The sequence below is a fragment of the Peribacillus sp. TE19612 genome, from assembly GCF_056279465.1.
In genome coordinates, this window is record NZ_JBWCCL010000011.1 from 115,343 (window position 1) to 173,013 (window position 57,671).

Consider the following 57,671-nt stretch of genomic DNA (forward strand, 5'->3'; position numbering starts at 1 on the left):
TTCCAATTCGAGGTATATCCCTTCGTCCTTTCCGTTCATATTCAGGAAAACGAACTGGGAGTTCGGTGACAAGGTGCCTATATCCGCAAAAAAGTCTAAAGATAATTTATTTCTTAGTAAAGATATATCTTTATATTCGGCATTTAAATGGACTTCCTTGGCATGCTTGAAAGTATTAGGTTTATAAAAGACTACATTATAGGATTTTTTGCGAAAACCGCGGATATGTGAGCCACGGTAAACAATATCAATCTCAAGTTTTTTTCGGTTAATTGTTAACTTTGCCGGTAAAGGATCATTGCACCATATATCTCTGCGAAGCTCCATTAAATGAACTGGTGGTATATAAAGCTGGTACACAGGCACCTTCTTGTCAGAATTCATATAACCCTTCCCTTCACTTTCCTATTAAATTATGGAAAAAAAGCGAAGGGTGTCACCCTAAAAACACTATTTTTAAAAAGATTCGGGATTATCTTTAGCACATCACGTACAAGCAACATAGTTTAATGTATAGAAAGGGGGATTATATATGTCAGACATCATTCGTGACATACAAAATGCGGTGGATAGAGCCAATTCCATGGGGTTAAGCGATTTCATGTTTAATGACCCACATCCAATAGGCAGACATTCACGTACAAGTAACAATAAAGGGTGCTCTTCTTGCAGCACTAAACGTTGCATGGGCAGGAATCGGTCCACTCGTGGCACTCAAAGGCGCACGAGCAGTTCCACTTGCCGCACGCAAAGGCGCACAAGCAGGAATACTCATAGGGGTTCTTGCTGGAAACGATCAACTTCCAGAACGCAAAGGGGCTCGTGCTGGAAAAGGAGATCTTCATGCAGCAGACAAAGGCGCACAAGCAGAAACCGGTGCTCCTCCAACAACTGCAGGTGGCTCTGCTGCAATAACTTTCGCAATAAACGGAAATGGTGCTTCTAGCTTCTCGAATCCGTTTTAATGCACAATCAATATTTTTCACTGGTCATTAAGCTTTACCTTAACATTTTAAATACACAAAACTCGTCGTATAATGACGAGTTTTTGTGTTTTATAATTATCACGTTCAGTTATAACCATCTAAATGTCTCTCCTTACCTGCAACGGTTATTCCAACTCTAGCATAATCCTGTTTAGAACCTGTACCTATAATAAAAGGATCCTACCCTCTTACATACGGTAGGACCCTTCCGGTTACTTATTTAACGGAGACCAATTCGAACTGTGCATACACATCCTTCAGCCCTGCTTGAATGGCTTGACCAGCCTTCCCACGATAATGCATTTGCACACGATCAATCAATTCTTCGATACCATCTTTCAGGCAATAACCGCGCAGCAGTTGACGGATGAATTCCCTGCCATGCTCTGTAGCAAGCGTACAGGAAGCCTCGACTATTACTCCATATTTAAAGTCAAGCTCCACCGTGATCGTGATCGAATCATATATATTTCTCGCTGCCATCCCTTGTGGAAGTTTTGCATGCCCTGCAATAAAGTATGTGTTCATCATCTGATCTCCTCTATCTATAGTTAATGTACGGAAACTTGCTCGAAGGGCCATGCAGGCAATTGCTTGCGAAGCTCTTTATCTTGTCTGTAGCCAAGTGCGTATTCACCCTGCATTACAGTATGAATCTCACGGGTTCCTTCGTAAATGACCGGAGCTTTTGAATTCCGCAGAAAACGTTCGACTGGATATTCATCCGAGTAGCCATAGGCACCATGAATTTGAACGGCATCATTGGCCGCTTCATTAGCAGCATTACATGATATCCACTTGGCAAGTGATGTTTCCTTCGTATTCCTTTTTCCTTGATTTTTCAAGGTGCCCGCTTTAAAGACCAGCAATCTGGAAATCTCTAAATTTGCGGTCATCTTGGCAATCATCTGTTGAACGAGCTGATGCCTGCCAATCTCTTTTCCGAATGTGCTTCGTTCATGGCAATACTTCAAGCTTGCTTCCAGGCTTGCTTCTATTAACCCTACAGCACCTGCGGCCACTGTAAACCGGCCGCTGTCCAATGCCGACATGGAAATTTTAAAGCCCTCACCTTCTTCACCAAGCCTATTCTCCACCGGAACTTTTACATCCGTTAAAAAGATCTCGCCTGTATTCCCAGCACGAATTCCTAATTTCCCTTTAATGGCTTTCGACTCCACTCCCTCGAAAGTCCGTTCCACAATAAAGGCAGTGATTCCCCTTGAACCGGCATCATGATCCGTCTTGGCGAAAATGAGGAAATGATCCGCATAGTCACAGAGCGAAATCCATGTTTTTGACCCGTTCAATATATAATGGTCCCCAACACGTTTTGCCGTTGATTTCATTGCCGCTACATCAGACCCTGCATTCGGTTCAGTTAGCCCAAAAGCACCAATCTTGATTCCTTTTGCCTGGGGTACTAAATATTTCTGTTTTTGTTCTTCCGTCCCCCATTGAAGCAGGGTCATGCTATTCAACCCTGTATGTACAGAAACTGCAGTTCGGTAAGCCGTATCGCCTCGCTCCAGCTCTTCACAAACGATGGCTAGGGTATTATAATCCATTCCGACCCCGCCATACTCTTCGGGTATACACACGCCCATCAACTGCAATTCCGCTAACCTTTTTAAAATATGCGGCTGGAATTGACCTTGCCTATCCCACTCTTGAATATATGGAATAATTTCCTTATCCACAAATTTCCTTACCACTTTCTTCACACTTTGCTGCTCTTCTGTTAATTCGAAATTCATCATTAAAATTCCTCCTAAATAATTTTATTTTCCTTGAATTTGCGTATTTGATCTGGACTATATCCTATTTCAGCCAAAATGGAATCGGTATGTTCCCCATAGAGAGGCGGATGCTTTCTCATGGTAACCGGTGTTTTTGAAAGGTTCAGGGGCGATCCCGTCACTTTAAGATCTTCGATTGTGGGATGTTCCATGCTCACCAACATGCCTCTTGCGATGATTTGCGGATCCTCGAACATCTCTGCTATATCATTAATCGGACCATTCGGTATCCCTGCATCATCAAACAGCCTTTTCCATTCCTTCTTTGTCTTACCTCTCAACGAATCCTCTATTATCGGTATTAATTCTTCCTTGTTTTGCAAACGTTTTTCATTATGTTTAAACTGTTCCTGTTCCGCTAAATCAGGTCTGCCTATAACGGTTGAAAATCTCCTGAACTGATCATCATTTCCTACAGCCACGACAAGCTCTCCATCGCTTGTCCCGAACGTCTGGTATGGAACGATATTTGGATGTTGGTTCCCCATTCTTTCAGGGGTCAAGCCACTGAATAAATAGTTGCTGGCGACATTCACCAATGAAGAAACCTGACAATCCATTAATGAAATATCAATTTCCTGTCCTTCCCCCAATTTATCCCTATGATGTAAAGCGGATAAAATGCCAATGCATGTATACAAGCCAGTCAATATGTCAGCTATGGCCACTCCGACCTTCACGGGACTCCCATCTTTCTCTCCGGTGATGCTCATCAAACCACTCATCGCTTGAATGATATAATCATAGCCTGGCAAATCTTTATAAGGACCGGTTAAACCAAATCCTGTAATCGAGGCCATGATCAGTTTGGGGTTGATTTCCTTTAAATCCTCATAACCCAACCCCAGTTTTCCCAATGTGCCTGTCTTGAAATTTTGAATCACTATATCTCCTGAAGCCACCAACTTCCGGAAAATCTCTTTTCCTTCCTCAGATTTTAAATTCAAGGTCATGCTTTGCTTATTTCGATTAGCACATAAATAGTAAGCGCTTTCTCCTTCGGCGAATGGCGGCCCCCACCCTCTCGTTTCATCACCTGACTCATGATGCTCGATTTTAATGACATCGGCACCCAAATCGCCGAGAATCATTGAACAAAACGGCCCCGCCAAAACACGGGATACATCGATAATCCTGACTCCCTCCAAAGCTCCATTCATATCATCACCCCTTTCAAACTGTCATGGATACACAAAAAAGAGCCAGCAAAACCAACAATGTCATTACATTGAATGTTTCACTGACCCTTATCCACGAACCGTCTTCCTGCAAAGGAAGATCAAGTGAACCAAGTCAATTTTTATGGATTCCAGTTTTTTATGTCAAGCCGGCCATGCAACAAGGTAACTTGTTGTCATCGGTTTGGTAAATTAAGTATAGTTGAATTTTTTGAATTTTTCAATAATTTTGTTTGAGTGTTTTATTACATTTCCCGGAATACTCTTTCGCATACTTCCCGTATACTTCCAGGACTCCCCCCCATCCAAAGTAATCGGAATTGCCTTTATTCGTTTGGCATGTGATGATTGAATAGGTATAACTGTCAATATATGAATTTTACATATTATCAATTGTCACTCGGCAGACAAGGAAAGGTTAAAAAGGGGATGGCACTATGGACAATAAAAAAATGGAAATAATCGAAGCGATCAAGAAATACCACACAATCATCATTCATCGTCATGTAAATCCGGACCCGGATGCATTGGGATCACAACTCGGTTTAAAGCAGCTATTGAAGCACTCCTGCCCTTCTAAAGAAGTCTATGCGGTAGGCGAGGAAGTGGATAAGCTTCTATTCATAGGTGATATGGATGTCATTTCCGATAACAAATACAAAGATGCCTTAGTGATTGTTTGTGATACTGCCAACATTTCACGAATCAGTGATTCCCGATATGATCATGGAGACATGCTGATCAAAATTGACCACCACCCCGAATACGAACAATTCGGTGACATTTCTTGGGTCGACCCTACTTATAGCTCTGCAAGTGAAATGCTTGTTGATTTATTCTTGGAATTTCCAGAAGGCTTCATCATGAATAAAGAAGCGGCTAAATCTTTTTATGCAGGAATACTTAGTGATACAGGGAATTTCACGAATGGGAATACCACTCCCAGGACATTAAAAATGGTTTCGCACTTAAGAACCTATAATATTCAGCCAGAAAGAATCCATAACAGCCTTAATGTTAAGGCGAAAAACGCTTCCCGACTTCAAAAAGACATTCTCATGAGCTTCAAGGTAACTGATAAAGGGGTAGCTTACTTCATTATTACGGACGAGCTTTTAAATATGTATGGTGTGGATCGACTTGAAGCTTCGAATTTAGTCAATACGCTATCAAGTGTCAGGGACAATAAAATCTGGGCTTTCTTCATCGAATACCCTTCTGATATCCGTGTCAGGATACGTTCACGGAATATTCCCATCGCATCGGTCGCACGTCAATTCAATGGTGGAGGACATTCACTGGCTTCAGGCGCTACCATCCATTCCTGGGAGGAGGTTGATCATGTTATCCAAGCATTGGATCAAGTCTGTCCATAACAGGGAGTTCATGACCTGAGGTGTTTATATGGAGGATTATTTTCCCCGCTTAATTAAAATGGATAAATCCGGCCTTTTAAAAAAAGCGCCAAAGCCAGGATGGCTGAGGCGCTTGCTTGTTTCAATTTATTTGGACACTTCTTCAAGAATTGATAAATCGATCATGCCTTTTATATCACTGCTAGGGATATAACCGGCTTCTTTGCTTATGTCGGCCATTTCTTGAATGACTTGCTCATTAACTTCTGTTGTCACTTCAAGACGTGAAAATGCTGAAGCCACTTCTTCTTTGCTTAATTCTTTTCCAGTCAGTTCCTTCAAATGCTTAATAACCAGTTCTTGGCTTTCTTCAGGGTTTTCCTGTATGAACTTCACCGCTTTTTCATGCGCTTTCAAATAGGAAGCAGCGAGCCCCTTTTTATCCAAGAACTTCTGGCTTGCAGCCACTACCGTGTTAGGTGAATCTTTTCCCCATGCAAATTGATCCCAGTCAAGCACCAGCTTTCCTTTTGCCTGGTTTTCCAATACATACCCCCATGGTTCCTGGGTCGCTGCTGCATCGACAGACTTTTGAACAAAAAGGGCGGTTGTGTCAGCAGGTGCTGCCGCATACAGTTCAACTGTGCCCCCATTTGTAGTCGGTTTTAAATCTACAACTTGAAGGGCCTTCCTAAGCATGACATCCTGTGTGCTTCCAATGACGGGAATCGCTACCTTTTTACCGGCCAAATCTTTTAAATCCGTGACCTTGCTGCCTTCGCTAGCTACAAGTACGGCACCTCCATTAACAGCCCCGGAGATCAGGTGGTATTCAGGGTTTTTCACGTAAAAGTTAAGCAATGGACCAGGCCCGACTGTTCCGACATCAATGGCGTTTGTGGCCATTGCTTCCATGAATAATCCACCATTGGCCACTGTTTTGGTTTCAATCTTGACATCTTTACCGAACTCTTCTTCGAAAAAGCCTTTTTCAAGTGCAATGATCGTTGCACTGTGGGTTAGGTTAGGAAAATAACCAATTTTCACGGATTTCCCCCTGGACCCTTCCCCTTCTTCATCATTACTGCTGGATTGAGTGCATCCGCTTACTATTCCGATTAACAAAACAGACAGAATAAGGGCAAAGAATGATTTTTTCAGCATATTTTTCTCTCCTTTATAACTATTATTTTATTAAACTACCGTTACTTCACTCCCCATTTCAGTTGAACATTACGTTCAAGACGGGAGAAGACAACATTATCCACGATTGTTCCGATGATTGCGATGATGATCATCACGGAGATGACCAAATCCATTTGTCCCAGTGATCTTCCCATTTCCAGCAATTGGCCAAGACCGCCTCCCCCGCCAAGTAATTCACCTGCCATCAATGCACGCCAGGAAAAGGCCCACGCAATTCGGAGACCGGATATTATTTGCGGGACGGATGCTGGTAAAATCACGGTGCGAAGAAAATGAAATCCGGTCGATCCATATGTTTTGGCAACCCGCTGATACAACTGGGGTACATTCCGGAAGCCACTGGTTGCATTAACCGTCATCGTCCAAGTTGCGCCGATGGTGACGATGAAAAGGATCGAAAAATCATTCAATCCAAACCAAATGATCGCCAAAGGGAACCACACGATACTCGGGATGGACTGCAATGCCGTCACGACGAATCCTAAAGTGTCTTCAACCAATTTAAAGCGCCAAATGAAATATCCTAATATCAGACCTACTATAATGGCAATCATAAAGCCGATCAGGATACGGCCAAGGCTTTTTCCGATGGCTTCGGTTATTTGCCCGCTCATCAGTCCCTTAAACAGAGTTTCCAAAACCTGAGTCAGGCTCGGAAACATGAAATCCGGAAGACTGGAAAGTCTAGATGTGACTTCCCATATCCCCGCTATCATCGCGATGAATATGATTCGTCTTAAAGCTGTAATCATTCCCCATTTCCTCCTTCAGCACTTTTTCAATTTCCTCCTGCAAAATCGATAGAACCCTTTGTTCTGTATGCAAAGTTACACTATCCGGCATAACTCCATCTTTCATGGAAGGGACGGAAATCGTCTCTTTGATTTTCCCGGGACGGGTAGCAAAGACGATAATTTTTTCGGAAAGCTGAACGGCCTCACGAATATTATGGGTAACGAAAAAGATCGTCACTTTAGTTTTTCTCCAGATTTCGAGCAGCTCTTTATGCAAAACCATCCTCGTTTGCTCATCAAGCGCGGAGAATGGCTCATCCATCAACAGGATATCCGGTTCCATCACCAACGCTCTTGCGATGGCTACCCTCTGTTTCATTCCTCCTGAGAGTTGATGTGGATAGGAGTCAACATATCGGCTGAGGTGAACCATCTTTAAAATGTCCAATGCCTTGGCTTTTGCCTCTTCTTTGGGCATTTTCTTTAACTTCAATCCGTATGTAACATTTTCAAGTACTGTCAGCCAAGGAAATAACCCCGCCTCCTGAAACACGACAACCCGTTCCGGACCTGGCTTCACCACTTTTTTCCCAGCTACACGTATTTCACCCACATCTGCTTTATCAAGGCCGGCAATCAGATAAAGGAGCGTGGACTTACCACAACCTGAGGGTCCGACGATCGAAACGAAGCTTCCTTTCTCGACCTCTATGTTTATCTTATCGAGCACCTTTATGCTTTCTTTCTTTTCATTCTTAAAACTTTTTTCAATGCCATCTATTGTTAAATACATAAAGTCACCCCACTTTTATATCGCATCGATTTACTAAACATTATTTCTTAATAATGATTAATCCAATGGTTTTTGTCAACTATAAAAATGCAAAAATTCTAAATTTATCAGTATCTTTCTATTCAACTGTCAATGTATTGATAAATATTCCAAACCTACATAAAAATACATATCTATAAATACCATTCAGCAAATAAAAAAACCTGAGCCCCTTTTAAGGGTTCAGGCTGATTATATCCATAATTTTGAACTTAAGTTAACCGCGTTCACCAGTACTCTTTCGATTACCTTAAAAAATCCTGCTTCCATACAATTTATCCTTCATCTTTTGTGTCCTTGCATGCAGAGGCTTTTTCAAAATGACACCTAAGATGAACGTGATTAGTAAAAAGAGAATCAAGATAAAAATGTCCTTGCCAGCTACACTCCAGGTTATTCCCCCAACAGATTCACGAAGTAAACCCACAGCATAGGTGAATGGCAAGAAAGGGTTAATATGTTGAAAAAAGGGCGGTGTGACTTGAATGGGGAAGGTGCCTCCTGAACTAGATATTTGAAGGACCATCAAGACGACGCTTATCCCTTTTCCAACATTTCCAAGAACGGAAACGAAGGTGTAGACAATGAGTGTAAATACCGTACTTATCAGAACGGAAAACAGGATGTACTCAAATTTATCAGCTACATAAACACCGATAAGGACGATATTCCCAATGGAAACACTAAGAGCCTGCATTACCCCAATGATGAAAAATATAAGATACCGCCCGATATAAATTTGATACGGGCTGTAGACTTTTTGAGAAACACCAACGCTAAGCATGGAAATCAATATTGTACCGCCGACCCAAAGGGAAAGTGCCGTAAAGAAAGGAGACATGGCGGATCCATAGTTCGGAATCGGAAAGAGACTGTGTTTATTGAGCAGCACTGGTTCTGAAAAAAATTCACTTTCTTGTTCAATATCATTCCTTAGGAAATCAATCACTTCTTCCATATTATAAGACTTATCAATTTCCCTCATTTTAGAAGCTAAAGCTTTTATTTTCGTTTCGATTTCCGGAAACTTATTCTGTAACTTATCGATATCCCCTGTACGTGTTTCCAATGTTCGATTGGTCTCATTCAACAGCGCCCTCACCTCAGGAAGAACCTCGGTTCCCTCCTCCATCGTAAGCTGGACATTATTCAATATTGCTTCTGTTTCAGTCCAGATTTCATTGAATTTTGGCCCCGTTTCCTTTGAATAGCTCTCCTGGAATCTTGCCAAGACTTGATCATTGTTCCTGCCAAGTTCGATAAGATTGCCAAAGGCTCGGTTATTCAGCGCTTGAAGTTGGTTCGAAGCATTATCCCTTAGTTCATCAACCAGCTTTATTTCTGGCTGAAGCAAGTTATTCTCATTAAACTGATTGACTCTCACCAATAAATTATACATACTGTCCAAAAGGTACAGCTCTTTATTTATCCTCGTTATCCCTTGTTCCACTAGCTGATCATTGCCAGTTAAATCCTGACCCGATAACCGGTTTGCCAGCACTAAAACGGATTCATTATCGCTCCTGATGTTCGCAATATCCTTTTTCAAAAGGGGACTGATTCCTTCGAATGCCTGCCTTGTTGAATCTACATAAGTAGAAACGTCCGATACCAATTTGTCCTTCTGTGACGTTATTCCTTCTATCGAATTCAGGCCATCATTGACCCTCTTAATGATATCTTCAGCCTTTTTGACATGTGTTTGAACGGTTTTGATATTTTCTTCAAGCTCAGGCAGTTCAGCCTCTAATAAATAAACCATATTCTTCATTTTTTGAATCGTGGGCAACTCGTTTTGCAAAGTGATTCCCAGTTCATTAAAGATTGCAAGGATGCTCCCACTGGCTGATTTGATAAAGGTTTTGCTCACATTGTCCACTATGCTGTTCGCACCCGCTGCCGTAATTTTAGGAGCAATGGAATTGATTTTTTCATTAACATAGTAATCAATCTCCGCCTTCTTAGGGTCATCGGTCATGATCGTCGCAATATGTTCGGAAAAGTTCTCCGGAATGATGATGGATGCATAAAAATCACCCTTTTCCACCTTTGCTATCGCCTCTTTTTCCGAAGTGAACCTCCAGCCCAGATCCTTATTCTCCTTTAATCCCTCTAGGACTTCCTTTCCTATGTTCACGGCTTCGCCAATTAACTCCGCTCCTTTATCATTATTGGCAACACCGACAAGAATTCCTTCCGTGTTTGCATACGGGTCCCATGATGCGACAATATTAAACCAAGCATAAATGGAAGGGATGAACATGAGAAAGACTATTACGATACAAACAAAGAAATTTTTATAAATGCTTTTTAAATCGTCAATGAAAATTTCCTGAATATTTCTCAAAACATACCCCCGTGCAAATGTATTTTGATACTATTATTCGAAGAAATTTCTTAATCGATACTAAGTAATCATATCCATGGATTCATCAAACCAAATAAAAAAGAAGCAAGTATGAGCGACTTGCTTCCTGATATTACACTTATATGAATGCCTGTTTTATAAGAAAGTTGTTTATCGTAACCGTTAAATTAAATATACCAATTGTAATACTGGTTCCCTTATCAAAGACGGTTACCTTGTCATTTTCCTTTACAGAATAAACGGCAAGATACAAGAACATACTATCACAAATGAACTATCGGGAGTTTTGTAAGGGAGAAATCACCATGTCGGAATCTGTTGAAATCATCTTTCGAACATTTACCTCTTTTATTTTATTATGGATATTTGTCCAACTCCTCGGTAAACAGACAATTGCCCAGAGGACCTATCTCCTTTATATCGCTTCCATTACGATGGGGACAATTGCAGGAAATCTAGCATTCAATATTAAAATTAAATTCCTGTTTTTTATCATTGCAATCATTATTATGGGTACCGTCGTTTTCATGCTCAATCTTCTAGCGGTTCGAAATCCGCGTTTCGGGAAATGGATTGCCGGAGAACCTGCTACTTTAATTCAAAAAGGAAGAATTCTCGTAGAGTCAATGAAACGGATGGGGTATTCTCTGGATTCTCTTAAACAGGCTTTGCGGGGAAAAGATATTTTCAACATAGATGAAGTTGAATGTGCCATTTTAGAGATAAATGGTTCACTCTCTGTATTAAAAAAAGAACAATACCAAAATGCCGCCAAGCAGGATTTACCAATACTGCCCCCAGCAAGTTCTGTACCGATTGAACTGGTCTATGACGGAGAAATCTTATATGATAACCTATCCACACACACCTTAAGATGGCTGAGCTCAAAAAAAGAAACCTTGCTGTTTTTGAAATCTCGTATGCTGTCGTAGGGACAAAAGGTAATTTGTATATTGATTTGATTAAGGAGTAAACAAGGGTATGATCTTTAGCATTTCAAAATCAGCATTAAAAAATAAATTCGGGTATGGATAGAAAAAGTGGTTTTTCCAGAAGGAAAAACCACTTTTTCACCGTACTATGGATTTAACCCTTTTCAATCACGTTTATCAATTCTCTTAAATAATCCGGCAGATCAGGTGGACGTCTGCTAGACACAAGGTTTCCATCTACGACGACGGGCTCATCTATCCAAGTTGCCCCTGCGTTTTCCATATCATCTTTAATGCCAGGTGTACTCGTTACATTCTTCCCCTGTAAAATTTTTGCGGATATCAACACCCAACCAGCGTGACAAATTTGCCCAATGGGTTTTTTATTTTCTTCCATACTTTGGATAAGTGATATCACTTCAGGAAACCGGCGAATTTTGTCGGGTGCCCAACCGCCTGGTACAAGAATGGCATCATATTCTTCAGCTTTGATACTGCCATACTCATAATCAGATATGGCTGGTACACCATATTTTCCAATGTATGTTTCATTCGCCTTTTCTCCGGCGAGATGAACAATCGCCCCTTCTTCTTTTAAACGTAAAATCGGATACCAGAGTTCTAAATCTTCAAAATCATGGTGCACAAGACTGATTATTTTCTTTCCTGCTAATCTCATGAAAATCTCTCCTTCATTCGTACTTTCCGCTTTACCATTCTTCCCTATTACTTCCCTTTTTCTACTGCCTGTACACATTACATTCATTAACACATGCATCAATATCCGGTCTAAAAATCAACCTTTACCAAGTATAACCCAGCTGCCTCCGCCATACGGCCCGTTTGGATTCTTTCTTTTGACTCTATAATACTTGGTATATTTTCAGCATCTATTTCACCCAACCCAACTTCTATCAACGTCCCGACAATCTTTCTAACCATATTATAAAGAAATCCATCGCCTCGTACTGTAATTTCGATGAAACCGGCATCTTCTTCTATATCAATGGAATATATTTCACGTACCATGGATTTTTTCTTGGATTTTGCATTTGAAAAAGCAGTGAAATCATGTTCACCTACAAAATATTGACATCCTTTTTTCATTCTAGTGATATCCAGCTTTTTCTCTACATGCATACTGTACTTTCGCATGAAAGGATTTGTATATGGCTCGTTCCAGATTTTATACAAATAGGTTTTATCCTTAGCGTTATAACGGGCATGAAAACGTTCAGGGACTAGCGTAACCTCGACAATGCTGATATCTCTTGGTAAATATCTATTCAAATAATTCATGATTTCAACTTCAGTCAGATTTTCACCGATCTTAAAATTGGCGATTTGAGCAAGGGCATGAACACCGGCATCCGTTCTGCTGCATCCGATGATCTCGATTTTTTCCCCTGCCATTTCCGTTAATACATTTTCTATTTTCCCTTGAATCGTATCATCACTATTACCAAGTCGCTGCCAGCCTTTATAGCGCCCGCCATCATATTGAATGGTCAATTTATAATTGTTCATTGCTTCCTCCTTATTTCATCTAAACAGAAAATTCTCAATAAAATACAAGCCCCCATACAACTCCTGCTGTATGAGGGGACAGATGGTCTTCCTAGAAAAACATTTATATTGTTAAAGTTTTGTACCATATTTCGTTCGGTAGCACCCCATCGCTTACAAAGACCATGAATTATGTAAAGGTGATAGCATCTTATCTATCATTCGATAGTCAATCCTAGCTGAAATGCACTTCTGCATAGTGTACCAAAGTGGCTAGCGTCATGCAACGAACGATTCATCTTCACATGCCGTTTCTGTGCACTGCGTAAAAACACACAGGAATGATATTTGGATATGCTGTGATATCAAGGATTTGAGCCTTTGTTAGTTGATGACCTGTGAGGGCCCTGAATATTAAGGACAGAACTCTATTTTAATTATAAAAAAATGTAATGCTTGAAAGTTAATATTCTAGAAAAATATTACTAATATGATAAGAAATGTATGATCTAATACGATATAATAAGGATATTAGCAAGATGATAAATCAAGAAGGAGCTCAGATAGACATAGTGTCACTGGGGTCATCTGTTTTCCCATTTATTCTAGGAGGTACATTTTGAAAGAATCTATATCGAAAAAAGGATGGTTAAGTTTGGGGGCCATCGGGTTATTTTTCCTGGGGAAAATGAAATGGTTGTTTGCGCTATTGAAAATAGCAAAAGTAGGTTCCCTGATTTCTATTTTCGTTTCATTAGGTGCGTATGCCTTGGTTTACGGTTGGAAATTTGCCGTAGCCCTAGTCTATCTAATTTACATCCATGAAATGGGGCATTTACTTGCTGCAAAGAGAAAAGGCATCAAAACATCCAATGCCATTTTCATCCCTTTTGTCGGAGCATTAATTGCCCTTAAAGAAGAACCCAAGAATGCTAACCAAGAAGCTTATCTTGCCTTCGGTGGTCCTTTATTAGGTACATTAGCATTTCTACCAGCCATCCCCCTATTTATGATGACGGAAAATCCATTTTGGCTTTTAGTTATTACACTTGGAGCCATGATTAACCTATTTAATCTAATGCCTGTGCATCCTCTTGATGGAGGACGTATAGTGGGAGTCATCTCCACAAAGCTTTGGGTAGTAGGGATTATCGGGATGGTTGTATATTTATTTCTCCATCCAAATCCATTCTTAATTCTTTTCTTATTATTGGGTATTTCTAAGTGGTGGAAAGAAATTCGTAGCGAGACAACCAGAAATCAAAGAGACATCATCATTGAATTGAATCAATTTGGATTAAGGCAACTAGAACAATATGCAGCTGCAACAGATGAAGAAAAAATTCGCCTGGTTAATATTTGGAATATGGAATCAAGCCAACAATATGAAAAGTTTAACAACATGAAGAGTTGGCATATCCCGCTATTTGATGATAATAAGCTAAAAGAAAAACAGCTGACCGAGGTAAAATTGAATATTTATAGATCCTTAATGGATGCTGCTAATTCGAATGAATACCAGAACGGACCGACCGATTTTGAAAATATAGGCACGTATGAACGAATAGCAGCAAAGTTCTTTAAAGAAGTGCAAGAACAAACTGAAATTAGGGATAAAGAGAAATCCTATTACTCATCGAATCTCAAAACAAAAGTCATCTGGTTCTCATTATATATTGGGCTTGCCATTTTCTTAATGATAACAAGCTTATATGCAGGTGATTTAATGGAACAATATAAAACTTTATTACCGTAATACATTATGAAAGGGGACCTCAATTTATGAAGGTCCCCTTTGACAGTCCATTTATTTAGGCTTGTGAAACATTAATGTTAATTATGTAAGTCAACTCCTCTTTCTCTGGGTCTTGTCTTATTGGTTATCAGTTTAATTTCTCACTCAAAATTCAGCCCAGAGAGATTCTCCAAGGAGGCTTCTTTTTCTTTTCTTATTTTAGTTTAAAGTCGGGTCACCATTTTCTTAGAGCACATTAATTTATTAGCATTTTATCCAATTCACGAACTTTATCATATGACTCCAATAGTTGTTCAGGTATTAATGTTCTCCCATAATCCCAAGCATTAGTTTCTATTTCAGATTTTAGCTTTTCTTTTTCTTCCTCGTGACCATACATTAAAATCCTTAAATCATGTTTGTTTTTCTTAAAATCTAAATAATAACCAATCATACGATAAAGAATAATTTTAACAAAGTCTTCCTCTGTCTCTTTAATTCTAATTTTCCCTTTATAACCGTTAACTTGAAGGTAATTGAATTTTATAGTATTGGTCGATACGTTATAACTCATAGGTGCACTTAGATTATTGTCAAATTCATAAATAATATCCAAATTGTGCTCATTTAATGTGTTATTAATTATCTTTTCGATATCGCTTATATAAAGCATTTAACAATCACTTCCCTTTTAAAGACTTACCAAATTATAGTAGTAGATTAAATTCTTCATCCTTTATCAATATAATAAACTGTTGAGGTATTAAAATCACACATTTAAAAATTCCCGTGCATGGTATTTAGTAGTGAGTAATCCAACACATTATAGTAAAGTGGGTTTTACCGAAGAATATAATTATGTACCTTTTATAGAAAAGCTACGGTCTTATTTTTAACATCCATCGTTAGCTGAATCCATTTAGTAAGCATCATTTCATTAAGGTCATAGTAGCAAATAAAAAAATCGAATGGATGGAAAATCGAAATTTTTTTCTAATTCAGGATTTATTTTTCTAAAAAAAAATCTAATTAGAAAAAACAACAAATAGGAGACTTAATTTGCTATACTAGATAGTTTTTTTAAAAAAATGATATTCAGAATGGGATATGGAAAATATGGTAGATGGTTTAAAGGAGGATGGATTAAAGGCTGCAGAACATTGCTTATTTTGAACGGACAATACATAAGAAAAGGACCATGCAAGGGTCCTTTTTACTTGGTAAAAAATTAATTATGTGTTAAAGACTCAACAGCTAATACCTCTTTATTCGAGCACTAGGTAATTTAAAAATTGCTTATGACCTGTTTCCTTTGTCGCCGGTATCCCGAATAATTTGTTTTATTTCTTCTTTTTTCATTATTTTCAACACGACAATTAAAATCTTACATTAATTATATTACTTCAAATCCTCAATAGAACAAAAAAGTTAAAAACCAAACCAGCGCAAACATAGCCAATTAGTAAGTAAATGGTGTCGATTTATTTTTCGACATATTCTTTTCTTAAAAGGAATTAACACTTGGATAAGCGAATATAGGTATTTAAGTTTATTAGAAGGGGTGATTCAAGTGAGTATTAACATGACTGAACACAGACTTGTCAAAGAAATAGCGATTTCAATCATCTCTACCCGTTTAGAAAAAAGCTTGGATGAAATAGAAAACTTATTTGGAGTTATTCTCGATACAGAACCGGCAGATGTATTGGCTACAAAAGCTAAACAGTTAGCCTCTGCAACAACTGTAGAACAATGCATTGATATTTTTATATAGAAGATTGAAACATAAAAGGCATAACAAAAAAAGGTACTCACCATTGTAGTGAGTACCTTTTTGTGAGTACCTTTTTGCCTAAAATTTTTGCTTCAAAAAATGAAAACGATTATTTCACTTCCATAATCCATTTTGCTTTGCTACCCGTAATATAATCTGTGTAGAAGATTTCATAAGGTGCATTACCGGTTACTCCGAAAGTAGCAGGTCCGTTAACATGCTTACCTGCTTGAACACTCTCAGTTAATGTATCGAGAGCATATACCTCCATCTTTTCACCTTTGCTGTCATACACTTCAAAATCTCCCGCGCTAACTACTTGTTCCTCTTTTGTCCCATTTTGGTATTCAATATCAAATCCCAATACTTCTTTGGGCTGTGTTTCTTCAAATTCGTTTCTTTCCTTTGTATAATGTGCATTTGTTAATGTAATGATATGACCTTCTACATTTACCTTTTCACCTAGTTTGAAGGTTCCAAGCTCTTTAGGTTTTTGTTCGGAATCCTCACCATCTTCATCGAATTCAATAGGCTTCTTGTTTTCCGCAATAACTGTGTTACTCAAATCAACGGTACGGATAGTTGGTTCTTTTTTATCATCATAGAGCTCAGAGTGTTTATATAGTTCTCGTATGTAGGCATCCATAATTGCTGCTTGCATGCTGTTTTCAAAGCTTCCGCCGTCTGAATTGTTTACTTTCATTTCAATTGTTTTGGAATCTTTTAACTCCATGCTTTTATAGGCGATAGTGCCTTCGTCATCAGGACCAGACATCTGTTTTAAAATTGTTTTGAAATCTTTTTTTGGCATATAAATTTTAGCCCATGCTTCTTTATCTGGATTCTCAAAATCTATTTTGGAGAAATCTTCCAATGTCGAGAATTCTTTTTGCTCTTTCTTCGGTTCTTCAACCTTTTTGACATCTCCGTTTGAACTGTCTGAACATGCCGATAAAAGAATGACAGACAATAAACCTATTATTAATACTTTTAAACACCTCATTAATCATTTTCCCCCTGTATGGTGTCTCTTTTAGCACGGTTTATTATCTCTTGTAACAATATTATAATCAATAGTTGTTTTACAAAAGGAAACATGAAAGGTAAATAAAAGTTTTTCAAGAATCAAATAGTAGATTATTTGGTGGATGAATTTAAGTAAACGTAGACATTTCAATAAAAACGATATTTGGTTCAGAAATTGAAAAGAAAATGGATGGCGATATGGTTTGGTCACAAGATATGGGACCTGCTTTTTAGGAAAAGGAAATAATAAAAAGTGTCGTCTACCAAATGGAGGAATAGACGTCGTTCTAATTTATATATCCTTACAGATGAATGATTAGAATAGCAGCTCTTTTTTGTGTTAAGCGTTGAATCAGTTCTAATAATCTAGCGTACCAACATTATTGTTTAATAGAATATACAAAAAAGAAACGATAATACTTGGAAAAGTATTATCGCCTTTAATATTGTCTTTGGTTAATATTAGCTTACCTTCGTTGTTTTACTTTTACTCTTGTTACCTGATTTATCTTGAGCGTATACCTTTATAGTAGAACCCTTCTTTTGTGCCTTGATTTTCACTTTATAATTGCCTCGGCTATCTACTACACCTTGTCCGATTTTCTTGCTTCCATTGTAAATATATATGGATGCGCCTTTTTCACTCTTCCCAGTAACGGTTACAGTCTTGCTCGTTATTTTATTAACGGTTGGGACAGGTGGAGCTGTTTTATCAATGACCTTAACAATTCTGCTGGAGCTCTTATTTCCTGAAGCATCTTTCGCATAAACAACAATGGAAGTGCCAGCTTTTTGCTTTGAAATCTTCATGGTATACGAACCGCTTTTTGATGTGGCTTCTCCAATTGTCTTGGTTCCCACCACTGCATATACTTTTGCATTGGTTTCGGCTTTACCAGTAATAGAAGTCGAATAATCATAGACGGTATTGACACTTGGGATGGTTGGAGCTGTTTTATCGATTACTTTAACCGATTTACTTGCGCTCTTGTTTTTTGCTACATCAACGGCATAGATTAGAATCGTTGTACCGGCTTTTTGCTTAGCAATCTTCATGGAATAAGCACTGTTTTTCGCGGTTGCTTCTCCGATTTTCTTGCTTCCCACCATTGCATATACTTTTGCATTGGTTTCAGCTTTACCAGTAATAGTAGTCGAATAATCATAGATAGCATTAACGCTTGGAATTGACGGCGCTGTTGCATCCTTAACCGTTAAATCTTTTGCCTCACTTGTGTTTCCTGCTTTATCAGTAGCTGTGACGGTTAGTTTTGTTCCAGCTTTTTGTTTGGATATTCGGACGGTGAATTTACCATCGGTACTTGTTGTAGTAGACCCTATTACTGGTGTACCGGCTTTAACCATAAGGATGGAACCAGGTTCGCTTTCCCCTATAATATTCGTCGTTTTATCTGTTACTTCATTCACTTTTGGTAATGCAGGAGCTGCGTTATCTACAGGTGGTGTCCAAGACGAATCTCGCTTTTTAATATAAGCAGAGGAAATATAACCAGTTGATTTCCCATCTTTCGTTTTAACATGAAACCAGACAAACTGATTTGCATTTGCTGTTTTCTCTGTTTTTAAGGTATATGCCAATTCTCCTGTGATTTCCAATAAAGTATTTTTTGGAGCTATATAATTTATCTCACTGGAAGCAGCAGGCTTTGCTCTTAAATACCTATTCCCTCCTGTTACGACTACATCTTGCCCGTTTTTTACAAAGTAGACAGAAGTATGCAATGGGTCCACTAGTGTAAAGGTTTTCTGTAAAAAATTAATTTTGTTGGTTTTAGAGTCGTATGAGAAGTGCTCTTTCTTAAAAGGAAATTGTGCTAAAACCTGAGTTTTTGTTAAGAAACTATCTCTTTCAATATAAGAAAAGACTATTTCTTGATAAGCTTTTGTATTTTTCGTCCCATCGCTCTGGTATACAGGACCATTAATAGACTTTGTTCCATTGTACGCCATTATAGGGAAATACCAATTTTCTATTTCCTGTCTTCCTGCACCTTGTATTTTTGGAAGAGCATTGTTATCGAGATAATCGTACTTTTCGTTGAGGATTTTGACGCCCTCCTCGATATTGAAAGTAATATCGTATGATAATTTCTCTACGTATTTTAATTTCTCTTCCTTGCCGTACTCCTCTGGAATATCTGTAACCTGCATGATACCGATTCCATCATCAGAGGAAATATTAGGTTTGTTCGGCGCTATGAATTGCACCCAATCACTTTCTTTCCAAGCCACAGCCTTTACAACTTCAGGAGGAATTTCTGCATCCAAAGCTGCATTCGTCAGTAAGCAGTTAATATGCTGAAAATCGGGATTGACATTTTGCTCAATTACGTCGCAATTGGATGCCCAATCTGACGCGGCGGAGGTTTCTTCAATGACCAAACCAAGTAATAAACATGTTAATAATCCTGTTCTCAATAAGATAGATTTCATTATTCCATTCTCCATTCTACTTAGTTAACAATCTAGCTATATTTTACCATAATTAGTTTTTATTAATAGATTCTCCAATGTTATTTAAATAATAGAATGAAGACTTGAAACGAAAGACACAGCCAAGGTAGTATTACTAGATTTAAAACAAAACAAAAAAAGAGTTAATACTCATACAAGCATTAACTCAAAAGTAAAACATCTAGATGGATGCTCCAACACTATATAAAAAACTAACTCACTTTTACCGTTTTGCTTTTACTCATGTTGCCTGATTTGTCTTACTAACTGAACTCCAAAATTAAAAGTAGTTACAAAGAACTATTTTTTATCTTACAGATATTTTCACATTTAATAAAATCAATTTGTTAATATCAGCGTGTAGAGTTTTGAAAGGAGGAAAATAAACGTGATAACCACCGAATACCCTTCTATATTAACAGTTAAGGATTTACAAAATATATTAAGAATCGGACAAAGACAAACATATGAATTAGTTAAAACTGAGGATTTCAAGACAATACGACTTGGTAATAGACATCTCTATTCTAAAGAGCACTTTATTAAATGTTTAGAGGGAAAGGGGAAATAGACATGACAAATATAAGTACGCTTGATTCATATCCAGATGTTATAACTGTTACCGAAATAGGGCGTGAACAAGCTTATATATTAGCTAACAGCAATTCTTTTCCTGTTAGAAGAGTTGGGAAGAGAATTATAATATATAAACCAACTTTTATAGAATGGTTAAAAAGTTAACTAAACAGATGTATAAGATATCAAAAAGTTAAACATAATGTATCTATAAGACTATTAACGATAAAGGAGAGTTTAATATGAGAGGCAGTGTAAAGAAAGAGGGAAGAACTTGGTGTTATACAGTTGACATTGGTAAAACAGCTGATGGTCGGAGAATTAAAAAGAAAAAAAGAGGATTCAAAACTCAGAAAGAAGCACAAAATTCCTTGAATGAAGTGTTAAACGAAATCAATAAAGGGAAATTTATACAGGCTGCAAAGTATACTTATAGTGACTTTTTAGACATTTGGATGGAACAGATTGAACATTCAGTTGCTAGTTCTACTTTTTCTACATATTCTAGTATTGTAAGTAATTATTTAAAACCGGTGATTGGTCATTATTTAATCGAAAATTTAAATATTAGACTACTAAATAATTTTAAAACCGGTTTACATGAAAAAAAATTCTCCAATAACTCCATTAGTAAGATTATTTCTGTACTAAAAAACAGTTTAAATTATGCTGTAGAACAAGAATATCTTTCAGTAAACCCTGCTAGTAAGATTAAAAAACCATCTGAAATTCTTAAAACTACTATTGAATGGACAGAAGAAGATATCAGGAGATTTTTAGATGTCGCAAAAGATACAGTGTACTACCCCGCATATCTTTTAGGAATTTTTTGTGGTCTTAGGCGTGGTGAGATTCTTGGTATAACTTGGAATGAAATTGACTTTACCAAAAAGAAACTAGTTGTTCTGAAAGTTTTAAGTACGGATGGAAAAACAATCATTATGAAACCTAAGACAAAAGGCTCTCGAAGGAATGTTGATATTCCTGCTGATATCTTAATGGAACTTAATAGAATAAAAAATGAGCAAGAGAAAAAAGACCATATATCCAGAGAACTTAACTTGGTTGTACCTAACGAAATTGGTACAACTGTAAACCCTAGAAACCTTCTACGTAATATGAAAATATTAATAAAAAAAGCAGAAGTACCTAATATAACATTTCATGACTTGCGTCATATTCATGCTTCTCTTCTTCTTCAACAAAACATTCACATGAAAGTTGTTTCTTAAAGATTAGGACATACAAAAAATATCAACTACTATGGACAGATATTCTCACTTAATTCCTTCACTACAATCGGAAGCAGCGGAATCATTAAATTATTTATGGGGTAAATAGACAGCAGATTGCTGTCTATTTTATTGATTCGGGCTTCAAGTGAGAAAGGTTACATGTGGCTTCCCTTTAAAAAAGCATTCAGAGCCTAAAAAATAGATGTTTCTCTTTGTGTATTTCCTTATATATATCTAATGTTACACGGCTGGCGGATTTGTTTTTGACTTTGCATTTTTAGCTGTACTATCTGTTTTTTATTTTTATGTTTCTGTCGTTTTTTACTCCGTTTAATATACTTATCCCAATCTATAGGTTCAGGGTCTTCATTGATAGGTTCTTCCCCAACCTTATCTATATATTATAAAACTTTATAAATTTGTTCCTCGCTAAAGTTAACCATTTTTTGCGTAATTAGGTTGTTAAATTGTCTATTAAATGCACGTTTGTTTTTCCTGTCATTGTGAATAACTGCGTGGCACTTTCTGCAATAAAAACCTAAGTCTTCAAGTTTTTCATGTCCTACTCGTTTATAAGTATTATGATGAATATTGAAACCAGTTGGAAAAACACCATAACATCTTAAACAGGTGTATTTGTGATGTTTTGCTACGTCTATTCTCATCCGTTTCCAATGATTTGTTCTTAAATAAGCATTATAATCGGCTGCTATTTCTCCTGTAGAACATTTTATATTTCGAAATGGATTTCTCATTCATGGAACCATTTTATACATTAATTTTTGTAATTTTGTAGACAAACCTCTTAGTTTACTGTGGACTTTACAAGCCCCTACTTAATAGGCTTTTTCATGAGTATAGGTCAAGTATTTTCGGGAAACAGCATTAAAATATCCTACATCAATAATTGATGCTTTTTCTCCTTTATTTGGGCATTGAACATGCGTCAGCTGAAGTGATTTATTGATTATGACCAAGTCTATTGCACCCAATTCTTTTTTGCACCAAGAACATTTTACAGGTAGTAAGTTTTCTTTTACCACTAAAGAATCCCCCTTTTTGATAAATAGGTATTCTCTATGTCTAGTTGCTAATCCTACCTGTTCACATAACCGTCAAAAATCCCTTTTTTCATTACATAGTCAGCTGGTGTCTACATCGCTTGTTTAGCTAACCTGCCCCGTTAATGCCTCCTTAAGAAAAAGGTTGCCGCAGAACCTCATTATTGAAGCAATGCACCCGTTAGTTTAAGTACACTCCTTCACAAATTAATATCTATCCTAGAATTCAATACAACCAAATGGTTCTAAAACCAAAGCCTTTTTTTAATTTACCTTTTAAATCCACCCTCTGAATGAATAATCTGACCTGTAATCCAATCTGCTTCATCGCTCACTAGAAATTTAATAGTTTTTGCAACATCTCTCGGTTTTCCTATCCTACCGAAAGGAAACATCGGTTTTAATTCATTTTTTATTTCCTCTGTCATCCAACCTGTATCAGTTGGACCTGGATTTAATGCATTAACCGTTATTCCTAAAGGGGCTAGTTCAGCCGACAATGTAATAGTTAGAGCATCAACAGCTCCTTTTGTTGTTGCATATGCTAATTCACCAGGCATTGGTCCCTGAAACTGACCTGAAGTAATATTGACTATTCTTCCACCTGATTTCTTATCAAACCTTTGAGCAAATTTACTACTTAATAGTGTCGTTGCACGAACATTTACCATGTAATGTTTATCTAATTCTTCGGCAGTTATATTAGAAAAATCGTTGTTAGTTGAGTATGCTGCGTTATTAATCAAGATATCAGGTTTACCAAGTTGTTCAGAAACTTTATTTATAAGTTGTTCAGGTGCATCATGTTGAGTTAAATCCAACTCCATACATGATACCTCAATACCTTTTTTTAGTAATTCTTCTTTTAATTTCATGGGCTCATCTAATTCAATGCTCCAAGGCATTTTTTTATCATATTCCGTCCAATAAGTAAAAAATATATGATAACCCGATTCAGCTAACTCATTACAAATAGCAGCTCCAATCCCTTTCAGACGGCTTACGCCCGTAATAATTGCAATTTTCCCTTTTATTTGGTCCATTATAATATTCCTCCATTTCAAAAGTAAATTTAAGTCTTAATCCTTCACTAACCTGCCCAGATAGGTGCATAAAGAAAAAGCTGCCATAAAGACAGCTCTGATTTTCAGCTAACGCACCCATTGGCTGAAGAACTTTAATTACTTATTACTTTCAAATAATGAATAGACATAGGTATCGTGTGCTTCACCATTTTGATACATATATTTCTTCAAAACTCCCTCTTTTTGAAAACCAATTTTAGTTAGTAAACTATTAGATGCTTCATTATCAATAAATACAACAGCACCTATACGAGTTAAATCCATAACATCAAAACCATATGAAAGAACTTTAGATATTGCTTCTGAAACATATCCTTTTCTCCACTGCTCTGGATGGATTTCGTACCCTATTTCTGCTCTTTTATGTTTAGGTAACCAAGCATTAAAGCCAATTGTTCCAATTATGCCTTTTGTCTCTTTTCTTTCAATCCCCCAGCGTATGCCTCTTTTTTCATTGTAGTTTTTTGAAAAGAAGTCAACGAACTTCTCTGCTTGTTCTATACTATGTAATGTTTCTTGTCCATAATAACGTGTTACATCGTTATTAGAAAAACAAGCAAAAATACCTTTTGCATCCTCTTTTGTTATTTCTTTTAGTATAAGTCTTTCTGTCTCTAATATTGGAAACATTAATAACTCCCCCAGGCTCTATATATTGTTATTACATATAATACCATAAATGTAATTAGGTTTCTTATAGAACTAAACTGCCCCGGTGGTGCAATAAGAAAAAGGCTGCCTCAGCAACCTCCCTTTTTAAAGTAAAGCACACGATTATTACAAATAATTGACCTGTAGTACGTTTAAATCCTTCTCAATCCGCCACCATTACGCCACCAATTGAGTAAATAATACAAAATGAACTATATCTTTAAAAACAAAAAAGACCCAAACCCTTGTGATATCAAGGATTTGAGCCTTTGGAAGTTGATGACCTGTGAGGGATTCGAACCCACGACCCCTTCCCTGTCAAGGAAGTGCTCTCCCACTGAGCTAACAAGTCGTATGTAAATCAAGCTCTTTAGAGCTTGGTTTAAAACTTACTTAGTTGCTGACTTCTTTTCTGAACAATATTTATTATATAGTGGTATTCAAAATAAAACAAGTAGTTTTGCTAAAAAAGTTTTTTTCCGTAAAGTGTGGTCTTAGGAGTTAATCCCTGAAAGTTCGATTTTACCCCAAAAATTTCTCGGAATAGAATCCAAGGCTCCTAATCATACATTTACTCAACTTTAATTAACAAATATGATGTCCATTTACTCAATCTAAGGCTAAAGCAGAAAGATCTTTACATTGGAGAAGGGAATCTAGCAGCCTGAAAGTTTGTTAAAGATGCTTCTGCTAAAATTTCTCCGTTTGCATCTGCGCTAAATAATACTTGTACCCGATCTCCTGCTTGTAACTGAAGGATTGTAGTAACCGATAGTCCAATAGGTCTTGATTTCTTCAAGAAGTCATTAACAATATCTAAATTATCTCCATTTACGTTAATGGAAATGGATGCGACATATCCTTCTTTTGAAGAATTCTTTTTTTTGTCTTTTGAAGAATGATGTTTTCTGCAATAATCACAGTTGCAACTATTTTTACTGCAATAATCACATTTGCAATTATCTTTTTTGTTTTTTGAGGAATCATCGCTTTTCCTTTTTGACGGACAAAACGAGACTTTTGCTGTTATCTCATAAATTCCATCCTTAGTTGGAATAAATGTTGATATGTGCGGATTATATTCATCTGCTAAATCAAACTGTTCAGTTTGGAATAAAACTTTTACAGAGGGAGTTAACGCTGCTTCGTAAAGTTGTGGTGTGTTCTTATTAGCCCTGAACGCAGAGGCTCTTACTAGATTATGTTTCTTATTGTCACAGTGACAGTCATTATGTTTCTTATGGCACAAATGACAGTCATCGGTTTTCTTTTGCTCACAAATACAGTCACTGTGTTTTTTATGACAACAATGACAATCATCTGGTTTCTTTTGATGACAAATACAGTCATTATGTTTCTTATGGCACAAATGACAGTCATCATCTTTCTTTTGCTCACAAATACAGTCATTGTGTTTCTTATGACAGCAGTGACAATCATCCGGTTTCTTTTGATGACAAATACAGTCATTGTGTTTCTTATGACAGCAATGACAATCATCCGGTTTCTTTTGGTGGCAAATACAGACATTGTGTTTCTTATGGCAGCTATTACAATCATCCGGTTTCTTTTGGTGACAAATACAGACATTGTGTTTCTTATGGCAGCTATGACAATCATCCTGTTTCTTTTGATGACAAATACAGTCATTGTGTTTCTTATGACAGCTATGACAATCATCCGGTTTCTTTTGCACACATTTCTTATTAAGATATGTGGTGTCTATAAAGGAATTACAATGTGAAATGGAATAATGATTTTTAATTATAATCACCTTTTTCTTTTTTTATTTTCAGGTTATTTTATTCATTAAAAGAAAAGATGTTTGTACATATGTTACAAATTTGAAAATAAATCCAACTCAAACAGCAAAAATCTACTGGATTTTATATCTTATTAAGAAGGTGGTCGTTAACAATAAGGAAGGGATTTTTGTGGATATAATCGGGGAAACAGATTCTTTATTCTCAATCTGAAAATGAGGTGAGGTATAATCGCACTTCAGTTTTGGTTGATGTTTTTTGTTTTTTTGTTAGTATACATATTTTATTAAAAAAGTTATAATTTCATCTTCTTCCATTTACCCTCACAACAAAACAGAACCAAGGTTCCCTTTTCACTTGCATACAAAACATATGTTCGCATATAATGTTAGCAAGCAAGTCAGCAAAGGAGTGACTGGGAATGAAATATATACTTCGTAAACATATGGAAGAAAATGCTCCATTAGAAATAATTTATCTCTCCGAACAAGGTAAGATTACGCAACGGAAAATCCAGGTGCTTGAAATTTATCCAGGCCATATTCACGCATTCTGTTTTCTAAGGCAGACAAAACGGACATTTAAAGTAGCCAACATCCTTTCTGCCCGCCTCATTAAGGCCAGGTTTTACAGGTCTGGCTGAAGATTGCTCTTCAAGGTTCAACCTATTAACTCTTCTTCTTCCTGGATGTCCTTTTCCTCTTCAGTTAACGATTCTTCTTCATCTCTCAGACGATGAGCTAACCTTGAGGCGGCACTCGCGGCAATGCTTGCAACGATATCATCCAGGAAGGTATGCACGATTCCTTCTTGCTTCTTATCAAGTTCGTGTATGACGCCTATTTTATTTTTATCCAAATGGCCAAAGGTCGTTACAGCAATGCTTCCGTAACCGAGTACTGCACCAAAGGCAATCGTTTCATCCACTCCGAATAGCCCTTCATCTGATTCAACAATCGATTGCAGGGGTTCTGATAGTTTTTTTTGCTCTGCCAGTTTATCCAGCTCCACACCGACTAAAATGGCATGTTGAATTTCCCTTTTCAACAGGACACGCTCAACGCTGTGGATGCATTCCTCCAGCTTAAGATCAGCTTTGTACGGGAACTGCAATTCATAAACGATTTTTGCAATTGCCTCCACACTGACACCACGCTCCAATAATGTTCGTTTAGCCGCCTTTGTCACTTCCCTGCTGTGCACGTGTACATCTGCCATTTTATTCGCCACCTTTTTTTGTATTATTTTTCTATATCCTTGTATTATAGCACCTTATAATTTAAATTTTTAGAAAATATAACGAAAATTTTATATTCCAAATTCTTGTCGCGGGAAAAAGTTGCAAGGCTATGCTAAAATAATCAAGTAAGTTGTTTTTCATTATTAATTATCATTGAGGTGCGGGAGAATGAGTTTACGCAAAGGCACAATTAAAGAGTACATGTTTAAAAGCGAAGCTTTAGCAGAAGAATTGGAATTGCTTGTCTACTTGCCTGCTAATTATTCGCCATTGTATAAATATTCGCTTGTGATTGCTCAGGATGGCCGTGATTATTTTCAAATGGGCCGAATCGGTCGGGTAGCAGATGAACTGTTAGGGAATGATGAGATCGAGAATATCATCATTGTCGGAATTCCTTATAAAGACCGCTTTGACCGCAGGCGCAAATATCATCCGGACGGGGAACAGCACATTGCATACATACGTTTTCTTGCCCATGAACTAGTCCCGTTTTTAGATGATGAATTCCCAACCTATCAAATGGGACATGGTCGAACTTTGATCGGTGACTCTCTAGGCGGTACAGTTTCTTTATTGGCCGCTTTGCAGTATCCGCATACATTCGGGAAATGCATCATGCAGTCCCCGCTTGCCAATGAAGCAGTAATGGATGCTGTACGTAATTTTGAGGATCCGCATCTCCTCGAACTTTACCATGTGATCGGGACGGGTGAAACAGATGTACCGACGACGGATGGCAATAAGGCAAACTTCATAGAACCAAATAGGGAATTGCATAAATTAATAAACCAAAAAGGATTTCCTTGCTTCTATGAAGAATTTGAAGGTAATCATACCTGGAAATACTGGCAGGCAGATTTGAAACGAGCACTATTGGAAATGTTCTAATTACTCGAAATCATCTGTTTGGGATGGTTTCAAGAAAAAACATGTCCAACTATAATACAACAATAAAAAATATCAGGAGGTTTTATTTATGAAATATGGTGTTGCAATTTTCCCTTCAAAAAAACTTCAAGATTTAGCTAACTCCTATCGCAAACGGTATGATACGAAATATGCTTTCATACCACCGCATCTAACGCTTAAACCAACGTTCGAAGCGACGGATATGGAAATTTCAACAATCGCGGAACAATTAAAAGTCATTGCTCAAAAATGCAGGCCTTTTACGATGAGCGTAACCAAAACGAAGTCTTTCCAACCCGTAAGCAATACTATTTATTTCAAAGTAGAATTATCCGAAGGGCTTCAAGAGCTGCATGATGCACTTAACAATGAGGATTTCATAAAAAGTGAAAGTGAACATGCATTTGTCCCGCATATTACGATCGCTCAAGATTTATCCGATAATGAGCATTCTGATGTTTTAGGCCAATTAAGCATGCTTGACATCAGCCATGAAGAAGAGGTGAAACGAGTTCACTTGCTGTATCAACTTGAAGACGGGGCATGGACCGTTTATGAAACATTTAGATTGGGAGCTGAATGATTTCGTGTTTGTAAAAATCGCAGAGAACAGCCAAGAGCTTGAAAACGCATATATGATTCGAAGAAAAGTGTTCGTCCAAGAACAAAACGTCCCTCTTGAAGAAGAGATCGATGAATATGAAAAAGAGTCCACACATTTCGTTTTATATGATGAGCAGCATCAGCCAATCGGTGCCGGCCGCTTCAGGGTCATTGACAACATCGGTAAAGTACAGCGCATTTGTGTACTATCATCGGGCCGTAAGAATGGTGCCGGCGCCATGATCATGAATGCTATTGAGGAATACGCAATCCAGCAGGAAGTGCCACAATTGAAGCTTGATTCCCAAGTGCATGCCATCCCTTTTTATTCAAAATTAGGGTATGAGATCGTTTCCGACGAATTCATGGATGCTGGCATTCCTCATAAAACGATGAAGAAAACCATTTTATGATATAAAAAAGCTGTCCTTTCAGTCTTCTGATTGGACAGCTTTTTTTGTTCGTTCATGGACTTAAATTATCGTTTTATGAAAAAAACCATTTCCGTTCAATGGCAATCTCATCAAAAATACATAGTCTATATATAGAAAGCAAGAAGGAGGGAAAATTTTATGGGTAACAATGATTTTAACCTGGATGAGTCTCAAAAAAGACTGATGGAACTGCTGGTTTCGAGGACTTTGAGAAAGCATGGTTTCAAAAAGGAAAAGGTCGATCTAACTGAAAAAGAGAGAAACAACCTTAAAGAAACCGTTCGTTATTTACAAGAGCAATCACTAAAAATCATAAACCAAGAAAAGAACATCACGGAACATGATGTTAATCCAGTTACCAATTCCATTCACAACAAATTCACGGATTCCAAAGATAAATGACGCACCATATCACCTAATCACCTTACTTGCTGGCGAGAAATAAGTAAACCGAGACATAGCAGCACTTACATTTCATTCCTAAAGCTCCAGCTTCTTTATTATTCATCCCCCACACACTAATACTTTCTCTAAGTATTTTAAAAAATAGACGAATGAACTGATTTATTCGTCCAACCCGATTAACCATCAAAGCATATTTTAATAGGGAATAAAACCTAAGGAGGAAAAAACAACATGAACCAAAATGTATATCGTAGCAATTGTAACACACATGATGACTCTGAAAGGTCATGGTCGGCTCTAGATTCCGCTTCCAGACATCCCCTTTCAGGATTCTGTAACGACGATGACACAAAGATTGACCAAGATGCAAGACAGGATAATAATCAAGTTCAGCTTTCTGAAGAACTTATTTACATTAAAGATTCTTGTAATGTAAATATCACTTCAACGGATGTTAAAGCGGCCCTCTCACTACAAGCTGCTCTACAAGCTGCAATTGCGGTCATCGTAAGCATTTCCGTTGCAGATGCTGATAATGCTGACAAGATCACTCAACAATTAATCCAATCTTCTAATGTTAAACAAATCACGCGCCAAAAAACAATTGTTGAAAACAGCCGTGATATCGACATTACAACAACTGATGCACAAATCGCTCTTAACATCCAACTTTTATTGCAACTATTGTTAGCCCTAATCGTGGAAATAGACATTCTTTAAGAAATCAACACAAAAAGGACACTTCACGTGTCCTCTTTTGTCTTTCTGGAGGTACTAGACAATTTCGTTGATGAACCTGCCTTTTCCTGTCATTCCAGGCGTTAAATCTTTCCTGACGCTCCTGCCTATTTCATGTTTATATGAGCCTGCTCCATATGTACCTACCCGATCATTATCTTGAATTTGGTGTAATCCTTCAACGCTTTCCCTTTCCCTTTCCAACACCTGATCAAAACGGATGGGTTGAATGGGTGCCGCTCCTTTAACAATTCTTACTTTCCCTGCAGCTTCGACCGTCCGGTTGGCATATTGAATATAATCAAATTGTGTGACAGGTGCTATATATCCCATAGTAACCCCTCCTTATATGAAATAGTTATGTTGTCATTTAATTACCCTGCCTAAACAATATTTAAACATGATTTCCACATTCTTTTTTCCTAATCTTCTGGTATGATGAGTATTGCCGATATTTTTAATAGATTAGAGGTATCCATTTATATGAATCAAGCAAAATCTGGCAATGAAATCGTACATTTACATACCGTTTCAGCTGGTGAGCTGCAGACACTTTTTGAAAAGGGAAAACGTGATCAGCTTTCTTGTATCATTTGTCATAAACCAGTGAAATTATTTATTGGAATCCATGAGACACCTTATTTTTATCATAGCGACCCATCGCAGGGACCCTGTGAAATGCCAATTTCAGAATCAATAAATAAAGATAAGCCATTAGAATATATGGAACAGAATGGTTTTAGAATTCCTACATCACGAACCATTACTGAAACGAAAACCATTACTGAACCTTTCCTTAAAAGCCGTCCCATAACCGGCAATCCGAAATATTCAGATAAAACATATGACCTGGCACAATCAGAGGAACCATACTTTCAAGAATTATCCTCTTCAGGGGCTGTTCTCGATGCAGAGCAACTCAAGGCGGCAATGTCGATCGATGGACCCATCCTTGTCCTTTCAGGAGCAGGCAGCGGGAAAACCCGCGTATTGACAGTACGTACTGCCTATATGCTCTCAGTGAAAAAGATTGATCCAAAAAGTATCATGCTTGTAACATTTACGGCGAAATCCGCAAAGGAAATGCAGCAGCGTCTGCTCGGCTATCCCAATATGACTCCTTCCCTTGTTTCTCAAATCGTTAGCGGGACATTTCATAGCATCTTTTATAAAATCCTGATTTTCCATGAACCAGCCAAATGGCAGCGTGATTTCCTATTGAAGTGGGAGTGGGAAAAAGAAAAGGTATTGAAACAGGCTGGCAGGGAATTGGAACTTGATGATAAGGAATTTGCATATGATCAGGCCCTTCAACAAATTGGACTATGGAAAAACTCATTGGCTTTTCCGGAAGATATCCAGCCTAAGGACGATTGGGAGAAATCCTGTTTACATTTATATAAGAAATATGAAGAATATAAACAGCAAACAGGGAAGTATGATTTCGATGATATGCTTGTAGGCTGTTATGTATTTTTTAAAAATAATCCGGAATTTTTAAAGAAATATCAGCAAAGGTTTAACTATTTTTTGGTCGATGAGTTTCAGGATATTAATAAAGTTCAATATGAATTGATAAAACTCCTATCTGCTGATTCAAAAAATGTATGTGCGGTTGGAGATGATGACCAATCCATCTATTCATTCCGTGGAAGCGATCCGAAGTATATTTTGAATTTCAATCATGACTTCCCTCGATCCCAAGTGGTGAAGCTGACGGAGAATTACCGCTCTTCCCATGAAATTGTCGCTACGGCGAACCGCTTGATCAAGCGAAACCAGAACCGGATGGAGAAAAAGATGAGGGCACAGCATGATTCAGGAAATCCACCTGTTTTATTTTATCCTTATGATGAAGAATTGGAAGCGACGATGATCGTATCCGATATCCAAGAGAAAATATCCAAGGGAGCAAACCCTGGGGACTTTGCAGTATTGTATAGGACACACACGATGTCCAGGGCCATTTTTGAACGGCTAGCCGCTTCGAATCTGCCATTCGTCATTGAAAAGGATGCGGATTCGTTTTATCAGCGCAAGGTTATTCGCGGCATGCTTGCCTTTATGCGCTTGAGTTTGTTCCCGCATGACAGCAAGGCAGCATCAGATGTCCTTTCCTCCCTATTCTTAAAGCAAAGTATATTACAAGAGTTAAAAGCAATGACAATATTGCAGGATTGTGATTTCATCGATGCATTTGCTTTTGTTAAGACTGGACATGCTTTTCAAGAACGAAAATTAAAAACGATTCCGGGACAGATTCGGTCTTTAAAAATTATGTCGCCACTCGTAGCATTAGAGATCATCGAGAAAGATTTAGGATACCAGGAATATGTAAAAAAACGCGGTAATGATGCGAACCTGGAAAAAGGGTCCGATGACATCCGTGACTTAAAGGTGGCGGCAAATCGTTTTCCAACCGTTGCCGCTTTCATTGAACATGTCGATCATATGACTGCGATGGTCCAAGAGATTAAACAGCTATCGAAACACTTTAAGGATGCCATACAGCTTACCACCATACATCGTTCCAAAGGGCTTGAATATCAAACCGTATATGTCCTTGCTGCTGTCGATGGCAGCATTCCTCATGATTTCGCACTTGAATCTTACCGAAAAGGGGAACTATCCCCTCTTGAAGAGGAAAGACGATTGCTCTATGTAGCGGCAACCAGGGCTAAAAAGGATCTTTACCTTTCCATCCTGCAAACTAGACGCGGACGGACTGCCCATCCATCACGTTTCCTGAAGCTTTGACCAAAAGCCGACGCTATAAATCTTGCAAATGGACTTTTTAAAATTAAAAAACTGCAGGCAAACTAGCTTTTTTTCAAGTTTGTCTGCAGTCTGAAGGCCTGCATGATAGCAGGCCCTTTTTCATTTTTTATTAATCATATTGGATATCGTCCCGAAATCAAGTTTATTCCCTTCAGCTACGATGGAATGTACGATTTTATCTTCCGTTTCCTTATTGACCGGCTTATTCGCTATTTTTGAAACGCGCTTAATGACGTTTCTAACCGTTGTTTCATCTTTGAAGTTGGCTCCTTGCAGCGAGTTTGCCAATTCTAATACATCTTTCATATTTACGCCGGTTTTACCTTCTATGTTTTTAAAAAAGTTATTATCCATACTTAAGCCCCTCCCTTTTCTGTACCTATCCTATGGCATTATCAGAAAAAAGTGCTAGGCCCATACAAAAAAAATAAAAGGAATAGGCTTCTTCTGCCCATTCCTTTTACGCCTTAGCAGAAAGAAGCCCCTACAATGATCAATAGGATAAACAATACAACGATTATCGCGAAAGTGGAAGCGCCGCCACCGTATCCTCCGCCATAACCGCCGCCGTATCCATAACCGCTGCCGCCACAACAACCGTAGCCACCAAAACCAAACATACATATCACCTCGCTCTCGCTAAAGCTTACTGATAACATATGTAGGTCTGGACAAATATGTATAGGCCATGTCCTAGTCCAGGCTGCCTATTTCCGCTGGTTTCATCCTTTTGGCCTGAAAACCAAAGCTCCGATGAATCCAAAGACGATTGCTGCAGAGATACCGGAACTCGTAATTTCAAACATACCTGTCAGTACGCCGACGAGACCATGTTTTTCCGATTCCATCATAGCCCCATTCACCAGCGAGTTCCCGAACGAAACGATCGGTATGGTTGCTCCGGCACCGGCAAAGTCAACAAGCGGCTCATATAAGTCAAATCCGGCAAGAACAGCTCCTATTACAACGAACAAGCTTAACGTATGTGCCGGTGTCAGCTTTGCAACATCGAAAAGAAGCTGGCCGACTACACAAATCAAGCCACCGATGACAAAGGCCCAAAAAAACATTGCTAACATTGAAATCCCTCCTTTTTCATGAATTCATCCCATATTCAATGGCCACTGCATGGGCAATGCACGGAATCGTATCTTTTTGCTGGACCGAAAGCGGCGACAATAACGCTCCTGTTGCGACAAGGAGGATTTTTTTATATTTACCGGAAATCATTTCATTTAATATATGACCGTATAAAACGACTGCCGAACATCCCGCACCGCTCCCGCCAGCCAAAACAGGCTGGTCCTTTTTAAAAATCATCAATCCGCAATCCTTGAATTTTTCCTGATTGACATCACAGCCCTTTTGCTTCAATAAGTCAAGAGCTGTCTCCCTCCCTATTTGACCTAAATCACCAGTTATGATGAAATCATAATCATCCGGGGTCAAACCAGTATCATTAAAATGGGAAAGAATCGTATCGACGGCCGCCGGGGCCATCGCTCCCCCCATGTTGAAAGGATCTTTCAATCCCATGTCAATGACTTTTCCAATAGTGGCCGAGACAATATGTGGATATTCCCCTTGCTTGCTTCCACCAGGAGCAACCAGCGCCACCCCCGCTCCTGTTATCGTCCATTGAGCTGTAGGTGGTTTTTGCCCGCCATATTCAGTTGGATAGCGAAATTGTTTTTCAACAGCTGCATTGTGGCTCGATGCTCCTGTCAACACATAGTTAGCCCCGCCATAATTAGTGATGAAGGCAGCTAGAGCAAGCCCTTCCATCGATGTGGAACAGGCTCCAAACAAGCCGAAATATGGAATCCCATTGGTTCTGGCCGCAAAGCTTGTCGGTGTAACCTGATTGATTAAATCACCCGCCAAGAAAAATTGTACCTGCTCCTTGTCAATCTTGCCTTTCTCCAATGCAAGCTCTACCGCTTTCTCCATTAAATGGCGATGAGCCTTCTCATAGGAATCCTGCTCCATCCATAAATCGTCGTATAGAATATCGAAATCACCCGCGATTTCTCCATTAGATTCAAATGGCCCTCCTGTTACCCCTGTTTCCAAGATGACCGGCTTATTGGTGAACATCCATGTTTGTTTTCCCTTTAACACCGCTTAGCCCCCAATCATTAGGTAAATCGTTTTTATCAACGCCACGACAAAGGCTGAAAATACTCCGAATAAAATGACCGATCCGGCCAATTTAAACATATTGGATCCAACTCCAAGTACAAAACCTTCCGTCCGATGTTCGATTGCTGCAGAAATGACTGCGTTACCGAACCCCGTAACAGGGACGGCGCTCCCTGCCCCCCCAAACTGGCCAATGCGGTCGTAAAATCCGAAACCGGTCATCAAAAGGGCCAGAAACACCATGGTGGCCGTTGTCGGACCTCCAGCTGTCTGCTCCGTAAAGTTGAAAAAATAAATATAGAAGTAGGAAATGGCTTGTCCCACTGTGCAGAATATGCCACCTACTAAAAAGGCCTTCAAACAATTCTTCACTATCGGTCTTTTAATTTCATGCTTCTCTTGAAGCTCTTGATACGCATCCTGTATTGGGGTCGTTTTATCCTTGCCGCTCATGTGTTGAACCTCTCTTCTAAATTAATTCTTTTTGAAGTTCTTCAATTTCCTTGAACTTCTTCCTTGCCTTTTTCTCGGGTACATCCTTTTCCTTAAGTAACTCGTTCAATCTTACCGATTCCAAAAAGATTTTATAATCGCTTGAAACAATAAAATCATTCTCGGGAAATCTTTCTTCCAGATGTTCAGTCACAGTCTTTTCAATTTTCTTCATATGAAAACGTTGTAAGTGCTTAACTTTATAAGCGACGATAATCTTTTTCCCGTTTTTCACGACGATCACGTCATAGATGGTGTCTTCATTTGCAACTGTTTCCTTTACCTTTGAGATCAGTCCCTTTTCATCCTTCTCATCCATTCCATTAATGATATCCATCGGTTCAGGATTCGTACGTTTAATCATTGCGAAATTCTCCGTTTTTCCATCATTCTGATTGCTGCACGCCGTAATCACACAAAAAACAACTATAAAAATCAGCCAGCTTCCCTTAAAATATCTTCCTTGTCTGAACATAGAATCACATCCTAATTTATCGTTCTATTGTTATTTTCTTGTTTAACGGTTTTTTTATGAATGGTAGGATTAGGAAATAAAAAAACCCTTCCAAAATGGAAAGGTTTTTTCACTCAATAGCCTTTATTTTTATTGTTATTATTACAGCCACAATCTTTCTTGATTTTGATTGGCTGATCTTTTTTTATCGGTTTTGCATATGCCCATGGATTATTCTGTTTCTGATTCAATTCATGACTCCTCCTTTAAGATCTATATCATACTATATGAATGATTAGACAAGTTGTTTCCAATCAAATGTCCATAATTTTGCTGATTATGACCTCAATTATCGCTCCTACTGCTGCAACGGCAAGGATTAATATCAGTACGTCGCCTATAAACCAATGTTGGATATAAAGGAAAACCAGAAAAAGGCTGACCCAGACACCCACGCACCAAAAACAACTTAGCAATTGACCAATCCACCCCAGCAGACCCTTTTCTTTGGGCATTAAAAATATTTCCACAATTCCTTCTTCATTTTTTTCTTCTATCTCTTTAAAAAAGGGGCTGCGCAGCGGCTCCATGATTTTATCGAAAACGATCAAGCGTGTCAGCCTGAAGGAAGCCAAGCCTAATATGATAAATAAGGTAAATTCACTTTGTGGGGGAAACATTTAATATTGCTCCTTCACTTGGATTCTTCAATTATTTTGGCATCGATAATATCCGGCAGACCCACGAAACGGATATGGTTCCCTCTTTTAATTTTCACTGATTCCCCTCTCATGCCCAACACATGAAACCGAAGCTTTTCTCCGTTAATTACCGCCTCACATAATGGTTTTGGAAAACCTTGATGATTGGATAGGCGGGAAATGATTTCACGGGAAGATTCTTTCTTCTCCACCTTTTTCCTTTTTCTCTTAACTGGCTTTTCATTTTCCTGTTCTATTTGTTCAGGATGTTCCATTTTTTCAACCGGAGCTTGCTCAGGGACATATTCTTCCGTGATTTTCCTTAATCCCGTAATCTCTTTTTCAATTTCCATCATGGCATCATAAACACCAAATTCGCGTTTGACCTGTTCGATTTTTTCTTCTTTATGCTCGGCTTCTTCCTGAAGTTCCGGCTCAGCGCTGTCTTGAGGTTTAGCCTTTTTCGTCCGAAAATCACTTTGCATATTTCCACGCAGATCTGATATTTTTGCTTGATCGACATATATAAGTGGTTTGGATTCCTTATCGCCATTTTTCTCTGACATGAAAACCCTCCTTAATATTTCAGAATATCCACGGACTGCAGCTGTTCCATTTGGTATTGGACAACTTTTTTCCCGAATTTATGCCTTATGAACAAACTGGATTCTTTTTTTTGTTCCAATTTCCCGAATAGTGTACGGTCATTGATGATGAACTTACAAACAGGCTTAGGTGCAAAGGCTGGAAGTCGGGACAATAGCTCCACCAATTCCTCGGCGGTATATGAAGTGCTGATATTTTTTTCATGTAAATTGATATGTCTCTTCAGCGTATTTTGTATGGTTTGTTTTCCAGCACAAGGCACACCAACTTTTTCCACGTCCATGATACCCCTCCTTCTTTTTCTCGAATAGGGTTGAAAGCAGCTTTATGCCGATTCTCGCAAACAATGAATATCCGCTCTATGTATCATTTATATGAAACTCACCCTTCTTTATGCTGGAGATGTGACACTCCTTCAAAAAAGGACATCAAACCAAGCTTGGATATGCTGGGCATTTATGGAGAAAACTAAAACATTTGAAGATGAAAAAAATCGGATAGATTTCAAATGAGGATGCAGCAATTAAAGGTTCCTGATGAGTGGAAAATCAATAAAAAAGGGGACCGATATCGGTCCCCTTCTTTTACTGTCATCCGATTATATGGTAACCAGAATCCACATGGATATTTTCCCCGGTAATCCCGCGGGACATGTCACTTAATAAAAATACTGCCGTATCCCCTACTTCTTCTGGAGTCGTTGTACGACGAAGCGGTGCTTCTTCTTCAATCTTCTTTAAAATGGTATTGAAGTCGCGAACACCTTTTGCGGATAGGGTGCGGATAGGTCCCGCTGAAATAGCATTCACTCGAATGTTATCTTTGCCAAGATCACTTGACAGGTAACGGACATTGGCTTCAAGTGAAGCCTTAGCCACTCCCATTACATTATAATTAGGCATGACCCGCTCACCGCCAAGATACGTCATTGTGACGATGCTGCCGCCTTCCGGCATGATTTCTTTCGCCGCTTTAGCTACAGCCGTTAAAGAAAATGAACTGATATTATGGGCAAGCAAGAACCCTTCACGGCTCGTGTTGACGAACTCACCGTCCAGTTCTTCCTTGTTAGCGAATGCGACACTGTGTACCACGCCATGAATGATACCTGTTTCTTCCTTAATCGTCGCAAAACAATTTTCAATGCTTTCATCCTTCGTTACATCACATTGTAAAATGATGGAGGGCTCCCCTTCCAATGTAGAAGATAGTTCCCTAACGCTTTTTTCCGTACGGTCTTTTCCGTAAGTGAAAATCATCTTTGCACCTGCTTTATGTAAGGAACGGGCAACTCCCCAAGCAATACTTCTTTTATTCGCAACACCCATTATGACAAACGTTTTTCCCTCTAATGAAAAAGTCATCGTATGTGACCTCCTATTTTTAATACAAGTTATTAGTACCTGCTACTAATGACAGTATATCAAATTTCCTTTGATAAAAACACCGTTTTCTAAAGTCCTCTGGGAATGACCCTCCAGGAGGGCATTCTTTGACTTATAGTAAATAGCCCATTAATAATGTTGCTAATCCGAAATAAATAAGAATACTGATAAGGTCATTTATAGTTGTAATGAAAGGACCTGAAGCTACTGCTGGATCGATTTTCATTTTATGCATGAGAAGCGGGACGATTGAACCGGCAAGTGTGGCAACGATCAGAGTTATGAAAATCGAAATACCGACCAATAAACCCAGCATTAAATCTTTTTGCCAAAAATAGACGATGAAAATGATGGCAATTCCGCATGTCAGACCAATAATAAGACCAGTTCCAGCCTCTCGAAGGACTAGTTTCCACTTGCTTTCCTGTTCTAATTCACCTGTTGCGATTCCTCTGACCGCTACTGCCAATGCTTGTGTTCCTGTATTTCCAGCCATGCCGCCAATCAATGGAATAAATACAGCCAGAATCGCTTTTTGGCTTAGTGTCTCTTCGAATCGCCCGATCAAACTCGCAGTCAGCAAGCCTAAGAACAAGAGGATGACCAACCATGGCAGCCGTTTTTTTGCAGCTGAAAATGGACTCTTATCAACATGATCCAGATCAGATATACCGGCGAGTTTTGAATAATCATCCGATGCCTCTTCATCCATGACATCAATGATATCATCAACCGTAATAATCCCTAACAAATGGTTTTGGAAATCGACGACCGGCACGGCAAGGAAGTTATAGTCCCTTATTTTTCGTGCCACCTCTTCCTGGTCTTCAGATACAGGTACGGAAACTACCCTGTCATCCATTAAATCACCAATTAAAGCATCTTCATCTGCTATGATCAAAGTCCTGAGCGATAAAACACCAAGCAGCTTCTTATCCTGATCGGTAACGAACACATAATATATCGTTTCCGCATCCGGAGCTTCCCTTTTTAAGATCTGCATGGCTGATCGAGCCGTTTCATTTGCTTCAATGGCAATGAACTCTGTCGTCATGATACTTCCTGCCGTAGATTCCTCATAATTCAGAAGTTCCTGGATTTCGCTTGCCGCTTCATCATCCATGATGGTCAAATAGCTGACGGCCTGCTCATCATTGATTTCATTCAGGACGTCAGCAGCATCATCCGCATACATATGGGAAAGCATATCAGCTGCGTAAGAAGGATTCATTTCAGCCAACAGGCTTTCGTAATCCTCTTCATCTATTTCTATATTCTCAAAAAGGTCCGCCATTTCTTCCGGTGACAAATATGTGTAAATGACGGATCTGAATTCATCTGACAAGCTTGTATAAAATTGAGCCTGATCATAAGGGTGCATTTCAAGGAACTCCGTACGAAACTGATCTAGATTTTCCGTTTTAAGCGCTTCAAGCAAAAACTCGTTATTCACTTGACTACTCTCCCGTTCCTTCTCCCGGTCCTTCATCTCCTCCATAACCATACACCTCCTAAAACATATTTTTTCATTTCCTCGTTTATATTTTATTTTTTAAATAATACTATACTAATACCATAAACATATACAAAACAAACAAAGGATGTGTCAAATGAACATCGATATCATAGGGGACATTCATGGATGTTTCGCTGAATTCAGGCAGCTGACCGAAAAAATGGGCTATACATGGGAGACTGGGGTTCCTGTACATCCCTCTGGAAGGATTCTCGGCTTTGTAGGGGATTTAACCGATCGCGGCCCCAATTCCCTTCAGGTAATCGAGGTTGTCCATGAATTAGTCATTAACCAAAATATAGCAAGGTATGCCCCAGGTAACCACTGCAATAAATTGTATCGTTATTTTTCAGGCAATAAAGTACAAATATCACACGGTTTAGAAACTACTGTAGCTGAATATGAATCACTGAACAGTCGGGAGCAGAAGAAAATCCGAAAAAAATTCATGGATCTATATGAACGTTCCCCACTTTATCAAATCATGGATGAAGGGCGATTGATCATTGCCCATGCAGGAATTCGCAGTGACTATATTGGTCAATATAGCAGTAAAGTAAAAACCTTTGTCCTCTATGGTGATATAAATGGCTCCAAACATCCGGATGGGTCTCCCGTCAGGAAAGACTGGGCCAAATCATACAAAGGGGAATCTTGGATCGTATATGGCCACACACCTGTCCCTGAAGCTAGACAAGTCAATCATACATACAATATTGATACAGGCTGCGTCTTCGGTGGAAAACTGACGGCTGTCCGTTATCCCGAACTGGATCTTCAAGAGGTGCCTTCAACCATGCCATATATAGCGGAAAAATTCAGGACATCTTTTGATTAACCAAAAAAACTCGCCATCTTGGTGAGTTTTTTTGCGTCTATGATTTTTTACAAAATCTTGAATCATTCGTTTTAATGTGCCCCGTTATAAAAATCAGGAATCCCATTCTTTACTTCCATCGAGCAAACGGGACATATCTTCTGGCAGCTCTTCTTGAAACAACATCATCTTCTTTGTGAAAGGATGTAAAAACTTCAACTCAAAACAATGCAGGGCTTGGCGAGGTATACCTCTCCTGTTCCCTCCATATAAATCATCACCAGCAAGCGGGTGACCAATATGCGCCATATGGACCCTGATTTGATGTGTACGCCCTGTTTGGAGTTCCAAATCAAGGAATGTATGGGACTCTGTGTGTGCCAATACCTTAAATAGGGTACAGGCATACCGGCCATCCTCCCTAACTTCCCGTTCAATGATGCTGGTCGATTTTCGTCCGATTGGCGCCACTATCTCTCCTACAGGTCCTTCAACGATCCCCTCAGCTATGGCTTGGTATCTCCGTTTAACCTGTCCTGATTTTTGCTGTTCACTTAATAGGTGATGGATATGCCGGTGCTTGGCAATTAAAACCAGACCTGATGTGTCCCGGTCAAGACGTGTAACTATATGGATCGTCGCCTGTACTCCCGTCTTCCTATAATAACCCGCCAAGCCATTCGCCAGACTGCCGTTGGGATGCTCGCGGGAAGGAATGGTATTCATGAAAGGGGGCTTGGCCACCACCAATACAAACTCATCTTCATACCTGATATTCAGGGGGATCGGTTCCGGTAAAAGGCCTTCGCTTGCCTGCTCCGGCGGGAATATGACGGTGACGGTGTCACCTGTTTCAATCCGTTCCCTTACGGTTACTTCTTCGCCGTTCAACCGGATATATCCACCTTTAAACTTAATATCCGTTAATGCTCGTTTTGAAATATCGCATTTGCTGAGAAACTCTCGCAATAAAGAGCCAGAATCCTCTTCAGAAACCGACCAGGTCAAAGAAAAGTTTTGATTTGACATGAGGTGAGTCTATCTCCTTAATTAGCAATAAATGAATCATGCACTCTTTTCCAGAAAGGAAAAGGGCGGAATCTGGCAAATCGGATCTTTTCATCTGCCACCCGGCACTGTATCGACTTTACATTTTCCTGAAGCAAGGACAAATGGTCGACCGTAATTTGAAAATTGACCGCATTGACCGGCCTGAACATACATGTATGATGTGCCGGCAGCAGAAGTGGAGATCCTACCGTTCTAAACACCCGGTTATTAATGGATGCCAATTCGGTAATCTGGATGGCATCGATTGATGGATGGACGATGGCCCCGCCAAGCGCCTTATTATACGCCGTGCTTCCAGATGGCGTCGCAATGCATAAACCATCTCCACGGAACGTCTCGAAATGCTGGCCGCGTATTTCAACGTCCATTACGAGCGTCCCTTCAACACTTTTGACTGTCGATTCATTCAAAGCCAAAAATCTGTTTTCCCGTCCTCCATGCTGATAACGGACAATCGTTTCGAGCAGTGGATATTCCACTATTTGAAATGGGGTTTTGGCTAAAGCTATCACCAATTTTTCAATTTCATCAGGGGTCCAATCTGCATAAAACCCAAGATGTCCTGTATGTACTCCAACAAAGGCGGTTTTATCCAATCGATTCTTATAACGGTGAAAAGCATATAATAAAGTGCCATCACCACCGACAGAAATGACAATATCCGGCTGATCTTCGTCATATTCCAAATGAAAGTCCTGAAGATACGTTCGCATCCTTTGCATTAAAGTATTCGATTTCGCATCTCCTTTTGACGTAATCGCAAATTTCATGTAATCCCACCTTCAATTTAGATTTCTTCTCGTTTACCCATTTATTTGTTCAAGAATCTTTCTTCCGGGAAAAAAGACGCTGTGCTTCCTGGATTTCCGTACGGATTTGCGACATCTCTGCATCAAGCAGGAAGGCCGCTTCAGCTGCACGTTTGAGTCGCAGTTGAATATCTTCCGGGAAAATGCCTTTATATTTATAATTTAAAGAATGTTCAATCGTCGCCCAAAAATTCATCGCAAGAGTCCTGATTTGAATTTCGGCAAGGATATTCTTTTCACCATGGATCGTCTGGACCGGATAGCGGATTACAACATGATAAGAACGATAGCCGCTAGCTTTTTTATGGGAAATATAATTCCTCTCCTCGACTATCTCGAAGTCATTTCGACCTCGTAAAAGTTCAACCACCTGTTCGATATCATCCACGAACTGGCACATCATGCGAAGCCCTGCAATATCCTGGATCTCAGTTCCCAATTTATCAATGGGAATGTCCTTTAGGCTCGCCTTATCCAATATGCTGACAATCGGCTTTACCCTGCCTGTTACAAATTCGATAGGTGAGTGAATATTCTCTCTCTCAAACTGTTTCCGTAAACCCTTTAGCTTAACCTTCAATTCTTCGACAGCCTGAGTATAAGGCGCCAAGAAATCGTCCCAACTCTCCATTGCCACACCACCTATATCTATCTAAAAAGCGCCTGTTCAACTCTGGTATGGGCAGAACGCTCTCCTAAACCCAGCAGCCAAATGACTTTATGCCAATTCACCACTGGATCCTATTAAATCTTTCTCTAGCAAAGAATATGTATTAAATTTCTATATATACGATTGACCCATTCTCGTGCTCAACGTTTATATTTTATCATATCCTGCAATTGATTCCTAAAAATTCAAGTACAATAGCAAAAAATTATTGAATTCAATTTGACAGCTGGAATGGTTCTTATATGATTAACCTAAGAATCAGCGAGAAAGGATGGGACACATGAACCAGCATATTGAAATTGAATTTAAAAACCTCTTAAGCGAAAAAGAATTTCGTCAACTGATCGAATACTTTCATGTCGGGGCATCGAACTTTAAAACACAGAAAAACCATTACTTCGATACACTTGGATTCTCTTTGAAACAGCAAGACTCTGCACTTAGGATCAGGGAGAAAAATGGGCGATACGAGCTGACTTTAAAACAGCCCGCTACAGAAGGATTATTGGAAACGAATCAAGATATTCCTGAAGAAACCGCATATGGCTTCCTGAAACATAACATATTCCCTGATGGCGAGATCCGACATCTTATCCTCGAGTGCGGAATTGATCCAAAAGATTTTACCTGCTTTGGGACACTACAGACAGACCGTTTTGAATTTCCTTACAAAGAGGGCCTGCTCGTTTTAGACCATAGTTCGTATTTGAACCAAGAAGACTTTGAGCTTGAATATGAAGTGTCGGATGCAAAAGCCGGGAAAAAAAACTTCCTGACCCTCCTTGAAACCCTTCAAATTCCGGTAAGGGAAACCGAAAATAAGGTTAAGAGGTTTTATCGTGCCAAATTCCAAAAATAATCCTGTTTGAACCCATTCGGAGGTGGAGAGTTTGAAAATCCAAGATTTCAAAACGTTTATGGAATTGCAGGCAATCCAGCAATTTACGAACGGCAACATCAAAAATACAAATTCATCTCGATCCGTTTTCCAGGACATGCTCTCGGCATTGGTTTCGGGTGATGCTCTAGAAGGCACTTCGCAGACATTGGGTTCCTTATTATCCAATGTGGAAACGGAAGCGAAGAAGTCCTTTCTTCAACCCATCGGCCTGACATCCATGAACATCAACCCGATTTCCACTGCCCACGCTAACAATCAGAGCAGGGAAAACGCAACAAACTATGATCATATCATCAGCCAGGCGGCAAGTTTATATAATCTCCCGGAAAAACTGATTAAGTCTGTCATTAAACAAGAATCGAACTTCAACCCTGAAGCCACCAGTTATGCGGGTGCAACAGGCCTTATGCAGGTGCGACCATAAGGTCACGTAAGAAATCTCCTTTAGCAAGGATCAGGTCAGACCACAACGACCTGTCGTCACCCAACTTATCCGTGAGGAAAACCAAATATCGGGGAGTGTAGCATGTTGGGAAAGCCATAAGTTATCGAAATACCACGATACGACTGAATGGCAAGACGAAAAGTTGTAAACGAGGATGAAAGCTAAACTGCCTTAATGACAGTCCAAGGGGATTTAAGGCCCATCTATGACGGAAGGTATTTATGAACGTCATATAGCCATAGGAAATGAGATAACTGTAGGCTCATTTTCTTATTACAAAATTGACTAATTGCATGTCAATTGTGAAGTGGTCTAAGGCTAACCAGCTTCAATAAGAAGAAAAGGACGAACGTCACATCCGACATTACAACGTGCTTGTTCTTATGTGTACTAAATGGTGATTACCTAAGTTGGAAAGCTATTTAATAGCTATGACAATAGTGTCTGAATATCCAATATGGTAACGGAGTTCCCGTAGTAGTCCGAGATAAGGAAAGCTTATCACATGGCGAAGGGGAACAGTTTATCTAGTCTAACTTAAATTGGAAAGGAGCGTGAGGCTCTATGAGAAGTCCAAGAGTAGTGTTAGACAATCTAGCGAAGCAGACAACTCGTGAAGATTACAAATTTCAAAGGCTCTATAGAAACCTTTACAACATGGAGTTTTATCTTATCGCATATGCGAGGATCTACTCTAAAGAAGGCAACATGGCAAAAGGTGTAGATGGACAAACCATTGATGGTATGAGTCTTGAACGTATTGAGAAACTTATTGAAAAAATTAAAGATTTTAGTTATCAACCCAAACCGTCCAAACGAGTCTATATCCCAAAAAAGAATGGAGATAAAAGACCTTTAGGCATTCCATCATTTGAAGATAAGTTAATACAAGAAGTTGTGCGAATGATATTAGCAAGTATCTATGAGAAAAAATTTTCCGAAATGTCTCATGGATTCCGCCCTGAAAGAAGTTGTCATACTGCATTGGCTCAAGTGAAAGATAGATTTTCAGGAGCCAAATGGTTCATCGAAGGCGATATTAAAGGCTTTTTTGATAATATTGACCATCACACTCTCATTGGAATATTAAAAAGAAAAATTGATGATGAACACTTCATCAACTTGATTTGGAAATTCCTAAGAGCAGGGTACCTAGAAGATTGGCAATTTTATAAAACATACAGTGGAACACCACAAGGCGGAATCATCAGTCCGATTCTTTCTAACATCTACCTAAATGAACTAGACTCCTTTATGAAAGTTTATAAATCAAACTTTGATAAAGGAAAAAGTCGTAAAAGGTTAAAAGAATATCGAACTCGAGAATCCAGACTTTTCAGAGCAAGAGCAAGATACAAAGAGAAATGGGACGAAATGAGTGCAGAAGAAAAAGTTGAAGCACAACTACATGTTAAGAAATTAAAAGAACACATGATGGAACTTCCTTACAAGGAACCAATGGACGATAACTATAAAAGAATTCAATACGTTAGATACGCTGATGATTTCCTTATAGGGGTCATTGGGAGTAAAGAAGATTGTAGAAAGATTAAGCGCGACATCACTCTATTTCTTGAGAATGAATTAAAGATTGAACTGTCTCAAGAGAAAACGCTAATTACTCATTCTAAGAATAGAGCGAGATTCCTAGGATACGATGTGAAAATTAGTCATGATAATTTGACTACTAAATTTACCGCAAGTGGTCACAAACAACGTACTAGAACCATGTGTTGCGAACTTTTACTCCCCCATGAAGTTTGGAGAAACAAACTGATTGAATACAAAGCGTTAAAAATAGACTCAAACACTAAAAAGTGGAAGTCAGCTCACCGAGCACACCTACTTCAAAATGACGATTTAGAGATACTTTCAATTTATAACGCTGAAATAAGAGGATTGTATAATTATTATAGATTAGCGAATGATGTCCATAAACTTAGTGATTTCAAATACATCATGGAATACAGCATGTATAAAACATTCGCCAGCAAATACAAAACAAGCGTTAAAAAGATAATAAATAAATACAACATAAATGGTCATTTTGGCGTTAGATATGAAACTGCCAAAGGAAAAAAGGTTTCTTTCTTCTTTGATGATGGACTTAAAAAACAAGAACATATATCAAAAGAAGAAAAAATAGACTCTATCCCTTCTGGAAGAAATATTATATACAATCGCACGAGTTTAATTGACAGACTTTTAGCAGATAAATGCGAATGGTGTGGAAAGACTAATCAACCATTAGAAATACACCACGTTAAAAAGCTAAAAGACCTTAAAGGCAAGAAGAGATGGGAAAAGCGAATGATAGAACGTAATCGCAAAACCATGGCACTCTGTAAAGAATGTCACCTCAACTTGCATAACGGGAAGCTAGATTGATAAATGGAGAGCCGTATACGTCGAGAGGTGTACGTACGGTTCGGGGAGGAGTTCTTGGAAACCTACCATAGAAATATGGAAAGGCGCCGGGTTCTTACTCTACTTAATGCCAGCAACTGCAAAAAGCCTTGGGGTGGATGATGCAACCGACCCAGAACAAAACATCATGGGCGGGAGTAAATATTTAAGTCAAATGATGGCACGTTATGACGGGGACATTCAGGTTGCCCTTGCTGCTTATAATGCCGGGCCAGGAAATGTCGATAAATATAACGGCATCCCTCCTTTTAAAGAAACTCAGAACTATGTCCAAAAAGTTTATGGCACATTTTCAAGCTAAAGCAAGCTGACCCTGTTTATTTATGATGGGTCAGTTTTTTCATGTCTATATATGCTTCTTCCACGCACCCTGAACAAATGGTAAAGCTCCTCAAATGCTGTCATCTTCGTTCATTTCCCTGTGTCATACTACAGATGTAAAATTTTCTTTAAGCTATATATTTGTTATATCAGTACGTCATTGATAAAATATGAATAAATATCAACCATCTTTCTTTAAAAGGAGTAATCAACATGATGCAAGGGAACCCTACACCATATGAATTAATTGGAGAAGGGCAATTACACAAATTAATTGATGTGTTTTACTCCAACGTTAGTCAACACCCGGATCTGCAGCCAATATTCCCTGACGATTTAACTGAAACGGTCCGTAAGCAAAAACAATTTATGACTCAATATTTAGGCGGTCCCTCTTTATATACCGAAGAGCATGGCCATCCTATGTTGCGGGCTCGACATATACCTTTTGAAATCACACCAGAACGTGCGAAAGCATGGCTCTCATGCATGTATCAAGCCATGGACGAAGTTGGCCTTGAAGGTGAGATTAGGGAGTTTTTCTATCACCGCCTCTATTTGACGGCACAGCATATGATCAATACATCCGGAACTGACGGGAAAGGAGAAGACAGTTGAGCGCACAAAAACCAGTTTTCAATATTTCCGATTGGATCAAGACGCAGCATTGCTATGATATAGGAAAAAAGCCAATTGAAATTTATGTTTTTGTTGATCCGCTTTGTCCCGAGTGCTGGGGCTTAGAACCAATTATTAGGAAATTACAGATAGAATATGGCCAATTGTTCAGTTTACGCCATGTTTTAAGCGGTAAAATCGATTCTCTTAATATGGGGAAAAATAAAAATTATGAAAACCTTGCTCAAGTTTGGGAAAAGACAGCCAGCCGCTCGGGAATGTCCTGCGACGGGAGCCTTTGGTCTGAAAACCCAATCTCTTCTCCATATACAGCTTCCATCGCAATAAAGGCAGCGGAATTGCAGGGCCGTAAATTGGCCATTCGCTTTTTAAGGCAGCTTCAAGAATATGTATTCATAGATAAAAAGGATATATCCAATATCGAGGTCTTGACCGAATGTGCCAAAATGGTCGGTTTGGATGTGGAGGAATTCCTTTATGACATCAATTCATCCAGTGCAGCCAAAGGCTTTCAATGTGACATGAAAATCACAAGTGAAATGGAAGTGACTGAAATACCTTCCCTTGTCTTTTTCAATCAAAATATTGAAGAAGAGGGAATAAAGGTTTCAGGTGTCTATTCCTACGAGGTATATGTTCAAATTTTAGAAGATATGCTGAATGGTCTTCCAGCCCCCGCACCCCCTCCCTCTCTCGAAGAATTTCTCAGCTGTTTCAAACTAGTGGCCACAAAGGAGATTGAAACGGTTTATAATATGAGTAAGAATGCCGTCGAGTTGGAAATGAAAAAGCTTGTTTTAAAACAGTTGGCAGAGAAAATTCCTGCTAAATACGGAACGTTCTGGAGATACACAAAGAAGCAGTCATGAATTTGACTGCTTCTTTGTTTGTTATATATTAAAAAGGAAAAACCATGCAAATCAAAAGATTGCATGGTTTTTTTATTATAAGAAATAAGGGGATGGGAGAAATTTTTCACGATCAAACAAAGGGGTATAAGTTTGTTTGTGATTCACTTCACAATATATAATATAACAGATAACCCATTTATGTTTCAACCATATGTGTAACTTTTCACAAATTGTTCACAATATATATTTTTCGTCTTTTATTATCCTTTCTGGTCTATATAGCTAAATAAGAGACGGTTTTAATTTTTAGGCAATACGTGTTTTGATAGCTGATTTAGTATAGGATTGAGTCTATTTGTGAAATATGTCACAATAATAACTAAACATTTCTTTTTATTAATTCAGCTTACGTTCAACTTTTATTACTACCGGTACCATTATATTTCATGCACATGAAAAACCCCAGCAAATCACGAAATTTGCTGGGGTTTTCACCTATTTATACGATTAAGGGGATGGGAGAAATTTCACGACGAACAAACAAAGGGGTATATGTTTGGGATGTGATAACTTCTATATCTGTACTATAGCAGATGACACACCTTATTTGCAAGAACTTTGTGCGCGACTTCACATTATTGTCATATTCTTAGAATACTGCTTATTCTAAAACATACTATCTAATAATGAGCAGATGAGTTTTTACTGCTGCCAGGTTGGAGGTGACCAAATTGAAAGGCTTTATTCTACTCATACTCTTGATAGGGTCGCTATTTGTCCAGCTACTCGGTATCATGGACCTCATTCCTCTGTATTTTACCTCCCCTATTTTATTTTTTGTTTTGTTCATAATTCTTCATAGCTTCAATCAGAGAAACCGTTTTAAAGGATTATGACGGACATCCAGATAAAGATGAAAAGGACCCGAAGTGTTCGGGTCCTTTCCACATCCTATTTATTCAAAAGTTCTTCCAACTCATTTAATTTTTCTTCGAATACATTCATGGCTTCTTGTACAGGCTCGGCTTTTGTCATATCGACGCCAGCCTTTTTGAGTACTTCAATCGGATAATCGGAACTTCCTGATTTCAAGAACTCCAGATACCTTTTGACAGCAGGCTCTCCTTCTTCAAGGATTTGCTTGCTCAATGCTGTTGCTGCACTGATTCCAGTTGCATATTGATAAACATAGTAATTATAGTAGAAGTGTGGAATACGAGCCCATTCCAAACCGATTTCTTCATCAATGGTTACGTTATCGCCAAAGTATTTCTTGTTCAGCTCATAATATTCCTTAGTAAGCATATCCGCCGTCACGGCTTCCCCATTTTGAGCTTTTAAATGAATGGTATGTTCAAACTCTGCAAACATAGTTTGTCGGAACAATGTGCCACGGAAACCTTCCAGGTAATGGTTCAGTAAATAGATGCGTTTCTTTTCATCTTCGATCGAATTCAGTAAATAATCATTCAACAGGTTTTCATTACAAGTCGATGCAACTTCCGCTACAAATATTGAATAATTCCCGTATGGATATGGCTGATGTTTACGTGTATAGTAGCTATGGACCGAATGCCCAAACTCATGAACGAGCGTGAATAAGTTATTGACGTTATTTTGCCAGTTCATTAGAATATAAGGGTTCGTCCCGTATGTACCCGAAGAATAGGCACCGCTTCGTTTCCCTTTGTTCTCATGCACATCGACCCAACGGTTTTCAAATCCCTCTTTCAAAACGTTCAAATAGTCCTCCCCTAGCGGAGCAAGACCTTTAAGGACATAATCTTTGGCCTCGTCATATGTCACTTCCATCTTCACTTCTTTAACAAGAGGAGTGAATAGATCATACATATGAAGTTCATCTAATTCCAGTACCTTTTTACGTAAATCAAGATAACGGTGCAGTAATGGCAAGTTGTCGTTGACCGTTTTAACGAGATTATCGTATACGGTCTCCGGAATGTTATTATTACTTAACGCCGCTTGGCGTGCTGAATCATATTTTCGAACCGTGGCGTTGAAGTTGTGGTTTTTCACCTCACCTGACAGGGTTGAAGCAAATGTATTACGGAACTCCCCATACTTGCTGTATACCCCTTTAAATGCCTCCTCACGTACACGGCGATCTTCACTCTCAAGAAATCTGATATACCTTCCGTGAGTAATTTCCACTTCATTTCCCTCTTCATCCTTGATGGTCGGGAATTTCAGATCGGCATTGTTAAGCATACCGAAAGTATTGCCCGATGCATCGAGTACTTCTGATGCCTGCGCCAATAGTTCTTCCTGCTCTGCTGATAGGATATGGGGTCTCTGAAGATTAATTTCCTCTAAAGAATGTTTATATAATTTCAATTCTTCTTTTTCTTCCAAAAACCCTTCCACTTTACTTTCGTCAATACTCAATAGTTCAGGAACCATATATGAAAACGCAGCCGCTGCCTGTGCGTATAAAGCTTTTGCCCGATCCTCCATCCCTTGATAAAATGGATTGGTTGTATCTTGATCATTGCGCATATGTGAATAAGAATAAACTTTCCCTAGCTTCTCGAAAACCTCATCTTGAAGTTGGAGGGCCGCAAATAACTTTTCTGCGCTTTCTCCCAATGTCCCTTTATGTGCCTCCGCTTTCTTGAGGTCTTCCTTTACCGCTTTGAAGGCAGCTTCCCAATCTTCCTCGGTTGCGAAGATATCTTCCAGTCTCCACGTATCTTCAGGAGCTATTTCACTTCTTGAAGGTAATGTATTCGTTTTTGTTTCCTGTGCCATAAAAATTCCTCCCCATTCTATAGAAACTTGCCATTGGGCTAACTCATTAAACCGGATTGAAACTGCAATGCTTCATTTTGTTTAATTCCCAGTTCTTATTACTATTTCTCCATTTACAAAAATAATCCTGCCATTTCATCTGAATTCAAGATAAATTGAGATGTTATCACTGATTATACTGGATATTCCCCTTTTCCATCATCAATTTATGCTTATCATAGAAATCTTTTTCCAAAATTTGAGCTTGATCACTGGTGAAGGGAAGGGTAAATTCCTTTTCAACTTTAAAAACCCCTTCTTCCAGCTTTGTTAGATAACCCAATTGCTCCAAAAGCATGATATATTGATCTATAGGATACTCGATGGTTTTTTCATGAAGCAATGGCAACGGTCGGAACTTAATTTCCCCTTTTTTTGAACGCTTTCTAAAAATGCGGATAATATCAGCCATATAAATCTTTTCCCCTGTTCTTTTCCCTTGAAACACATCCATGTATAACCATGCCTGCCATTCGATCGAGGCAGTTTCGATCAACAGCATCCCTCTGACGGGAACACCCACTTCAATTGGAAGTGTCGCAGGTGAAATATGATGTAAATATAGGGCTTCGAAAACAGGATCGTATCTGCGTGCTGTTTTCACTCGATGGAGGGACCAGCCATTTCGTTTATATCTCCATACAGGCAGAAAAGGGAAACGAAGGCAGTTTTGGGGCACTGCCCGACTAGGGGGAAGGAGCTTTAGAGAAGCTGTTGTCAATTCGGCAAAGACGGTTCTAGGGGTAAAAGGAGTGAGGTTCTTCAATACTGATAAATGATCAGTTTCCGGGCAATACATCCAAAGAAACGGATGATGGAAGCTGCCGGTGACGAAGAGCCATTGGAAGCGGGATATACTGAATTCATAAAAGCTTTTCCTTTTTAAGCTTTTTGCAGCGAGGATCCAGATTGGTTTAATGCCTATGCTTTGATAGGCTCTTGACCTTTCCATGAATTCCGCCTCGGGGATAACTGAGCATTGAAATTCTATCGCATAACGATTACCTCCTATCCTCACTAAAATATCAGTCCTTTTCTTAATTTCGGGAAGGTAGGCTTCTAGATCCACATGATAACCATGTGATAAAAACCACTGAAACAATTTTCTTTTTCCCATTAAATGATAGGCGGATTCCGGTTCTGAAGAAGCACGGCATGAAGAACTATTTTTATGGGCGAAATGCGGAACCCTTACACTTCCCGCTTTGATGGTCATTTCCATCTTGCAGCATGGACAGTAATAATCTGCTGACTTTCTCCAGTCATCAATCATGTTTGCCGGTATCTTTTCAGGGAGGGTAATCCAAGTCCCATCTTTATTTATCGCAGTTAGCATACATCTCCTCCTCATCCACTACATTCGCCTGGTTCGCTTAGGATTCCTTTTAATGTGCAAAAAAAAATGCCTGATCGGCATAAAAGAGAGTTACAATCTAAAGAAGGGGTGAAAGCAATCGGCAAGTGGACTCCAATAATTTCAAACCGAAATTACGTTTGGAAAACTCATCAATCTCCACTTCCTTGGATACCTTTATATCTTCCATGTAATCATTCACCAGCTGCCTAGCACTTTCCGTCCGGTAAAGAAATGCATTGACTTCGAAATTCAGGTGAAAGCTTCTCATATCGATATTGGTTGTCCCAATTGATGCCATTTGGTCATCCACTATGATGATTTTACTATGCATGAAGCCTTCATTATATTGAAATATACGAACTCCAGAAGCAAGCAATTCGGGAAAATAAGTTCTCGAAGCATGAAATACGATACGTTTATCGGGGTTCTTCGGGACGAGAAGCCTGACATCCAAACCACTTAAAGCAGCCACCTTCAATGCTTGTAAGATATTGTCATCAGGAACGAAATACGGGGAGGCAATCCAGACGGACTTTTCTGCTGAAGTGATCATCTTAAAAAAAATGCTTTTAATGATCGTCCATTCACTATCCGGCCCGCCGCCAATCAATTGAACTCCGCCATGTCCGTGATGGTTCGGCATTCCGGTCATGAGGTATTCATCACTTAAAAAACTATTGTTGGTGCTATAATACCAATCCTGCAGAAATATGAGCTGTAACGTCCTGACCGCTTCCCCCTTTATGATGAGATGCGTATCCCGCCAAGAACCGAATTTCTGGTCTTGTCCCAAATATTCATCCCCTATATTGAGGCCGCCGGTGAAACCGACAGAGCCATCTATCACAATTATTTTACGATGGTTGCGAAAGTTGAATTTATTATTTAATAAAGGGAGATGCAACGGACCAAAGGCCACCATTTCGGCTCCCGCATTCTTCAGTTCATCGATATAAGATCGAGCTAACTTCCAGGAACCAACCGCATCATAGAGAAAACGGACCTTTACCCCTTCTTTTACTTTTTGTATCAAGATGTCTTTTAGCAGTCCGCCAATGCGGTCATCCCTAACAATATAATATTCTAAATGAATATGATGTCTTGCTTTTTTTAATTCTTCGATGATATTGGAAAATGTCTCCTCACCATTCCGTAAAACCCTGGTTTCGGTCGTAAATGATACAGGGCTATTCCCCAGCCTATTTGCAAGAGTGATTAACTGCTGTGGGTGATCGCCCATTTCCTTAATTCGTTCATTATATCCCGCTTCGCCGCTTATTTTCACGAAAGTCTGTTTATCCAAAAAGTACTTCTTGCGAAATATCCTTTCTTTCCGAAAATTACGGCCAAACAAAAAGTAAAAAATGAAACCGATGAATGGGAAAGCGCAAAAAATAACAAGCCATGTTATGGTCTGGATGGGATCTCGATTTTCCAGGAAAATGTTGAATCCAATTATCACCAAGAAAAGGGTCAAAATAAGGCTAGAATAAAAAATCAGCCCGCCATCAACGCCATTTAATAGAAAATGCCAAGTGCTGACCAACATGAGAATAAGCAGACCGATGCCAACTATATTCTTCACCTAGACTCCCTCCAATTAACAAACACAGGAACACTAAAAAAACCCCCTTAGACGAAAAGGCCGATTTCTACTGAAATCGGCCTCAACAGTCTATGCGAAATATTTATCGACCGTTGTGAATACATCATTTTCGATAACTATCTTTCCGTACTCTTCAAGCATGTGCACCGTTATAGGCGACTCCTGGCTATATTCCAATAAAAGACTTAGAACATTATCGATTTCTTCCTCATCAATCTCCGCTTCGGAAAATTCGATATAAAGATAATATTTATTCTGATAAACATAAAGTTTAGTCGTCCAATCATCCAAGCCATGACGTTTGCTTAATGAAATGACATCTTCGAAATCCTCGAAAGTCGTGATGAATTCAATCATACCATCTTCGAATGTCATTCCGCTTTCTTCATCTTTACCATGAAAATGTTGATCAAGAAGCGTATCCATCTTGTCTGATACATTCAAATCCCTTAACTTATCATCTGAAAGAGGCAGCTCGAGTTTCTGACCATCTTTGGCAAGCTGGGCTTTTGTGACCAAAACTTCCAAGCCTTTTTCAAGGGCTTGAACTTGAATCCATAAAGGTCCTTCAATCATGAATTCTTCTTCCTGATGCACTTCATCCATCATTTCCCAAAAAAGTTCCTCACTTCGCTCGCGGCTGTACCAAATTTCTTCGCGATCAAAGCCTCTTTCCTCAATATCTATATAGGAAATATAAAATTTTACTGTATCGTCATTAATGCGTTCGATTTCCATGATTCCCCTCTCCCTTCCTTTCTCATTTTGAAGGGATAATAACCCCCAAGCGAAAATTGCTCTTAAAAGCTCTTTACCCGTAAGTGAATACTGTAAATCATGATAGTCATTAAAACAGACTATTTTACATCATTTTATGACAAAACCTTGAAGAAGGGAAATAAAAAACATTACTTATCTAAAAAACAATTGTTTGCCTAATATTCCATTCATTCTATAAAAAAATACATCCGCATGCAACTATCATAATGCTTTATTAAATTTCACTCTTACTGCCGTCAATGTCATATTATATACATGGCATGATGAGCTGCATTCTTATTTTTTCTTTAAATGATGATCGGTTCAAGGGACCTGTTGCAGCTAAGAAACGACCGCTGTCGACTATCAATCCTGTTATGTTCCCCGTCATTAAGTTAAAAAAATCAGCGGAAAATCGGATATGTATAAAGAAAAAGCCCTGCACATTTCCTGGCAGAGCTTGAAAGACCTTATTAGTTGACCATACGTTGTGCTTCCCGTAATTGGAAGGTACGAACTTTACGTGGTAAAAATCGTCTTATCTCATCTTCATTATAACCAACTTGAAGCCGTTTCTCGTCAAGGATAATTGGACGTCTCAACAGTCCAGGATTCTCCTTGATCAATTTATATAATTCTTGAAGAGGCAGGCTCTCTAAATTTACGTTTAACTTTTGGAAAGTTTTTGACCGTGTTGAAATGATTTCATCGGTTCCATCTTCTGTCATTCGAAGAATTTCTTTAATCTCATCAATCGTTAACGGTTCTGAAAAAATGTTTCTTTCTTTATATCCAATCTCATGTTCCTCTAACCATGCTTTTGCTTTTCTGCATGAAGTACAACTAGGTGATGTATATAATGTTACCATGCTTACTCACACTCCCTAAATATAGAATCGGTGATCTATGAGGGGAAATCTACTATTAGTATTCATAAGTACCACTCTAATTTGAAATAATTTTAAATAAGTATTTCATGTTCCTTATTATACACTAATTTTTTTAAAATGAATACCCTTTTTGATATTTGAAAAAATCCTTTAAAACTTCCTGTTCATGCTGTACTATAGCTATTTCATTTTTTTATGTAATACATTAAGACCACATTTTCTAATTGAAAAAACATAGCTGCCATTCTCATTTAACTCTCAATTCGGCCCATGATTATTTAATTATCTCGTTACTTTTATTTACCCCCAATCCTTGTCAATAAACAAGATCATGTTAATATATTTTCTTTAATAAAAAGCAAATTCCTCCTTTTATAAGAAAAACCATTCTTTTAGCACATATATTTCCAAAAGTGAAAAAGGTAATTCGAAAGAATCCGCAATAAGGGAGTAATCTACTATCCAAGAAGTTATAGATATTCATTTACCTGCAGAATATGCACAATAAAAGACATACCATTTGATTCCAGAAATCCGCACCCTTTCCGCCGACTGTCTGTCAAGCCTCCTCGACGCAAGCGCCTGCGGGGTCTCGACTAGCCAGCATCTCGGCAGGA

The 57,671-nt window shown here is 38.7% G+C and carries 60 protein-coding genes, 1 tRNA gene and 2 pseudogenes (1 of these 63 cut by a window edge); 23 read left to right on the forward strand and 40 right to left on the reverse strand.

Going from position 1 to position 57,671, the window contains the following annotated elements:
- Positions 1–384, reverse strand: the beginning of a protein-coding gene (locus ACZ9AO_RS19345) for a CotH kinase family protein (protein ID WP_476109906.1). 708 nt of this gene lie to the left of the window's left edge; only the first 384 of its 1,092 coding nucleotides appear in the window; it begins with the start codon at positions 382–384; its stop codon lies off the left edge, out of view.
- A gap of 148 nt (positions 385–532) precedes the next feature.
- Here ACZ9AO_RS19345 and ACZ9AO_RS19350 point away from each other — a divergent pair.
- Both ACZ9AO_RS19350 and ACZ9AO_RS19355 read left to right on the forward strand, forming a co-directional pair.
- Positions 533–610 (forward strand): annotated as a pseudogene (locus ACZ9AO_RS19350) (CotG/ExsB N-terminal domain-containing protein); the annotation flags it as partial.
- Positions 611–707: 97 nt separating this feature from the next.
- Positions 708–965 (forward strand): hypothetical protein, encoded by a 258-nt coding sequence (locus tag ACZ9AO_RS19355; protein WP_476109982.1) that lies wholly within the window; start codon positions 708–710, stop codon positions 963–965.
- A 237-nt stretch (positions 966–1,202) separates the two neighbouring features.
- Here the strand turns inward: ACZ9AO_RS19355 and ACZ9AO_RS19360 are convergent, their stop codons facing one another.
- From ACZ9AO_RS19360 to ACZ9AO_RS19370, 3 genes are read right to left on the reverse strand one after another with little or no spacing between them, the layout of a single operon-like run.
- Entirely contained in the window at positions 1,203–1,514 is a 312-nt protein-coding gene (locus ACZ9AO_RS19360; protein ID WP_048682993.1) for a DUF3870 domain-containing protein, read from the reverse strand.
- A 23-nt stretch (positions 1,515–1,537) separates the two neighbouring features.
- Positions 1,538–2,743, reverse strand: coding sequence for an acyl-CoA dehydrogenase family protein (locus ACZ9AO_RS19365; protein WP_054400504.1), 1,206 nt, complete (start codon positions 2,741–2,743; stop codon positions 1,538–1,540).
- Positions 2,744–2,757: 14 nt separating this feature from the next.
- Entirely contained in the window at positions 2,758–3,945 is a 1,188-nt protein-coding gene (locus ACZ9AO_RS19370) for a CaiB/BaiF CoA transferase family protein (RefSeq protein ID WP_476109908.1), read from the reverse strand.
- Positions 3,946–4,400: 455 nt separating this feature from the next.
- Between ACZ9AO_RS19370 and ACZ9AO_RS19375 the strand changes: the two genes are divergently transcribed.
- The gene (locus tag ACZ9AO_RS19375) at positions 4,401–5,339 is read left to right on the forward strand and encodes a DHH family phosphoesterase (RefSeq protein WP_476109910.1); all 939 of its coding nucleotides are present in this window, start codon (positions 4,401–4,403) and stop codon (positions 5,337–5,339) included.
- Between the two features lie 126 nt (positions 5,340–5,465).
- Here the strand turns inward: ACZ9AO_RS19375 and ACZ9AO_RS19380 are convergent, their stop codons facing one another.
- From ACZ9AO_RS19380 to ACZ9AO_RS19395, 4 genes are all read right to left on the reverse strand, one after another.
- Positions 5,466–6,482 carry an aliphatic sulfonate ABC transporter substrate-binding protein gene (locus ACZ9AO_RS19380; RefSeq protein ID WP_476109912.1) on the reverse strand — a complete coding sequence of 339 codons (1,017 nt, stop codon included), beginning with the start codon at positions 6,480–6,482 and terminating at the stop codon, positions 5,466–5,468.
- 41 nt (positions 6,483–6,523) lie between these two features.
- The gene (locus ACZ9AO_RS19385; RefSeq protein WP_034314377.1) at positions 6,524–7,276 is read right to left on the reverse strand and encodes an ABC transporter permease; all 753 of its coding nucleotides are present in this window, start codon (positions 7,274–7,276) and stop codon (positions 6,524–6,526) included.
- Positions 7,209–8,051 (reverse strand): ABC transporter ATP-binding protein, encoded by an 843-nt coding sequence (locus ACZ9AO_RS19390; RefSeq protein WP_053534175.1) that lies wholly within the window; start codon positions 8,049–8,051, stop codon positions 7,209–7,211. Before ACZ9AO_RS19390 ends, ACZ9AO_RS19385 begins: the two co-directional genes overlap by 68 nt.
- 289 nt (positions 8,052–8,340) lie before the next feature.
- On the reverse strand, positions 8,341–10,437 hold the full coding sequence (locus ACZ9AO_RS19395) for a YhgE/Pip family protein (RefSeq protein ID WP_476109914.1): 2,097 nt from the start codon (positions 10,435–10,437) through the stop codon (positions 8,341–8,343).
- Between the two features lie 326 nt (positions 10,438–10,763).
- On the opposite strand from ACZ9AO_RS19395, the gene ACZ9AO_RS19400 reads away from it, so the two are divergent.
- Positions 10,764–11,390, forward strand: coding sequence for a DUF421 domain-containing protein (locus ACZ9AO_RS19400; RefSeq protein WP_476109916.1), 627 nt, complete (start codon positions 10,764–10,766; stop codon positions 11,388–11,390).
- 154 nt (positions 11,391–11,544) lie between these two features.
- On the opposite strand, the gene ACZ9AO_RS19405 is transcribed toward ACZ9AO_RS19400, so the two are convergent.
- Together ACZ9AO_RS19405 and truA are read right to left on the reverse strand one after the other, a co-directional pair.
- Positions 11,545–12,069, reverse strand: coding sequence for a type 1 glutamine amidotransferase domain-containing protein (locus tag ACZ9AO_RS19405; protein WP_063596564.1), 525 nt, complete (start codon positions 12,067–12,069; stop codon positions 11,545–11,547).
- 110 nt (positions 12,070–12,179) lie between these two features.
- Complete coding sequence (gene truA, locus ACZ9AO_RS19410; protein WP_476109919.1) at positions 12,180–12,917, reverse strand: tRNA pseudouridine(38-40) synthase TruA; 738 nt, start codon at positions 12,915–12,917, stop codon at positions 12,180–12,182.
- Between the two features lie 598 nt (positions 12,918–13,515).
- On the opposite strand from truA, the gene ACZ9AO_RS19415 reads away from it, so the two are divergent.
- A complete protein-coding gene (locus ACZ9AO_RS19415; RefSeq protein ID WP_476109921.1) occupies positions 13,516–14,652 on the forward strand; it encodes a site-2 protease family protein in 1,137 nt (378 codons plus the stop codon).
- A 235-nt stretch (positions 14,653–14,887) separates the two neighbouring features.
- Here the strand turns inward: ACZ9AO_RS19415 and ACZ9AO_RS19420 are convergent, their stop codons facing one another.
- Positions 14,888–15,304: a hypothetical protein gene (locus ACZ9AO_RS19420; protein ID WP_054397148.1), complete on the reverse strand. Its 417-nt coding sequence runs from the start codon at positions 15,302–15,304 to the stop codon at positions 14,888–14,890.
- A gap of 909 nt (positions 15,305–16,213) precedes the next feature.
- Between ACZ9AO_RS19420 and ACZ9AO_RS19425 the strand changes: the two genes are divergently transcribed.
- Positions 16,214–16,405 carry a hypothetical protein gene (locus ACZ9AO_RS19425; RefSeq protein WP_145506036.1) on the forward strand — a complete coding sequence of 64 codons (192 nt, stop codon included), beginning with the start codon at positions 16,214–16,216 and terminating at the stop codon, positions 16,403–16,405.
- Between the two features lie 109 nt (positions 16,406–16,514).
- Here ACZ9AO_RS19425 and ACZ9AO_RS19430 read toward each other — a convergent pair whose 3' ends face one another.
- Both ACZ9AO_RS19430 and ACZ9AO_RS19435 read right to left on the reverse strand, forming a co-directional pair.
- Positions 16,515–17,408, reverse strand: a complete 894-nt coding sequence (locus ACZ9AO_RS19430) for a hypothetical protein (RefSeq protein WP_476109922.1) — start codon at positions 17,406–17,408, stop codon at positions 16,515–16,517.
- A 485-nt stretch (positions 17,409–17,893) separates the two neighbouring features.
- Entirely contained in the window at positions 17,894–19,885 is a 1,992-nt protein-coding gene (locus ACZ9AO_RS19435; protein WP_476109923.1) for an Ig-like domain-containing protein, read from the reverse strand.
- Positions 19,886–20,294: 409 nt separating this feature from the next.
- On the opposite strand from ACZ9AO_RS19435, the gene ACZ9AO_RS19440 reads away from it, so the two are divergent.
- From ACZ9AO_RS19440 to ACZ9AO_RS19450, 3 genes are all read left to right on the forward strand, one after another.
- Positions 20,295–20,477 carry a helix-turn-helix domain-containing protein gene (locus ACZ9AO_RS19440; RefSeq protein ID WP_476109924.1) on the forward strand — a complete coding sequence of 61 codons (183 nt, stop codon included), beginning with the start codon at positions 20,295–20,297 and terminating at the stop codon, positions 20,475–20,477.
- A gap of 2 nt (positions 20,478–20,479) precedes the next feature.
- Positions 20,480–20,647, forward strand: coding sequence for a helix-turn-helix domain-containing protein (locus ACZ9AO_RS19445; RefSeq protein ID WP_476109925.1), 168 nt, complete (start codon positions 20,480–20,482; stop codon positions 20,645–20,647).
- A 77-nt stretch (positions 20,648–20,724) separates the two neighbouring features.
- A complete protein-coding gene (locus ACZ9AO_RS19450; protein ID WP_476109927.1) occupies positions 20,725–21,714 on the forward strand; it encodes a site-specific integrase in 990 nt (329 codons plus the stop codon).
- An 839-nt stretch (positions 21,715–22,553) separates the two neighbouring features.
- Here the strand turns inward: ACZ9AO_RS19450 and ACZ9AO_RS19455 are convergent.
- The 6 genes from ACZ9AO_RS19455 to ACZ9AO_RS19480 all read right to left on the reverse strand — a co-directional run bounded on the left by ACZ9AO_RS19455 (position 22,554) and on the right by ACZ9AO_RS19480 (position 26,194).
- Positions 22,554–22,760: a hypothetical protein gene (locus ACZ9AO_RS19455; RefSeq protein WP_476109929.1), complete on the reverse strand. Its 207-nt coding sequence runs from the start codon at positions 22,758–22,760 to the stop codon at positions 22,554–22,556.
- Between the two features lie 287 nt (positions 22,761–23,047).
- The gene (locus ACZ9AO_RS19460) at positions 23,048–23,821 is read right to left on the reverse strand and encodes an SDR family oxidoreductase (protein ID WP_476109931.1); all 774 of its coding nucleotides are present in this window, start codon (positions 23,819–23,821) and stop codon (positions 23,048–23,050) included.
- A gap of 138 nt (positions 23,822–23,959) precedes the next feature.
- Entirely contained in the window at positions 23,960–24,493 is a 534-nt protein-coding gene (locus ACZ9AO_RS19465; protein WP_476109934.1) for a GNAT family N-acetyltransferase, read from the reverse strand.
- A 301-nt stretch (positions 24,494–24,794) separates the two neighbouring features.
- Positions 24,795–24,866, reverse strand: a tRNA-Val gene (locus ACZ9AO_RS19470).
- 285 nt (positions 24,867–25,151) lie between these two features.
- The gene (locus ACZ9AO_RS19475) at positions 25,152–25,763 is read right to left on the reverse strand and encodes a hypothetical protein (RefSeq protein WP_476109936.1); all 612 of its coding nucleotides are present in this window, start codon (positions 25,761–25,763) and stop codon (positions 25,152–25,154) included.
- Positions 25,709–26,194, reverse strand: a complete 486-nt coding sequence (locus ACZ9AO_RS19480; RefSeq protein ID WP_476109938.1) for a hypothetical protein — start codon at positions 26,192–26,194, stop codon at positions 25,709–25,711. The genes ACZ9AO_RS19475 and ACZ9AO_RS19480 overlap by 55 nt, the downstream gene beginning before the upstream one ends.
- Before the next feature lie 504 nt (positions 26,195–26,698).
- Here ACZ9AO_RS19480 and ACZ9AO_RS19485 point away from each other — a divergent pair.
- Entirely contained in the window at positions 26,699–26,920 is a 222-nt protein-coding gene (locus ACZ9AO_RS19485) for a hypothetical protein (protein WP_034314444.1), read from the forward strand.
- A gap of 17 nt (positions 26,921–26,937) precedes the next feature.
- Here the strand turns inward: ACZ9AO_RS19485 and ACZ9AO_RS19490 are convergent, their stop codons facing one another.
- Positions 26,938–27,495 (reverse strand): phosphatidylglycerophosphatase A family protein, encoded by a 558-nt coding sequence (locus tag ACZ9AO_RS19490; protein WP_476109940.1) that lies wholly within the window; start codon positions 27,493–27,495, stop codon positions 26,938–26,940.
- 190 nt (positions 27,496–27,685) lie between these two features.
- On the opposite strand from ACZ9AO_RS19490, the gene ACZ9AO_RS19495 reads away from it, so the two are divergent.
- The 5 genes from ACZ9AO_RS19495 (at position 27,686) to ACZ9AO_RS19515 (ending at position 30,591) form a co-directional block, all read left to right on the forward strand.
- Complete coding sequence (locus ACZ9AO_RS19495; protein WP_054397157.1) at positions 27,686–28,408, forward strand: alpha/beta hydrolase; 723 nt, start codon at positions 27,686–27,688, stop codon at positions 28,406–28,408.
- A gap of 88 nt (positions 28,409–28,496) precedes the next feature.
- Entirely contained in the window at positions 28,497–29,012 is a 516-nt protein-coding gene (locus ACZ9AO_RS19500) for a YjcG family protein (RefSeq protein WP_048686587.1), read from the forward strand.
- The gene (locus ACZ9AO_RS19505; RefSeq protein ID WP_207200503.1) at positions 28,984–29,445 is read left to right on the forward strand and encodes a GNAT family N-acetyltransferase; all 462 of its coding nucleotides are present in this window, start codon (positions 28,984–28,986) and stop codon (positions 29,443–29,445) included. The genes ACZ9AO_RS19500 and ACZ9AO_RS19505 overlap by 29 nt, the downstream gene beginning before the upstream one ends.
- A 159-nt stretch (positions 29,446–29,604) precedes the next feature.
- Complete coding sequence (locus ACZ9AO_RS19510) at positions 29,605–29,868, forward strand: hypothetical protein (RefSeq protein WP_048686585.1); 264 nt, start codon at positions 29,605–29,607, stop codon at positions 29,866–29,868.
- A gap of 234 nt (positions 29,869–30,102) precedes the next feature.
- Positions 30,103–30,591, forward strand: coding sequence for a spore coat protein (locus ACZ9AO_RS19515; protein WP_063577043.1), 489 nt, complete (start codon positions 30,103–30,105; stop codon positions 30,589–30,591).
- Between the two features lie 54 nt (positions 30,592–30,645).
- Here ACZ9AO_RS19515 and ACZ9AO_RS19520 read toward each other — a convergent pair whose 3' ends face one another.
- On the reverse strand, positions 30,646–30,942 hold the full coding sequence (locus tag ACZ9AO_RS19520) for a hypothetical protein (protein ID WP_476109944.1): 297 nt from the start codon (positions 30,940–30,942) through the stop codon (positions 30,646–30,648).
- Positions 30,943–31,092: 150 nt separating this feature from the next.
- On the opposite strand from ACZ9AO_RS19520, the gene ACZ9AO_RS19525 reads away from it, so the two are divergent.
- Entirely contained in the window at positions 31,093–33,366 is a 2,274-nt protein-coding gene (locus ACZ9AO_RS19525; RefSeq protein ID WP_476109946.1) for an ATP-dependent helicase, read from the forward strand.
- Between the two features lie 120 nt (positions 33,367–33,486).
- On the opposite strand, the gene spoVIF is transcribed toward ACZ9AO_RS19525, so the two are convergent.
- The 11 genes from spoVIF to mgtE all read right to left on the reverse strand — a co-directional run bounded on the left by spoVIF (position 33,487) and on the right by mgtE (position 40,656).
- On the reverse strand, positions 33,487–33,741 hold the full coding sequence (gene spoVIF / locus ACZ9AO_RS19530; protein ID WP_034314458.1) for a sporulation-specific transcription regulator SpoVIF: 255 nt from the start codon (positions 33,739–33,741) through the stop codon (positions 33,487–33,489).
- Positions 33,742–33,854: 113 nt separating this feature from the next.
- Positions 33,855–34,007: a sporulation protein YjcZ gene (gene yjcZ / locus ACZ9AO_RS19535; RefSeq protein ID WP_476109948.1), complete on the reverse strand. Its 153-nt coding sequence runs from the start codon at positions 34,005–34,007 to the stop codon at positions 33,855–33,857.
- A 102-nt stretch (positions 34,008–34,109) separates the two neighbouring features.
- On the reverse strand, positions 34,110–34,466 hold the full coding sequence (gene spoVAE / locus ACZ9AO_RS19540; RefSeq protein ID WP_251538706.1) for a stage V sporulation protein AE: 357 nt from the start codon (positions 34,464–34,466) through the stop codon (positions 34,110–34,112).
- 16 nt (positions 34,467–34,482) lie between these two features.
- Entirely contained in the window at positions 34,483–35,508 is a 1,026-nt protein-coding gene (gene spoVAD, locus ACZ9AO_RS19545) for a stage V sporulation protein AD (RefSeq protein WP_251538704.1), read from the reverse strand.
- A gap of 3 nt (positions 35,509–35,511) precedes the next feature.
- Positions 35,512–35,982: a stage V sporulation protein AC gene (spoVAC, locus tag ACZ9AO_RS19550; RefSeq protein WP_251538702.1), complete on the reverse strand. Its 471-nt coding sequence runs from the start codon at positions 35,980–35,982 to the stop codon at positions 35,512–35,514.
- A 16-nt stretch (positions 35,983–35,998) separates the two neighbouring features.
- Positions 35,999–36,496, reverse strand: coding sequence for a YhcN/YlaJ family sporulation lipoprotein (locus tag ACZ9AO_RS19555; protein WP_476109951.1), 498 nt, complete (start codon positions 36,494–36,496; stop codon positions 35,999–36,001).
- Between the two features lie 293 nt (positions 36,497–36,789).
- Positions 36,790–37,155: a DUF1360 domain-containing protein gene (locus tag ACZ9AO_RS19560; RefSeq protein WP_034314467.1), complete on the reverse strand. Its 366-nt coding sequence runs from the start codon at positions 37,153–37,155 to the stop codon at positions 36,790–36,792.
- Between the two features lie 14 nt (positions 37,156–37,169).
- Positions 37,170–37,742, reverse strand: coding sequence for a spore coat CotO family protein (locus ACZ9AO_RS19565; protein ID WP_251538688.1), 573 nt, complete (start codon positions 37,740–37,742; stop codon positions 37,170–37,172).
- 11 nt (positions 37,743–37,753) lie between these two features.
- Positions 37,754–38,065, reverse strand: coding sequence for a hypothetical protein (locus ACZ9AO_RS19570; RefSeq protein WP_251538687.1), 312 nt, complete (start codon positions 38,063–38,065; stop codon positions 37,754–37,756).
- A 307-nt stretch (positions 38,066–38,372) separates the two neighbouring features.
- Entirely contained in the window at positions 38,373–39,146 is a 774-nt protein-coding gene (gene fabI, locus ACZ9AO_RS19575; RefSeq protein ID WP_054397168.1) for an enoyl-ACP reductase FabI, read from the reverse strand.
- Positions 39,147–39,279: 133 nt separating this feature from the next.
- Positions 39,280–40,656 carry a magnesium transporter gene (gene mgtE / locus ACZ9AO_RS19580; RefSeq protein WP_251539052.1) on the reverse strand — a complete coding sequence of 459 codons (1,377 nt, stop codon included), beginning with the start codon at positions 40,654–40,656 and terminating at the stop codon, positions 39,280–39,282.
- Positions 40,657–40,777: 121 nt separating this feature from the next.
- Here mgtE and prpE point away from each other — a divergent pair, with 121 nt between their 5' ends.
- Positions 40,778–41,521, forward strand: a complete 744-nt coding sequence (prpE, locus tag ACZ9AO_RS19585; RefSeq protein ID WP_476109955.1) for a bis(5'-nucleosyl)-tetraphosphatase PrpE — start codon at positions 40,778–40,780, stop codon at positions 41,519–41,521.
- Positions 41,522–41,614: 93 nt separating this feature from the next.
- Here prpE and ACZ9AO_RS19590 read toward each other — a convergent pair whose 3' ends face one another.
- Genes ACZ9AO_RS19590 through yjbM form a run of 3 tightly spaced genes read right to left on the reverse strand, consistent with a single transcriptional unit; the run spans position 41,615 to position 44,011 of the window.
- Positions 41,615–42,529 (reverse strand): RluA family pseudouridine synthase, encoded by a 915-nt coding sequence (locus ACZ9AO_RS19590; RefSeq protein ID WP_476109957.1) that lies wholly within the window; start codon positions 42,527–42,529, stop codon positions 41,615–41,617.
- Between the two features lie 17 nt (positions 42,530–42,546).
- A complete protein-coding gene (locus tag ACZ9AO_RS19595; protein ID WP_034314482.1) occupies positions 42,547–43,341 on the reverse strand; it encodes an NAD kinase in 795 nt (264 codons plus the stop codon).
- 49 nt (positions 43,342–43,390) lie between these two features.
- Positions 43,391–44,011 carry a GTP diphosphokinase gene (yjbM, locus tag ACZ9AO_RS19600; protein ID WP_034314484.1) on the reverse strand — a complete coding sequence of 207 codons (621 nt, stop codon included), beginning with the start codon at positions 44,009–44,011 and terminating at the stop codon, positions 43,391–43,393.
- A 319-nt stretch (positions 44,012–44,330) separates the two neighbouring features.
- Here yjbM and ACZ9AO_RS19605 point away from each other — a divergent pair, with 319 nt between their 5' ends.
- From ACZ9AO_RS19605 to ACZ9AO_RS19630, 6 genes and pseudogenes are all read left to right on the forward strand, one after another.
- A complete protein-coding gene (locus ACZ9AO_RS19605; protein WP_251538682.1) occupies positions 44,331–44,909 on the forward strand; it encodes a CYTH domain-containing protein in 579 nt (192 codons plus the stop codon).
- A gap of 31 nt (positions 44,910–44,940) precedes the next feature.
- A complete protein-coding gene (locus ACZ9AO_RS19610) occupies positions 44,941–45,375 on the forward strand; it encodes a transglycosylase SLT domain-containing protein (RefSeq protein ID WP_476109959.1) in 435 nt (144 codons plus the stop codon).
- A 585-nt stretch (positions 45,376–45,960) separates the two neighbouring features.
- Complete coding sequence (locus ACZ9AO_RS19615) at positions 45,961–47,784, forward strand: reverse transcriptase/maturase family protein (protein WP_476109961.1); 1,824 nt, start codon at positions 45,961–45,963, stop codon at positions 47,782–47,784.
- A 49-nt stretch (positions 47,785–47,833) separates the two neighbouring features.
- Positions 47,834–48,124: pseudogene (locus ACZ9AO_RS19620) on the forward strand (lytic transglycosylase domain-containing protein); the annotation flags it as partial.
- Between the two features lie 233 nt (positions 48,125–48,357).
- The gene (locus tag ACZ9AO_RS19625) at positions 48,358–48,762 is read left to right on the forward strand and encodes a globin domain-containing protein (protein ID WP_053534150.1); all 405 of its coding nucleotides are present in this window, start codon (positions 48,358–48,360) and stop codon (positions 48,760–48,762) included.
- Positions 48,759–49,652 (forward strand): ClpXP adapter SpxH family protein, encoded by an 894-nt coding sequence (locus ACZ9AO_RS19630; RefSeq protein WP_476109963.1) that lies wholly within the window; start codon positions 48,759–48,761, stop codon positions 49,650–49,652. The genes ACZ9AO_RS19625 and ACZ9AO_RS19630 overlap by 4 nt, the downstream gene beginning before the upstream one ends.
- Positions 49,653–50,585: 933 nt before the next feature.
- On the opposite strand, the gene pepF is transcribed toward ACZ9AO_RS19630, so the two are convergent.
- From pepF to spxA, 5 genes are all read right to left on the reverse strand, one after another.
- The gene (pepF, locus tag ACZ9AO_RS19635) at positions 50,586–52,403 is read right to left on the reverse strand and encodes an oligoendopeptidase F (protein ID WP_476109965.1); all 1,818 of its coding nucleotides are present in this window, start codon (positions 52,401–52,403) and stop codon (positions 50,586–50,588) included.
- Between the two features lie 166 nt (positions 52,404–52,569).
- On the reverse strand, positions 52,570–53,778 hold the full coding sequence (locus ACZ9AO_RS19640; RefSeq protein WP_251538674.1) for a competence protein CoiA: 1,209 nt from the start codon (positions 53,776–53,778) through the stop codon (positions 52,570–52,572).
- A 97-nt stretch (positions 53,779–53,875) separates the two neighbouring features.
- On the reverse strand, positions 53,876–55,384 hold the full coding sequence (cls, locus tag ACZ9AO_RS19645; RefSeq protein ID WP_251538672.1) for a cardiolipin synthase: 1,509 nt from the start codon (positions 55,382–55,384) through the stop codon (positions 53,876–53,878).
- A gap of 90 nt (positions 55,385–55,474) precedes the next feature.
- Positions 55,475–56,143: an adaptor protein MecA gene (mecA, locus tag ACZ9AO_RS19650; RefSeq protein ID WP_034314498.1), complete on the reverse strand. Its 669-nt coding sequence runs from the start codon at positions 56,141–56,143 to the stop codon at positions 55,475–55,477.
- Between the two features lie 494 nt (positions 56,144–56,637).
- Positions 56,638–57,033: a transcriptional regulator SpxA gene (gene spxA / locus ACZ9AO_RS19655; RefSeq protein WP_034314502.1), complete on the reverse strand. Its 396-nt coding sequence runs from the start codon at positions 57,031–57,033 to the stop codon at positions 56,638–56,640.
- Positions 57,034–57,671: the final 638 nt, after the last annotated feature.

Excerpts from the sequence above, each read along its gene's own strand:
- ACZ9AO_RS19525 (WP_476109946.1), top strand. The coding sequence starts at position 31,093 with ATGAATCAAGCAAAATCTGGCAATGAAATCGTACATTTACATACCGTT.
- mgtE (WP_251539052.1), bottom strand. The coding sequence starts at position 40,656 with ATGAAGGACCGGGAGAAGGAACGGGAGAGTAGTCAAGTGAATAACGAG.
- prpE (WP_476109955.1), top strand. The coding sequence starts at position 40,778 with ATGAACATCGATATCATAGGGGACATTCATGGATGTTTCGCTGAATTC.
- ACZ9AO_RS19515 (WP_063577043.1), top strand. The coding sequence starts at position 30,103 with ATGAACCAAAATGTATATCGTAGCAATTGTAACACACATGATGACTCT.
- ACZ9AO_RS19590 (WP_476109957.1), bottom strand. The coding sequence starts at position 42,529 with ATGTCAAATCAAAACTTTTCTTTGACCTGGTCGGTTTCTGAAGAGGAT.
- fabI (WP_054397168.1), bottom strand. The coding sequence starts at position 39,146 with ATGACTTTTTCATTAGAGGGAAAAACGTTTGTCATAATGGGTGTTGCG.
- ACZ9AO_RS19615 (WP_476109961.1), top strand. The coding sequence starts at position 45,961 with ATGAGAAGTCCAAGAGTAGTGTTAGACAATCTAGCGAAGCAGACAACT.
- ACZ9AO_RS19430 (WP_476109922.1), bottom strand. The coding sequence starts at position 17,408 with ATGAGGTGTTTAAAAGTATTAATAATAGGTTTATTGTCTGTCATTCTT.
- ACZ9AO_RS19485 (WP_034314444.1), top strand. The coding sequence starts at position 26,699 with ATGAAATATATACTTCGTAAACATATGGAAGAAAATGCTCCATTAGAA.
- ACZ9AO_RS19500 (WP_048686587.1), top strand. The coding sequence starts at position 28,497 with ATGAAATATGGTGTTGCAATTTTCCCTTCAAAAAAACTTCAAGATTTA.
- ACZ9AO_RS19605 (WP_251538682.1), top strand. The coding sequence starts at position 44,331 with ATGAACCAGCATATTGAAATTGAATTTAAAAACCTCTTAAGCGAAAAA.
- ACZ9AO_RS19520 (WP_476109944.1), bottom strand. The coding sequence starts at position 30,942 with ATGGGATATATAGCACCTGTCACACAATTTGATTATATTCAATATGCC.
- pepF (WP_476109965.1), bottom strand. The coding sequence starts at position 52,403 with ATGGCACAGGAAACAAAAACGAATACATTACCTTCAAGAAGTGAAATA.
- ACZ9AO_RS19640 (WP_251538674.1), bottom strand. The coding sequence starts at position 53,778 with ATGCTAACTGCGATAAATAAAGATGGGACTTGGATTACCCTCCCTGAA.
- ACZ9AO_RS19460 (WP_476109931.1), bottom strand. The coding sequence starts at position 23,821 with ATGGACCAAATAAAAGGGAAAATTGCAATTATTACGGGCGTAAGCCGT.
- ACZ9AO_RS19400 (WP_476109916.1), top strand. The coding sequence starts at position 10,764 with ATGTCGGAATCTGTTGAAATCATCTTTCGAACATTTACCTCTTTTATT.
- yjbM (WP_034314484.1), bottom strand. The coding sequence starts at position 44,011 with ATGGAGAGTTGGGACGATTTCTTGGCGCCTTATACTCAGGCTGTCGAA.
- ACZ9AO_RS19365 (WP_054400504.1), bottom strand. The coding sequence starts at position 2,743 with ATGAATTTCGAATTAACAGAAGAGCAGCAAAGTGTGAAGAAAGTGGTA.
- ACZ9AO_RS19625 (WP_053534150.1), top strand. The coding sequence starts at position 48,358 with ATGATGCAAGGGAACCCTACACCATATGAATTAATTGGAGAAGGGCAA.
- ACZ9AO_RS19510 (WP_048686585.1), top strand. The coding sequence starts at position 29,605 with ATGGGTAACAATGATTTTAACCTGGATGAGTCTCAAAAAAGACTGATG.
- ACZ9AO_RS19570 (WP_251538687.1), bottom strand. The coding sequence starts at position 38,065 with ATGGACGTGGAAAAAGTTGGTGTGCCTTGTGCTGGAAAACAAACCATA.
- ACZ9AO_RS19450 (WP_476109927.1), top strand. The coding sequence starts at position 20,725 with ATGAGAGGCAGTGTAAAGAAAGAGGGAAGAACTTGGTGTTATACAGTT.
- ACZ9AO_RS19505 (WP_207200503.1), top strand. The coding sequence starts at position 28,984 with ATGAAACATTTAGATTGGGAGCTGAATGATTTCGTGTTTGTAAAAATC.
- yjcZ (WP_476109948.1), bottom strand. The coding sequence starts at position 34,007 with ATGTTTGGTTTTGGTGGCTACGGTTGTTGTGGCGGCAGCGGTTATGGA.
- spxA (WP_034314502.1), bottom strand. The coding sequence starts at position 57,033 with ATGGTAACATTATATACATCACCTAGTTGTACTTCATGCAGAAAAGCA.
- ACZ9AO_RS19565 (WP_251538688.1), bottom strand. The coding sequence starts at position 37,742 with ATGTCAGAGAAAAATGGCGATAAGGAATCCAAACCACTTATATATGTC.
- ACZ9AO_RS19405 (WP_063596564.1), bottom strand. The coding sequence starts at position 12,069 with ATGAGATTAGCAGGAAAGAAAATAATCAGTCTTGTGCACCATGATTTT.
- ACZ9AO_RS19360 (WP_048682993.1), bottom strand. The coding sequence starts at position 1,514 with ATGAACACATACTTTATTGCAGGGCATGCAAAACTTCCACAAGGGATG.
- ACZ9AO_RS19420 (WP_054397148.1), bottom strand. The coding sequence starts at position 15,304 with ATGCTTTATATAAGCGATATCGAAAAGATAATTAATAACACATTAAAT.
- ACZ9AO_RS19380 (WP_476109912.1), bottom strand. The coding sequence starts at position 6,482 with ATGCTGAAAAAATCATTCTTTGCCCTTATTCTGTCTGTTTTGTTAATC.
- spoVAE (WP_251538706.1), bottom strand. The coding sequence starts at position 34,466 with ATGTTAGCAATGTTTTTTTGGGCCTTTGTCATCGGTGGCTTGATTTGT.
- mecA (WP_034314498.1), bottom strand. The coding sequence starts at position 56,143 with ATGGAAATCGAACGCATTAATGACGATACAGTAAAATTTTATATTTCC.
- ACZ9AO_RS19425 (WP_145506036.1), top strand. The coding sequence starts at position 16,214 with ATGACTGAACACAGACTTGTCAAAGAAATAGCGATTTCAATCATCTCT.
- ACZ9AO_RS19375 (WP_476109910.1), top strand. The coding sequence starts at position 4,401 with ATGGACAATAAAAAAATGGAAATAATCGAAGCGATCAAGAAATACCAC.
- spoVIF (WP_034314458.1), bottom strand. The coding sequence starts at position 33,741 with ATGGATAATAACTTTTTTAAAAACATAGAAGGTAAAACCGGCGTAAAT.
- spoVAC (WP_251538702.1), bottom strand. The coding sequence starts at position 35,982 with ATGAGCGGCAAGGATAAAACGACCCCAATACAGGATGCGTATCAAGAG.
- ACZ9AO_RS19445 (WP_476109925.1), top strand. The coding sequence starts at position 20,480 with ATGACAAATATAAGTACGCTTGATTCATATCCAGATGTTATAACTGTT.
- ACZ9AO_RS19480 (WP_476109938.1), bottom strand. The coding sequence starts at position 26,194 with ATGATTGTCATAGCTGTCATAAGAAACACAATGACTGTATTTGTCATC.
- ACZ9AO_RS19595 (WP_034314482.1), bottom strand. The coding sequence starts at position 43,341 with ATGAAATTTGCGATTACGTCAAAAGGAGATGCGAAATCGAATACTTTA.
- ACZ9AO_RS19435 (WP_476109923.1), bottom strand. The coding sequence starts at position 19,885 with ATGAAATCTATCTTATTGAGAACAGGATTATTAACATGTTTATTACTT.
- ACZ9AO_RS19385 (WP_034314377.1), bottom strand. The coding sequence starts at position 7,276 with ATGATTACAGCTTTAAGACGAATCATATTCATCGCGATGATAGCGGGG.
- ACZ9AO_RS19490 (WP_476109940.1), bottom strand. The coding sequence starts at position 27,495 with ATGGCAGATGTACACGTGCACAGCAGGGAAGTGACAAAGGCGGCTAAA.
- ACZ9AO_RS19370 (WP_476109908.1), bottom strand. The coding sequence starts at position 3,945 with ATGAATGGAGCTTTGGAGGGAGTCAGGATTATCGATGTATCCCGTGTT.
- ACZ9AO_RS19390 (WP_053534175.1), bottom strand. The coding sequence starts at position 8,051 with ATGTATTTAACAATAGATGGCATTGAAAAAAGTTTTAAGAATGAAAAG.
- truA (WP_476109919.1), bottom strand. The coding sequence starts at position 12,917 with ATGAACAATTATAAATTGACCATTCAATATGATGGCGGGCGCTATAAA.
- ACZ9AO_RS19560 (WP_034314467.1), bottom strand. The coding sequence starts at position 37,155 with ATGTTTCCCCCACAAAGTGAATTTACCTTATTTATCATATTAGGCTTG.
- ACZ9AO_RS19465 (WP_476109934.1), bottom strand. The coding sequence starts at position 24,493 with ATGTTTCCAATATTAGAGACAGAAAGACTTATACTAAAAGAAATAACA.
- ACZ9AO_RS19495 (WP_054397157.1), top strand. The coding sequence starts at position 27,686 with ATGAGTTTACGCAAAGGCACAATTAAAGAGTACATGTTTAAAAGCGAA.
- ACZ9AO_RS19555 (WP_476109951.1), bottom strand. The coding sequence starts at position 36,496 with ATGTTCAGACAAGGAAGATATTTTAAGGGAAGCTGGCTGATTTTTATA.